This window comes from Bradyrhizobium sp. WSM2254 (genome assembly GCF_000472645.1).
Taxonomy (GTDB): domain Bacteria; phylum Pseudomonadota; class Alphaproteobacteria; order Rhizobiales; family Xanthobacteraceae; genus Bradyrhizobium; species Bradyrhizobium niftali.
The window spans coordinates 288358-343615 of the sequence record NZ_KI421445.1 but is presented as its reverse complement, the minus strand read 5'-3'; the positions used below and the strand labels follow the sequence as shown (position 1 = coordinate 343615).

General features: G+C 66.5%; 59 protein-coding genes and 2 riboswitches (2 of these 61 running past the window's edge). Of the genes, 37 read left to right on the top strand and 22 right to left on the bottom strand.

The annotated features are described in order from the left end of the window. The 5 genes in view from cobN to cobJ are tightly spaced (at most 1 nt apart) and all read left to right on the top strand, a layout consistent with a single transcriptional unit that may run on beyond the window. A protein-coding gene (gene cobN, locus A3M7_RS0140540) for a cobaltochelatase subunit CobN (protein ID WP_027549021.1) crosses the window boundary here: on the top strand, positions 1-2006 show its 3' portion. The gene continues 1243 nt to the left of window position 1, outside the view; 2006 of the gene's 3249 nt are visible here — the last part of the coding sequence; its start codon lies off the left edge, out of view; its stop codon occupies positions 2004-2006. Then, entirely contained in the window at positions 2003-3166 is a 1164-nt protein-coding gene (gene cobG, locus A3M7_RS0140535; protein ID WP_027549020.1) for a precorrin-3B synthase, read from the top strand. The genes cobN and cobG overlap by 4 nt, the downstream gene beginning before the upstream one ends. Beyond that, positions 3166-3795: a precorrin-8X methylmutase gene (locus A3M7_RS0140530; RefSeq protein WP_027549019.1), complete on the top strand. Its 630-nt coding sequence runs from the start codon at positions 3166-3168 to the stop codon at positions 3793-3795. Before cobG ends, A3M7_RS0140530 begins: the two co-directional genes overlap by 1 nt. 1 nt (position 3796) lies before the next feature. Beyond that, entirely contained in the window at positions 3797-4528 is a 732-nt protein-coding gene (locus tag A3M7_RS0140525; RefSeq protein WP_027549018.1) for a precorrin-2 C(20)-methyltransferase, read from the top strand. Further along, positions 4525-5259, top strand: a complete 735-nt coding sequence (gene cobJ, locus A3M7_RS0140520) for a precorrin-3B C(17)-methyltransferase (RefSeq protein WP_027549017.1) — start codon at positions 4525-4527, stop codon at positions 5257-5259. The genes A3M7_RS0140525 and cobJ overlap by 4 nt, the downstream gene beginning before the upstream one ends. On the opposite strand, the gene A3M7_RS0140515 is transcribed toward cobJ, so the two are convergent. Next, positions 5235-5981 carry a cobalt-precorrin-6A reductase gene (locus A3M7_RS0140515; protein ID WP_027549016.1) on the bottom strand — a complete coding sequence of 249 codons (747 nt, stop codon included), beginning with the start codon at positions 5979-5981 and terminating at the stop codon, positions 5235-5237. The two genes, cobJ and A3M7_RS0140515, sit on opposite strands and share 25 nt — an antisense overlap. On the opposite strand from A3M7_RS0140515, the gene A3M7_RS0140510 reads away from it, so the two are divergent. The 8 genes from A3M7_RS0140510 to cobT all read left to right on the top strand — a co-directional run bounded on the left by A3M7_RS0140510 (position 5980) and on the right by cobT (position 13174). Then, positions 5980-7161, top strand: coding sequence for a bifunctional cobalt-precorrin-7 (C(5))-methyltransferase/cobalt-precorrin-6B (C(15))-methyltransferase (locus A3M7_RS0140510; RefSeq protein WP_027549015.1), 1182 nt, complete (start codon positions 5980-5982; stop codon positions 7159-7161). The two genes, A3M7_RS0140515 and A3M7_RS0140510, sit on opposite strands and share 2 nt — an antisense overlap. After that, on the top strand, positions 7158-7526 hold the full coding sequence (locus A3M7_RS0140505) for a cobalamin biosynthesis protein (protein WP_027549014.1): 369 nt from the start codon (positions 7158-7160) through the stop codon (positions 7524-7526). The genes A3M7_RS0140510 and A3M7_RS0140505 overlap by 4 nt, the downstream gene beginning before the upstream one ends. Next, positions 7523-8305: a precorrin-4 C(11)-methyltransferase gene (gene cobM, locus A3M7_RS0140500; RefSeq protein ID WP_027549013.1), complete on the top strand. Its 783-nt coding sequence runs from the start codon at positions 7523-7525 to the stop codon at positions 8303-8305. Before A3M7_RS0140505 ends, cobM begins: the two co-directional genes overlap by 4 nt. Continuing rightward, the gene (locus A3M7_RS0140495; RefSeq protein WP_027549012.1) at positions 8305-9615 is read left to right on the top strand and encodes a cobyrinate a,c-diamide synthase; all 1311 of its coding nucleotides are present in this window, start codon (positions 8305-8307) and stop codon (positions 9613-9615) included. Before cobM ends, A3M7_RS0140495 begins: the two co-directional genes overlap by 1 nt. After that, the gene (gene cobA / locus A3M7_RS0140490; protein ID WP_027549011.1) at positions 9612-10343 is read left to right on the top strand and encodes a uroporphyrinogen-III C-methyltransferase; all 732 of its coding nucleotides are present in this window, start codon (positions 9612-9614) and stop codon (positions 10341-10343) included. The genes A3M7_RS0140495 and cobA overlap by 4 nt, the downstream gene beginning before the upstream one ends. A gap of 45 nt (positions 10344-10388) precedes the next feature. Continuing rightward, a riboswitch (cobalamin riboswitch) is annotated at positions 10389-10607 on the top strand. A 36-nt stretch (positions 10608-10643) separates the two neighbouring features. Beyond that, entirely contained in the window at positions 10644-11321 is a 678-nt protein-coding gene (locus tag A3M7_RS0140485; RefSeq protein WP_027549010.1) for an energy-coupling factor ABC transporter permease, read from the top strand. Positions 11322-11361: 40 nt separating this feature from the next. Continuing rightward, on the top strand, positions 11362-12111 hold the full coding sequence (gene cobF / locus A3M7_RS0140480; RefSeq protein WP_027549009.1) for a precorrin-6A synthase (deacetylating): 750 nt from the start codon (positions 11362-11364) through the stop codon (positions 12109-12111). Between the two features lie 10 nt (positions 12112-12121). Next, positions 12122-13174: a nicotinate-nucleotide--dimethylbenzimidazole phosphoribosyltransferase gene (cobT, locus tag A3M7_RS0140475; RefSeq protein WP_027549008.1), complete on the top strand. Its 1053-nt coding sequence runs from the start codon at positions 12122-12124 to the stop codon at positions 13172-13174. A gap of 6 nt (positions 13175-13180) precedes the next feature. On the opposite strand, the gene A3M7_RS0140470 is transcribed toward cobT, so the two are convergent. Continuing rightward, positions 13181-13753: a histidine phosphatase family protein gene (locus A3M7_RS0140470; RefSeq protein WP_027549007.1), complete on the bottom strand. Its 573-nt coding sequence runs from the start codon at positions 13751-13753 to the stop codon at positions 13181-13183. A gap of 72 nt (positions 13754-13825) precedes the next feature. After that, a riboswitch (cobalamin riboswitch) is annotated at positions 13826-14028 on the top strand. A gap of 112 nt (positions 14029-14140) precedes the next feature. Here A3M7_RS0140470 and A3M7_RS50150 point away from each other — a divergent pair. Both A3M7_RS50150 and A3M7_RS0140460 read left to right on the top strand, forming a co-directional pair. Beyond that, positions 14141-16489, top strand: coding sequence for a TonB-dependent siderophore receptor (locus A3M7_RS50150; protein WP_027549006.1), 2349 nt, complete (start codon positions 14141-14143; stop codon positions 16487-16489). Positions 16490-16501: 12 nt separating this feature from the next. Then, positions 16502-17923: a PepSY domain-containing protein gene (locus A3M7_RS0140460; RefSeq protein ID WP_027549005.1), complete on the top strand. Its 1422-nt coding sequence runs from the start codon at positions 16502-16504 to the stop codon at positions 17921-17923. 153 nt (positions 17924-18076) lie between these two features. Here the strand turns inward: A3M7_RS0140460 and A3M7_RS0140455 are convergent, their stop codons facing one another. Next, entirely contained in the window at positions 18077-19444 is a 1368-nt protein-coding gene (locus A3M7_RS0140455) for an amidase (RefSeq protein ID WP_027549004.1), read from the bottom strand. Next, positions 19425-20615, bottom strand: a complete 1191-nt coding sequence (locus A3M7_RS0140450; RefSeq protein WP_027549003.1) for an MFS transporter — start codon at positions 20613-20615, stop codon at positions 19425-19427. Before A3M7_RS0140450 ends, A3M7_RS0140455 begins: the two co-directional genes overlap by 20 nt. Before the next feature lie 26 nt (positions 20616-20641). On the opposite strand from A3M7_RS0140450, the gene A3M7_RS0140445 reads away from it, so the two are divergent. Next, positions 20642-20977, top strand: coding sequence for a hydroxyisourate hydrolase (locus A3M7_RS0140445; protein WP_027549002.1), 336 nt, complete (start codon positions 20642-20644; stop codon positions 20975-20977). Here the strand turns inward: A3M7_RS0140445 and A3M7_RS0140440 are convergent, their stop codons facing one another. The 4 genes from A3M7_RS0140440 to A3M7_RS0140425 are packed head-to-tail and all read right to left on the bottom strand — an operon-like array spanning position 20978 to position 24847. Further along, positions 20978-21793 (bottom strand): ABC transporter permease, encoded by an 816-nt coding sequence (locus A3M7_RS0140440; RefSeq protein WP_027549001.1) that lies wholly within the window; start codon positions 21791-21793, stop codon positions 20978-20980. Then, entirely contained in the window at positions 21793-22656 is an 864-nt protein-coding gene (locus A3M7_RS0140435) for an ABC transporter permease (protein WP_027549000.1), read from the bottom strand. The genes A3M7_RS0140440 and A3M7_RS0140435 overlap by 1 nt, the downstream gene beginning before the upstream one ends. A gap of 19 nt (positions 22657-22675) precedes the next feature. Continuing rightward, positions 22676-23722, bottom strand: a complete 1047-nt coding sequence (locus A3M7_RS0140430) for an ABC transporter substrate-binding protein (RefSeq protein WP_027548999.1) — start codon at positions 23720-23722, stop codon at positions 22676-22678. A gap of 30 nt (positions 23723-23752) precedes the next feature. Beyond that, on the bottom strand, positions 23753-24847 hold the full coding sequence (locus tag A3M7_RS0140425) for an ABC transporter ATP-binding protein (RefSeq protein WP_027548998.1): 1095 nt from the start codon (positions 24845-24847) through the stop codon (positions 23753-23755). An 88-nt stretch (positions 24848-24935) separates the two neighbouring features. On the opposite strand from A3M7_RS0140425, the gene A3M7_RS0140420 reads away from it, so the two are divergent. Further along, a complete protein-coding gene (locus A3M7_RS0140420) occupies positions 24936-26315 on the top strand; it encodes an amidase (RefSeq protein WP_027548997.1) in 1380 nt (459 codons plus the stop codon). Here the strand turns inward: A3M7_RS0140420 and A3M7_RS0140415 are convergent, their stop codons facing one another. Next, entirely contained in the window at positions 26316-27065 is a 750-nt protein-coding gene (locus A3M7_RS0140415) for an aspartate/glutamate racemase family protein (RefSeq protein ID WP_027548996.1), read from the bottom strand. It abuts the gene before it with no gap. 2 nt (positions 27066-27067) lie between these two features. Beyond that, positions 27068-27778, bottom strand: a complete 711-nt coding sequence (locus A3M7_RS0140410; RefSeq protein WP_049824010.1) for a GntR family transcriptional regulator — start codon at positions 27776-27778, stop codon at positions 27068-27070. A gap of 198 nt (positions 27779-27976) precedes the next feature. Between A3M7_RS0140410 and A3M7_RS0140405 the strand changes: the two genes are divergently transcribed. The 5 genes from A3M7_RS0140405 to hydA are packed head-to-tail and all read left to right on the top strand — an operon-like array spanning position 27977 to position 32754. Next, a complete protein-coding gene (locus tag A3M7_RS0140405) occupies positions 27977-28981 on the top strand; it encodes an ABC transporter substrate-binding protein (protein ID WP_027548994.1) in 1005 nt (334 codons plus the stop codon). Continuing rightward, on the top strand, positions 28965-29816 hold the full coding sequence (locus tag A3M7_RS0140400; RefSeq protein ID WP_049823997.1) for an ABC transporter permease: 852 nt from the start codon (positions 28965-28967) through the stop codon (positions 29814-29816). The genes A3M7_RS0140405 and A3M7_RS0140400 overlap by 17 nt, the downstream gene beginning before the upstream one ends. Further along, positions 29816-30592 (top strand): ABC transporter ATP-binding protein, encoded by a 777-nt coding sequence (locus tag A3M7_RS0140395; protein ID WP_027548992.1) that lies wholly within the window; start codon positions 29816-29818, stop codon positions 30590-30592. The genes A3M7_RS0140400 and A3M7_RS0140395 overlap by 1 nt, the downstream gene beginning before the upstream one ends. A 3-nt stretch (positions 30593-30595) precedes the next feature. After that, positions 30596-31333: an aspartate/glutamate racemase family protein gene (locus A3M7_RS0140390; protein WP_027548991.1), complete on the top strand. Its 738-nt coding sequence runs from the start codon at positions 30596-30598 to the stop codon at positions 31331-31333. An 11-nt stretch (positions 31334-31344) separates the two neighbouring features. Then, on the top strand, positions 31345-32754 hold the full coding sequence (hydA, locus tag A3M7_RS0140385) for a dihydropyrimidinase (RefSeq protein ID WP_027548990.1): 1410 nt from the start codon (positions 31345-31347) through the stop codon (positions 32752-32754). A 325-nt stretch (positions 32755-33079) separates the two neighbouring features. Here the strand turns inward: hydA and A3M7_RS0140380 are convergent, their stop codons facing one another. The 6 genes from A3M7_RS0140380 to A3M7_RS0140355 all read right to left on the bottom strand — a co-directional run bounded on the left by A3M7_RS0140380 (position 33080) and on the right by A3M7_RS0140355 (position 38714). Beyond that, positions 33080-33916 carry an ABC transporter substrate-binding protein gene (locus tag A3M7_RS0140380; protein ID WP_027548989.1) on the bottom strand — a complete coding sequence of 279 codons (837 nt, stop codon included), beginning with the start codon at positions 33914-33916 and terminating at the stop codon, positions 33080-33082. A gap of 71 nt (positions 33917-33987) precedes the next feature. After that, complete coding sequence (locus A3M7_RS0140375) at positions 33988-34476, bottom strand: MaoC family dehydratase (protein WP_027548988.1); 489 nt, start codon at positions 34474-34476, stop codon at positions 33988-33990. 10 nt (positions 34477-34486) lie between these two features. After that, on the bottom strand, positions 34487-36070 hold the full coding sequence (locus A3M7_RS0140370; protein WP_027548987.1) for an acyl CoA:acetate/3-ketoacid CoA transferase: 1584 nt from the start codon (positions 36068-36070) through the stop codon (positions 34487-34489). Positions 36071-36086: 16 nt separating this feature from the next. Next, positions 36087-37229: an acyl-CoA dehydrogenase family protein gene (locus tag A3M7_RS0140365; protein ID WP_027548986.1), complete on the bottom strand. Its 1143-nt coding sequence runs from the start codon at positions 37227-37229 to the stop codon at positions 36087-36089. Between the two features lie 15 nt (positions 37230-37244). Continuing rightward, positions 37245-37613, bottom strand: coding sequence for a hypothetical protein (locus A3M7_RS0140360; protein ID WP_027548985.1), 369 nt, complete (start codon positions 37611-37613; stop codon positions 37245-37247). 3 nt (positions 37614-37616) lie between these two features. Further along, a complete protein-coding gene (locus tag A3M7_RS0140355) occupies positions 37617-38714 on the bottom strand; it encodes a LacI family DNA-binding transcriptional regulator (protein ID WP_027548984.1) in 1098 nt (365 codons plus the stop codon). On the opposite strand from A3M7_RS0140355, the gene A3M7_RS50145 reads away from it, so the two are divergent. The 12 genes from A3M7_RS50145 to A3M7_RS0140300 all read left to right on the top strand — a co-directional run bounded on the left by A3M7_RS50145 (position 38617) and on the right by A3M7_RS0140300 (position 47742). Beyond that, positions 38617-38883 (top strand): hypothetical protein, encoded by a 267-nt coding sequence (locus A3M7_RS50145; protein ID WP_198033911.1) that lies wholly within the window; start codon positions 38617-38619, stop codon positions 38881-38883. The two genes, A3M7_RS0140355 and A3M7_RS50145, sit on opposite strands and share 98 nt — an antisense overlap. A gap of 15 nt (positions 38884-38898) precedes the next feature. Continuing rightward, on the top strand, positions 38899-39807 hold the full coding sequence (gene dapA, locus A3M7_RS0140350) for a 4-hydroxy-tetrahydrodipicolinate synthase (RefSeq protein ID WP_027548983.1): 909 nt from the start codon (positions 38899-38901) through the stop codon (positions 39805-39807). Between the two features lie 14 nt (positions 39808-39821). Then, positions 39822-41012 carry a CaiB/BaiF CoA-transferase family protein gene (locus A3M7_RS0140345; protein ID WP_027548982.1) on the top strand — a complete coding sequence of 397 codons (1191 nt, stop codon included), beginning with the start codon at positions 39822-39824 and terminating at the stop codon, positions 41010-41012. After that, entirely contained in the window at positions 41009-42172 is a 1164-nt protein-coding gene (locus A3M7_RS0140340) for an acyl-CoA dehydrogenase family protein (protein ID WP_049823996.1), read from the top strand. Before A3M7_RS0140345 ends, A3M7_RS0140340 begins: the two co-directional genes overlap by 4 nt. 11 nt (positions 42173-42183) lie before the next feature. Beyond that, entirely contained in the window at positions 42184-42591 is a 408-nt protein-coding gene (locus A3M7_RS0140335) for a MaoC/PaaZ C-terminal domain-containing protein (RefSeq protein WP_027548980.1), read from the top strand. Positions 42592-42594: 3 nt separating this feature from the next. Next, the gene (locus A3M7_RS0140330; protein ID WP_011086090.1) at positions 42595-43026 is read left to right on the top strand and encodes a MaoC/PaaZ C-terminal domain-containing protein; all 432 of its coding nucleotides are present in this window, start codon (positions 42595-42597) and stop codon (positions 43024-43026) included. Further along, the gene (locus A3M7_RS0140325) at positions 43023-43976 is read left to right on the top strand and encodes a dihydrodipicolinate synthase family protein (protein WP_027548979.1); all 954 of its coding nucleotides are present in this window, start codon (positions 43023-43025) and stop codon (positions 43974-43976) included. Before A3M7_RS0140330 ends, A3M7_RS0140325 begins: the two co-directional genes overlap by 4 nt. Before the next feature lie 11 nt (positions 43977-43987). Further along, positions 43988-44290 carry a DUF4286 family protein gene (locus tag A3M7_RS0140320; RefSeq protein WP_027548978.1) on the top strand — a complete coding sequence of 101 codons (303 nt, stop codon included), beginning with the start codon at positions 43988-43990 and terminating at the stop codon, positions 44288-44290. A gap of 122 nt (positions 44291-44412) precedes the next feature. Continuing rightward, on the top strand, positions 44413-45249 hold the full coding sequence (locus tag A3M7_RS0140315; protein WP_027548977.1) for an ABC transporter substrate-binding protein: 837 nt from the start codon (positions 44413-44415) through the stop codon (positions 45247-45249). Positions 45250-45268: 19 nt separating this feature from the next. Then, on the top strand, positions 45269-46000 hold the full coding sequence (locus tag A3M7_RS0140310) for an amino acid ABC transporter permease (protein ID WP_027548976.1): 732 nt from the start codon (positions 45269-45271) through the stop codon (positions 45998-46000). Then, the gene (locus tag A3M7_RS0140305) at positions 45997-46797 is read left to right on the top strand and encodes an amino acid ABC transporter ATP-binding protein (RefSeq protein WP_027548975.1); all 801 of its coding nucleotides are present in this window, start codon (positions 45997-45999) and stop codon (positions 46795-46797) included. Before A3M7_RS0140310 ends, A3M7_RS0140305 begins: the two co-directional genes overlap by 4 nt. 3 nt (positions 46798-46800) lie before the next feature. Continuing rightward, complete coding sequence (locus A3M7_RS0140300) at positions 46801-47742, top strand: dihydrodipicolinate synthase family protein (protein ID WP_049823995.1); 942 nt, start codon at positions 46801-46803, stop codon at positions 47740-47742. Here the strand turns inward: A3M7_RS0140300 and A3M7_RS0140295 are convergent. Genes A3M7_RS0140295 through A3M7_RS0140270 form a run of 6 tightly spaced genes read right to left on the bottom strand, consistent with a single transcriptional unit; the run spans position 47739 to position 53300 of the window. Next, complete coding sequence (locus tag A3M7_RS0140295) at positions 47739-49043, bottom strand: LLM class flavin-dependent oxidoreductase (RefSeq protein ID WP_027548973.1); 1305 nt, start codon at positions 49041-49043, stop codon at positions 47739-47741. The genes A3M7_RS0140300 and A3M7_RS0140295 overlap by 4 nt on opposite strands. A 4-nt stretch (positions 49044-49047) precedes the next feature. Beyond that, on the bottom strand, positions 49048-49806 hold the full coding sequence (locus A3M7_RS0140290; RefSeq protein WP_027548972.1) for an ABC transporter permease: 759 nt from the start codon (positions 49804-49806) through the stop codon (positions 49048-49050). Further along, positions 49803-50618: an ABC transporter permease gene (locus tag A3M7_RS0140285; RefSeq protein WP_027548971.1), complete on the bottom strand. Its 816-nt coding sequence runs from the start codon at positions 50616-50618 to the stop codon at positions 49803-49805. Before A3M7_RS0140285 ends, A3M7_RS0140290 begins: the two co-directional genes overlap by 4 nt. Then, positions 50615-51631 carry an ABC transporter substrate-binding protein gene (locus A3M7_RS0140280; protein ID WP_027548970.1) on the bottom strand — a complete coding sequence of 339 codons (1017 nt, stop codon included), beginning with the start codon at positions 51629-51631 and terminating at the stop codon, positions 50615-50617. Before A3M7_RS0140280 ends, A3M7_RS0140285 begins: the two co-directional genes overlap by 4 nt. Before the next feature lie 23 nt (positions 51632-51654). Beyond that, positions 51655-52440, bottom strand: coding sequence for a class II aldolase/adducin family protein (locus tag A3M7_RS0140275; protein WP_027548969.1), 786 nt, complete (start codon positions 52438-52440; stop codon positions 51655-51657). Beyond that, positions 52437-53300 carry an ABC transporter ATP-binding protein gene (locus tag A3M7_RS0140270; protein ID WP_027548968.1) on the bottom strand — a complete coding sequence of 288 codons (864 nt, stop codon included), beginning with the start codon at positions 53298-53300 and terminating at the stop codon, positions 52437-52439. The genes A3M7_RS0140275 and A3M7_RS0140270 overlap by 4 nt, the downstream gene beginning before the upstream one ends. Positions 53301-53317: 17 nt before the next feature. On the opposite strand from A3M7_RS0140270, the gene A3M7_RS0140265 reads away from it, so the two are divergent. From A3M7_RS0140265 to A3M7_RS0140255, 3 genes are all read left to right on the top strand, one after another. Continuing rightward, positions 53318-54241, top strand: coding sequence for a GntR family transcriptional regulator (locus A3M7_RS0140265; RefSeq protein ID WP_027548967.1), 924 nt, complete (start codon positions 53318-53320; stop codon positions 54239-54241). A gap of 67 nt (positions 54242-54308) precedes the next feature. Continuing rightward, positions 54309-55088: an SDR family oxidoreductase gene (locus tag A3M7_RS0140260; protein WP_027548966.1), complete on the top strand. Its 780-nt coding sequence runs from the start codon at positions 54309-54311 to the stop codon at positions 55086-55088. 7 nt (positions 55089-55095) lie between these two features. Beyond that, positions 55096-55258: the 5' portion of a pyridoxal phosphate-dependent aminotransferase gene (locus tag A3M7_RS0140255; RefSeq protein WP_027548965.1), read on the top strand. It continues 983 nt past the right edge of the window; 163 of the gene's 1146 nt are visible here — the first part of the coding sequence; its start codon is at positions 55096-55098; its stop codon lies off the right edge, out of view.

Below are 55258 nucleotides of genomic sequence, written 5' to 3'. Positions count from 1 at the left end.
TCGCGCCGGTTCATGCGCTCGGCGAGACGCTGCTGAGGCAGCAACTCACCTGGAGCCTCGCCGACTATCGCGCGGCGCTCTCGCGCCTTCCGCAGCCCTTGCAGGATGATCTCGCGCAAGCCTGGGGCGCGCCTGAGAGCGATCCGGGCTGCCGCGACGGCGCATTCCGCTTCGCCGCGATCCAGTGCGGCAAGTCGATCATCGCGGTTCAGCCGGAACGCGGCGATGCAACCACGCGCGACGCCGACTATCACGATCTCGCCCGCACGCCACGCCATGCCTATGTCGCCTTCTATCTCTGGCTCCGCGAGCAAGCCATTGACGCTGTCGTGCACATGGGCGCGCATGGCACGCTGGAATGGCTGCCCGGAAAATCCGTGGCGCTGTCGTCTAGCTGCTGGCCGGAAGCCCTGATCGGCGATCTGCCTGTCATCTATCCCTTCATCGTCAACGACCCCGGCGAGGCCGCGCAGGCCAAGCGGCGCATCGGCGCCGTCACCATTGGCCATCTGCCGCCGCCGCTGGCAAGCTCGACCGTGCCGGAAGGCTTGCGCCGGCTTGAACAGCTCCTCGACGAATATTCGACAGCCGATGGTCTCGATCCCGCACGCCGCCAGCGTCTGATCGCCGCAATTCGCGACGAGGCGCGCGCGGCCGGACTGGAGGACGATCTCGGTCTCGATGCATCGGCAGCACCAGCCGAGGCGATCCCGCGGATCGATCGCTTTGTCTGCGATCTCAAGGAAAGCCAGTTCGGCGACGGCCTGCACGTATTCGGCCGCGGCGCCTGCGGCGAAGCGGAGCGGGACGCGTTGCGTGCCGCACTCGCGGGGAAGCGCATTGCACCGGGGCCGTCAGGGTCGCCCTATCGCGGGCGTCAGGATGTGCTGCCGACGGGACGCAATCTCTTCGCCGTCGATCCGCGCGCCGTGCCGACGCCGTCGGCGCATGCGCAAGGCATCAAGCTCGCGGAAGAGCTGCTTCGCCGCCACTTGCAGGATCACGGCGACTGGCCGAAGGGCCTCGTGATCGATCTCTGGGGCTCGGCGACGATGCGCACCGCCGGCGAGGAATTCGCGATGGCACTGCATCTGGCGGGGCTTGCACCGCGCTGGGATCACGCCTCCGGCCGCGTGACCGGCTATGACATCATCGCGCCGGCCGAGCTTGGCCGTCCCCGCATCGACGTCACGCTGCGGCTGTCGGGCCTGTTCCGCGATGTCTTCTCCGGCCTCGCCCAGTTGTTCGAGGCGGCGGCTGAGGCGCTCGCCGCGCGCGAGGAGGAGGGCGACGAGAATCCGTATCGCCACCGTGCGTCCCGCGTGTTCGCGCCGCGCCCCGGGCAATACGGTGTCGGCCTCTCGGCGATCCCTGATGCCTTCACGCCTGAGACGCGCGATGCAGCGGGCGAAGCCTGGCTGTCGGCGTCGTCCTGGGCATTCTCCGCTGACGGCGCGATCAAGCCCGATCGCGCCGGCATCGAACAGCGGCTCGCGTCGGCGGATGCTTTCGTTCATGTCCAGGACTTGCCGGAAACGGATCTTCTGCTCGCCGCCGACTATGCCGCGCATGAAGCCGGCGTTGCGGCGGCCGCCGCACATCTCGGCGCGATTGCGCCGTCGCTCTATCATCTCGACGCGACGCGTCCCGAGCAGCCGCATGCGCGGACGCTGACGGAGGAAATCTCACGCGTGGTCCGCGCGCGCGCGGCCAATCCGGCCTGGATCGCCGGCATGATGCGCCATGGTTTTCGCGGCGCCGCCGAGATCACCGCAACACTCGAGCACATGGCCGCCTTCGCCCATCTGGCCGGCGCCGTGCCGCCGCATCTGTTCGATCTCTATTACGATGCGACGCTCGGCAATGCCGATGTGCGCGCCTTCATGGCGAACGAAAATCCGGCGGCGCTCGCCGCGATGGAAACATGTTTCACCCGTCTGCATGAGGCCTCACTCTGGCGAACGCGTCGCAATTCGATCGCCGCAGCGTTGCGGGAGGCGTCATGAGCGCGGCCATGGTCAAGGGCTGGTGCCCCGGCGCGCTACGGCCGATGCAATCGGGCGACGGGCTCGTGGTCCGCGTGCGCCCGTTCGGCGGCCGGCTCGATGCGGCGCAGATCTCGGGACTGGCGCATCTGGCCGAACGCCATGGCAACGGCCTGATCGATGTTACCAGCCGCGCCAATCTCCAGATCAGAGGCGTCAGCGAAAGCAGCCACCGGCTGCTGCTCGACGGTCTTTCGCAACTGGCACTGCTCGATCCCGACGCCGACACCGAATCCCGGCGCAACATTCTGGTGACGCCGTTCTGGCGCGCGGGCGACGAGACCCAGGCGCTCGCCGCCGAGCTCGAGGAGGCGCTCGAGAACAGCGCGCTCGCGCTTCCGACGAAATTCGGCTTTGCCATCGATGACGGCACGTCGCGCGTGCTTGCCGGCGATTCCGCGGATGTGCGGATCGAGCGGGATCGCGCCGGCGGACTGCTGGTGCGGGCCAATGGCGCCAGCCTCGGCCGTTCCGTTGGACGCGGCGAGGCTGTGACCGCCGCGCTCGCGCTCGCAAATTGGTTCGTGACATCAGGCGGTGCCAGGGGCGGGCGAGGGCGGATGGCGACGCATCTTGCCGCTGGCGCGGCCCTGCCTGGCGCGTTGCGCGGCGAGGCCGAGCCGGTGCCGATCATGGCCGCGGCGCGCCCCGGCCTTTATCCGCAGGGCGCGATGGTCGGCGTCGCCTTCGGGCAGATGCCGCATGCGACGCTCAGCCAGTTCGCCGGCTGCGGACATGCGCTGCGCTTGACGCCGTGGCGGATGGTTCTGAGCGAAGGCAAGCGGACGATGCCGTCCACGGCCGGTCTCATCACCGAGGCCTACGATCCGGCGCTGCGCGTCATCGCCTGTAGCGGCGCGCCGCGCTGCCGCGAGGCGCATGCCGATACCCGCGCGCTGGCGGCAGCGCTAGCGCCGAACATCGGTGCGGCCGCACGGCTTCACGTGTCCGGCTGTGCCAAGGGCTGCGCTCATTCCGGTGCGGCCGCGATTACGCTGGTCGCGACCGGCGCCGGCTTCGATCTCGTGCGCGGCGGTTCGACGCGCGACGAGCCCATCCTGCGCGGCTTGAACCGCGACGATATCGTCGGCAATCCCTCCATCCTGATGGGAGGGCATTGATGCCGCATGTCTACGAGACCGACGGCGCGGCGATCTACCGGCAATCCTTTGCGACCATCCGCGCCGAGGCCGATCTTGCCCGTTTCACGCCCGATGAGGAACAGGTCGTCGTGCGGATGATCCATGCCGCCGGCATGGTTGGCCTGGAAGCGCATATCCGCTTCACATCAGGCATGGCGACCGCCGCGCGCGCGGCGTTGCAGAAGGGGGCGCCGATCCTCTGCGATGCGCGCATGGTCTCCGAGGGAATTACGCGCGCGCGACTTCCCGCGGCCAATGCCGTCATCTGCACGCTGGGCGATGCCGCCGTCCCGGCGCTGGCGCAATCCATGCGCAACACGCGTTCGGCCGCGGCGCTTGAGCTGTGGCGGCCGCATCTGGGTGGCGCGATCGTCGCGATCGGCAACGCGCCGACCGCGCTGTTTCATCTCCTCAACATGCTGGAGGACCGCGACTGCCCGCGGCCGGCGGCGATCATCGGCTGTCCGGTCGGCTTCGTCGGCGCCGCCGAATCCAAGGCGGCGCTGATGGCCGATCCGCCGGTCCCGGCGCTGACGGTCGAGGGCCGTCTCGGCGGTTCCGCGATCACCGTTGCGGCCGTGAACGCGCTGGCGAGCCGGAGCGAATAGAATGGGACGCATCATCTGCTGCGGTCTCGGCCCCGGTGATCCCGATATGATGAGCGTACGCGCCGATCGCACCGTGCGCGGCGCACAGCACGTGGCCTATTTCCGCAAGAAGGGCCGGCTGGGCCAGGCGCGCCGTATCGTCGAGGGCATGCTCGCCGGCGGCGTCACCGAATATCCCATGGAATACCCGGTTACGACCGAGATTGCTTTCGACAGCGCCGAATATGTCCAGCTGCTCGCGAGCTTCTACGACGAATGGGCCGAGCGCCTGGCGCGGCTGGCGCGCGCGGTCGACGTGGTCGTGCTCTGCGAAGGCGATCCCTATTTCTACGGCTCCTTCATGCATCTGCACACGCGCCTGCAGGGACGCGTCGAGATCGACGTGATCGCCGGCATTCCCGGCATGGTCGGATGCTGGAATGCCGTGGGACAGCCGATCGCGCTCGGCGACGACGTGACGACGGTGCTGATGGGCACCTTGGCCGAGGACGAGCTCGAACGGCGCATGCGCGATTCCGATGCGCTGGTCGTCATGAAGACCGGCCGCAATCTTGCGAAAGTGCGCCGCGCGCTCGCTTCCGCCGGCCGGCTCGACGATGCCTGGCTGGTCGAGCGCGGCACCATGCCGGGCGAGCGCGTCGCGCGGCTCGCCGAGATCGATGCCGCCGACTGCCCCTATTTCGCGATCGTGCTCGTGCACGGCAAGGGCCGGCATCTGGACGCCGCCGAATGACGGGCACGCTGACCATCGCCGGCCTCGGACCGGGCAGTGACGCGCTGGTGACGCCCGAGGTCTCCGCCGCACTGGCCTCCGCGACGGATATTCTGGGCTACGCGCCCTATGTCGCGCGCGTGCCGCCGCGGCCGGGGCTCACGCTGCATCCATCCGACAACCGCGAGGAACTGCAACGCGCGCACGAGGCGTTGCGACTGGCCGCCGAAGGCGGGCAGGTCGTCGTCGTCTCCTCCGGCGATCCCGGCGTGTTCGCGATGGCGTCGGCCGTGTTCGAGGCGCTCGAACTGGCGCCGCAATATCGCGAACTCCCGATCCGCGTGCTGCCCGGCATCACTGCGATGCTGGCGGCGGCCGCGCGAGCCGGCGCGCCGCTCGGCCATGATTTCTGCGCGATCAATCTCTCCGACAATCTCAAGCCATGGGCGCTGATCGAGAAGCGCCTGCGGCTGGCTGCGGACGCCGATTTTGCCATCGCGCTATACAATCCGCGCTCGGCGAGCCGGCCGGAAGGATTTGGCCGCGCGCTCGCGGTGCTGAAGGATGCCGGCTGCGGCGAGCGGCTCGTGATCTTTGCGCGCGCGGTCAGCGCATCCGATGAGAAGATCGAGACCGTCACGCTCAACGCGGCGCGGCCCGAGATGGCCGACATGCGCACGCTGGTGATCGTCGGCAACTCGCAGACGCGCCGTGTCGGCCGCTGGGTCTATGCGCCGAGGCAGGTGCGATGACCGAGCCACTGCATGATCTCGGCCACCCTCTCGACCCGCTGGCGCCCGGGCAACTCCGGCCGCGCGATCATGATCACGGGCAGGCCGAGCGTGCGGGCCGCGTCGATCTTGGCGCGTGCGCCATCGCCACCGGAATTGCGGGCGACGATCGACATGATGCCGCGCGTGCGCAGCATGTTCAGCTCGCCATCGAGTGTGAACGGTCCGCGCGACACGATCACGTCAGCCGGGAAGGGCAGCGGCGCTTCGGGTGGATCGACGAAGCGCAGCGTGTAGGCGTGCTGCGGCTTGGCCGCGAACGGCGCGATGTGCTGGCGGCCGATGGCAAGAAAGACTTTTGCCGGCAAGTCGGGCAAAGCGGCGACCGCTGCATTGACGTCGGCGACCTCGATCCAGTTGTCACCGGGCGCCTTGGCCCAGGTGGTGCGCTCGAGCGCGATCAACGGCGTGCCCGTTTCCGCGCACGCCTCGACGGCGTTGCGGCTCATCTCGGCGGCAAAGGGATGCGTCGCGTCGATCACATGCGTGATGCCTTCGCGGCGCATGTAGTCGGCGAGCCCGCTCACGCCGCCGAAGCCGCCGATACGGGTCGGCAGCGGCTGCTCGGCAGGCGCACGGGTGCGGCCGCCATAGGAATAGACGGCATCAAGCCCGGCGCGCGCGATCTCCGCCGCAAGCTGGCTCGCATCGCTCGTTCCGCCCAGAATGAGGGCGCGTGTCATGGCTGATCCCTGGCTGACCATCATCGGTATCGGCGAAGATGGCCTTGCCGGGCTGTCCGAGGCAAGCCGAAAGGCGCTGCGTGAAGCCGAAACCGTCTTCGGCGGCGAGCGGCACCTCGCGCTCGCGGGCGTGACCGGGCGCGGCCATCCGTGGCCGGTGCCGTTCGATGCGGAGGTCGTGCTCGGCTGCCGCGGCCGGCCGACGGTGGTGCTCGCCTCCGGTGATCCGTTCTGGCACGGCGCCGGCGCAAGCCTTGCCGAGAAGCTCGAGGCGGGCGAGTGGGTCGCACATTCGGCGCCGTCGACATTCTCGCTTGTCGCCGCGCGGCTCGGCTGGCGCCTCGAAGCCGTTGCCTGTCTCGGTCTGCATGCTGCGCCCTTCGAGCGCCTCGTGCCACACCTTGCACCTGGCGCGCGCATCATTTGCCTCGTGCGAGATGGCAATGCCGCGGGAGACCTCGCAAAGTGGCTGAGCGAGCGCGGATGGGGCGCCTCGGCATTCTGGACGCTCGTCGCGCTGGGCGGACCGCGCGAAAGCATTGCGGAACATCGTGCCGATGGCGTTGCCGGCGATCTCGCCGGAAACCTGGTCGCGGTGGCCGTGGAGGCGAGGGGAGCGCAGGGCATTCCCCACAGCGCAGGACTTTCAGACGATCTCTTTGCCCATGACGGCCAGATCACCAAGCGGCCGGTACGAGCGCTCGCGATTTCGGCGCTGGCACCGCGCCCGGGCGAACGGTTGTGGGACATCGGCGCCGGCTCGGGTTCGATCTCGGTCGAGTGGGTGCTCTGCGGCGGGACAGCGACGGCGATCGAGATGCGCGAGGATCGTGCCGCGAATATCCGCAGCAATGCGTCGGCGTTCGGATTGGCGCATCGGATCGCTGTTGTCACGGGCCGTGCGCCCGAAGCTCTCGCTGGGCTGGACGCGCCGGATGCCGTCTTCATTGGCGGTGGTCTCGATAGCGCGATGTTCGACGTCATATGGCCACTCCTTGCGCCGGGCACACGGCTCGTTGCGCATGCGGTGACGCTGGAGACGGAAGCGCTGCTGAGCGAACTGCACCAGCGCCACGGCGGCGAGTTGATGCGGGTCGAGATCGCCCACGCCGGCCCGCTCGGCCGCTACCGATCCTGGGAGGCGGCGCGTCCCGTGGTGCAGTGGAGCGCGGTGCGATGAAGGTCGCCGGGCTCGGATTCAGGCAGGATGTCACCCTGGCCTCGTTGCGTGAGGCACTGCTGGCGGCCGGCGGCGCTGAAGGCCTTACGGCAGTGGCGACCGTCAGCGACAAGGCTGACGCGGAGGCGCTGAAGCAGCTCGCGCGCGAATGCGGCGTGCCGATCAAGGCGGTGCCGCCCGATGTGCTTGCCGGCATCGACACGCCGACGCAGTCAAAGCTCATCACGGAAAAATTCGGCACGGGATCGGTCGCCGAAGCCGCGGCCCTTGCCGCAGCTGGCCCTCGTGCGCGATTGATTGCGACCCGGGCGGTCTCGCAGGATCGCACCGCGACGGCTGCGATCGCGGAAGGAGACGGCGCATGACGGTGCATTTCATCGGCGCCGGGCCGGGCGCTCCCGATCTGCTGACGTTGCGCGGACGCGACCTGATCGCCGCCTGTCCGGTTTGCCTTTATGCCGGCTCGCTGGTGCCTGAGGGTGTGCTGGCGCATTGCCCGGCGGGCGCGCGCATCGTCAACACGGCACCGTTGTCGCTCGACGAGATCATCGCGGAGATCGCCGCCGCGCATGCCGACGGCAAGGACGTCGCACGCCTGCATTCCGGCGATCTCTCGATCTGGTCGGCGATGGGCGAGCAGCTTCGTCGTCTCCGTGCACTCGGCATTCCCTTCACCGTGACGCCCGGCGTTCCGTCCTTCTCCGCCGCCGCGGCAGCTCTCGAAGCGGAGCTGACTTTGCCGGGGCTCGCACAGACCGTCGTGCTGACGCGTACGCCAGGCCGCGCCAGCGCGATGCCCGAAGGCGAGAATCTCGCCGCCTTCGCCGCCACCGGCGCGGTACTTGCCATCCACCTTTCGATCCATCTGCTCGACCGGGTGATTGCGGAGCTCCTGCCTCACTACGGCGCGGACTGCCCGGTCGCCGTGGTCTGGCGCGCGAGCTGGCCGGACCAACGCATCGTCCGCGCCACGCTTGCGACGCTCGATGCGGCTGTCGGCAGTGAGATGGAGCGCACCGCGCTCATTCTGGTTGGCAAGACATTGGGCTCGGCTGATTTCGACGAGAGCCGTCTCTATGCCGCCGACTACGATCGCCGCTATCGGCCGGTCGGCGCCGAGCCGCGCTTTCCGGAGGCCTCCTGATGCCGGCAGGGCTCGTCATCTCCGCGCCTGCCTCCGGTGTCGGCAAGACAACGCTGACGCTGGCGCTCGCGCGCGCCTGGCGCAATCGCGGATTGAACGTGCAGTGCTTCAAGAGCGGGCCCGATTATATCGATCCCGCCTTCCACGCCGCCGCTACGGGCCGCGCCTCCGTCAATGTCGATAGCTGGGCGATGGATCGCGCGACGATCAGCCATCTCGTCGGCCGTGGCGCGGACGCTGACATTGTCCTCGCAGAAGGTTCGATGGGTCTGTTCGACGGCGTCGCCGCGCGTGGCGTCTCGGGTACCGGCGCCACCGCCGACATTGCGGAGATGCTGGGCTGGCCGGTGCTGCTGGTGATCGATCCTTCGGGACAGGCGCAGACCGCGGCGGCGATCGCCGCGGGTCTCCGCGACTACCGCCCTGGCGTGCACCTTGCCGGCGTCGTGCTCAACCGGGTCGCCAGCCAGCGCCATGAAGACCTCGTACGGCGTGCGCTTAACGACGCCGGCATCGCCGTGTTCGGCGCGCTGCCGCGCCATGCCGAGATCAACCTGCCGAAGCGGCATCTCGGCCTGGTGCAGGCCGAGGAGCAGGCCGAGATCGGCAAGCTGATCGACGAGGCTGCGCGCTTCGTCGCCGAGCATGTCGATCTCGATGCGGTGCTGCGATCGGCAGCCAGCTGGTCGCCGCAATCCGCGGCGAACGGTCTGAACGTGACGCCTCCCGGGCAGCGCATTGCACTTGCCCGCGATGCCGCGTTCTCCTTCGTCTACCCGCATATGCTGGAAGCCTGGCGCGCGGCGGGCGCCGACATCTCGACCTTCTCGCCGCTTGCCGATGAAGCGCCCGATGCGAGCGCCGATGTCTGCTGGCTGCCCGGCGGCTATCCCGAGCTTCATGCCGGGAAGATCGCGGCCAACGCGCGCTTTCGCAGCGGCTTGCGCGCCTTCGCCGAGACACGACCGGTGCACGGTGAATGCGGAGGCTATATGGTGCTGGGAACCGCTTTGACCGACGCCGACGGTGTCTGCCATGAGATGGCGGGCCTGCTCGGCCTGGAGACCAGCTTTGCCAAGCGCCGCATGCATCTGGGCTATCGTCTCGCCGAACTCGCCGCGCCGATGCCGGGACATCGCGCCGGCGCACGCCTGCGCGGCCATGAGTTCCACTATTCGACCATCCTTGCCCAGCCCGACACGCCGCTCGCGGTCGTGCACGATGCGACCGGTGCGGTCATCGCCGAGACCGGTTCGCGCCGGGGCAATACCACCGGCACGTTCTTCCATCTGATCGCGGAGGACCGGTGAGCGGTTTTGTCTCCTTCATCTCCGCCGGTCCCGGCGACCCCGAGCTTCTCACGCTCAGGGGTGCCGCCCGGCTGCGCGAGGCCGATGTCGTGCTCTTTGACGACCTCGCCTCGGGCGCGATCCTCGACCTCGCCCGTCCCGGCGCCAATCTCGTTGCGGTCGGGAAGCGGGCCGGGCGGCCCTCGACCAAGCAGCATCACGTCAACCGCCTGCTGGTCGACTACGCCGCGACTGGCGCGCGCGTGGTGCGGTTGAAGTCCGGCGATGCCGGCATCTTTGGCCGGCTCGAGGAGGAGCTCGAAACGCTGCGCGAAGCCGGCATCGGCTATGAGATCGTTCCCGGCGTCACTTCGGCCTGCGTGGCGGCTGCGCAAGCCGGCATACCCCTGACCCGGCGCCACACCTCGCGCCGGGTGCAGTTCGTGACCGGGGCCGACGTCACCGGAGAGTTGCCGCAAAACCTGAACTGGGCGGCGCTGGCCGACCCGGAGGCGACGACCGTGGTCTATATGGGCCGCCGCACCTTTCCGGCCCTTGCCGCAAAGTTGATCGCGCACGGCCTCGCGCCGACCACCCCGGCGCTGTTCGCCGAATCCCTCGGCCGGCCCGACGAGCGGCTGGTCCGCACCACCATTGTCGAGCTTGCCGAGCAGCTTGCGCGGGGCGGGGCGGCTTCGACGGCCGCCGTGATCCTGTTCGGCGCACTGGCGGGAGAATACCCGTCATGATGGTCTCAATCACCCGTCAGCCCTTGACGCCCGGCTGGCGAAAGGGGCACACAGGACGGGCATGGTGCTCGATGCGGTGCAGACCGCCGGAGCATAATCGGGAATGGGGGTGGGCGGATAGTTGCGCCGCCCAAAACCCCAGCCGCCCCCGCGACTGTAAGCGGTGAGGGGCTCCGATCAGCCACTGGGCCGCAAGGTTCGGGAAGGCCGGAGAACCCCAGTGAACCGCGAGCCAGGAGACCGGCCGTGCATGTTTTGTGGCCAAGGCCGTCGGGTGTGACGGCAGGAAGGAACTGAACCATGCATATCGAACCCGGAGTCGTATCGGGCGCCAAGCTCGTGTTGAGTTACGCAACCGGCATCGCCGTCGGCGGCGTTGCGTTGAAGCTCGCGGTCGAGACCGTGCGCGAGCAGGGCATCACGTCGTTCGCGGCGCGGACGCTCGCCACCACGGGCCTCGTGTTCGTCTTCTTCGAGATCCTGCCGCACTTCCCGGTCGGCGTGTCCGAGGTGCACTTCATCCTTGGCTCGACCCTGTTCCTGCTGTTCGGGGCAGCGCCGGCGGCCTTCGGCCTTGCGTTCGGCCTGCTGTTCCAGGGTGTGTTCTTCGAGCCGCCGGACCTGCCGCAATACGGCATGAACGTCACCACGCTGCTGGTGCCGCTGTTCGCGATCCAGGCGATCGCCGGACGGATCATTGCCCGCAACACCGCCTATGTCGATCTCAAGTATCGCCAGGCGCTGGCGCTTTCGACGACCTATCAGGCCGGCGTCATCGCCTGGGTCGCGTTCTGGGCGCTCTATGGTTCCGGCTTTGGCGCGACCAACCTCGTCAACATCGCGACCTTTGCGGCCTCCTACGCGCTCGTCATCGTGATCGAGCCGCTGGCCGATCTCGCCGTGCTGGCGCTGGCAAAATCGCTGCGCGGCGTCACCGCGCCCGGCCTCGTCACGCCGCGCCTGCACAACGCGGCTTAAGAGACAAGGGGCGGCCGCGATGGCCGCCCCCACACGCGCGATGCTCACGCTCTCCCTGATAGGCATCGGTTGCGGTGATCCCGAGCAGCTCACGCGCGCCGCCGTTCAAGCCATCAACGCGGCCGATCTCATCCTGATCCCGCGCAAGGGAACGGCGAAATCCGATCTCGCCGATCTCAGGCGAACGATCTGCGCGGATGTGCTCACCAGCGACAAGACGCGCATCGCCGAGTTCGATCTTCCCGTGCGCGACGCCGGTGAAGTGGACTATCGCAAGGGTGTGGGCGATTGGCACGATGCGGTCGCCGCGACGTGGTCGCGGACAATCGCAAGCCATCTCGAAGGTGACGGCAAGGTCGCGCTGCTGATCTGGGGCGATCCTTCGCTCTACGATTCCTCGCTGCGCATCGCGCGCCGGCTCGATCCCTTGCCTGATATCGAGGTCATCCCCGGAATCACGTCGATCCAGGCGCTGTGCGCGGCGCATGCGCTGCCGCTCAACGACATCGGCGAGCCCTTTCTGGTCACGACGGGACGGCGCTTGCGCGAGGGCGGCTGGCCGCAAGGCGTCGACACCGTGGTCGTGATGCTCGATGGCGGCACGGCGTTCCAGTCGCTCGATCCGGCCGGGCTCGACATCTGGTGGGGCGCTTATCTCGGCATGCCCGATCAGATCGTCATGTCCGGCGCGCTTGCCGAGGTGGGGCCGCGCATCGCCGCGTTGCGGCAGCAGGCGCGCGAGCGGCATGGATGGATCATGGACAGCTACATTCTCAAGCGCAGGCCGTAAGCGAGGCAGCATGCTCCCCGACTGGGTCACCCAAAAATGCCCCGAAATCTCCGCGGTCCATCGCGAGGCGGCGATCGCGCGGCAGGCGCAACTGACGAAGCCGACCGGCGCGCTCGGCCGGCTCGAGCAGCTCGCGATCGAGCTCGCGGGCCTGCAAGCGACCAAGCAGCCGCGCGCGGCACGCGTGCCGATCATCATTTTCGCCGGCGATCACGGCATCGTCGCGCAAGGCGTGTCGGCCTATCCGCAAGGAGTGACCATCGCGATGATGGCGAATTTCGCCTCCGGTGGCGCTGCGATCTCGGTGCTGGCGCGGGAGCTTGGTTCGAGCCTAGAGGTGGTTGACGCCGGCACGTTGGCGCCGGAGGCGGTAGCGGGCATCGTCATCGACAAGCCGCGCAGCGGCACACGCGATTTCAGTGTCGAGGCTGCGCTCGCACCGTCCGAGCTGGCCTTCGCGTTCGAAGCCGGCCAGCGCGCCGTCGCGCGCGCGGAAGCCAGCCAGCCCGATCTTCTGATCTTCGGCGAGATGGGCATCGGCAACACCACGACCTCGGCGGCGATCGCGGCGAGCCTGCTCGGCGTGAACGCCGAGGAGATCGCCGGCAGCGGCACCGGTATCGATGCCGCCGGCCGTGCGCACAAGGCGCGCGTGATCGATGCCGCGATTGCGCGTCACTCCGTTGCGGGTGCGCCGCCCGAAAAAATCCTGTGCGCCGTCGGCGGCCTCGAGATCGCCGCCATCTGCGGCGCCATCATTGCGGCCGCGCAAGCCCGCATCCCCGTATTGATCGACGGCTTCATCGTGTCGGTCGCGGCGCTGGCGGCCGTGCGGCTCAATCCGTCGTGCCAGCCGTTCCTGCTGCCCTCGCATCAATCGGCGGAGCAGGGGCATCGTCTGGTGCTGCGCGCCCTGAACGTGCAGCCGCTGATCAGCCTCGATCTCAGGCTCGGGGAGGGATCGGGCGCCGCCATCGCGCTGCCGCTGGTGCGGCTCGCCTGCAGCCTTCACAACGGCATGGCGACCTTCGCGCAGGCCAATGTGCCGGATCGCCCGGCCTGATCCGGCTCACGCTATGCGCTGATTGACCGACGCGACGCGCCAGCCGGTCGCGAGCCGGTCGATCCGGGTCAGCGACAGCGGATCGATCACGAAGCGCAGCGCGGCTTGCGGCGCAAGATCCAGCGCGATGCACAGCGCGGCGCGGATCGTGCCGGAATGCACGACGAGCGTTGCGGGTCCAGCTTCGATCCGTGACAGCCCATGTCGGACGCGCGCGACCTGGTCCTCAAAGCTTTCACCTCCCGGTGGTCGTGCGCGCGCCGGATCGCCCCAGAATTGCGCGTAGGCATCGCCGCCCATTGCGGCGAGGTCGTCGTGCCGCCGGCCGGTCCAATCGCCGAAATCCTGCTCGCTGAACTCGCCCACCAGCTCCGGTTCGAGCCCCAGCGCGCGCGCGGTCTCGACCGTGCGCCGCGACGGGCTGGCATAGCTCGCAGAGTCCCGCGGCAGGCGCTGCCGCAGCGCTTCCAGTCGCGTGCGATCGCCGAGATCGGCGGGCGCGTCCGGCGCGTGGATCGTCCCTTTGATGCCATCGACGGGCGCATGACGGATCAGCCAGAGGAAGGTCTCGCCTTCCATGCTTCTCTCCAAGGAAGTTGGTCGCTGTGGCAATAACGCCGCAACTGGTACATTGACTCTGTCTCGATCGTAATCCTAGATGCTCGCGACGGTTTCCCCCGAGAGGGGATGAAAAGGGAATGCGGTGCGGGGATGTTTCCCCAACGCCGCGGCTGCCCCCGCAACTGTAAGCGGATAATCCTTCGTCAGACGCCACTGGGTCCTCGGTCCCGGGAAGGCGACGAAGTGGTGATGACCCGCGAGCCAGGAGACCTGCCGTCAGCCGTGGTCACACGCGAAGATGTCGGTCGGGGAGTACAGACATTCGGCTTCATCGGACGGCTGACAAGCCAAGGGTGAGACCTCGTTCGCTGTGACGTGCCACTGACGTCATACCGAGGTCCCACTGTGTCTTCTATTCGTCTTGGACGATCGCGCCGTTTCCTGCTCGCCTCCGCTGCCTTCACGTCGTTTACAGTCGCTGATCTGCCTGCCGCGCTGGCGCAGCAGGTCCGCGAACCGCTGCCACCCGTCGAGGTGTCGCCCAACCAATCCCGCAAGCAGGCCAAGCCGGCTGGCCGGGACGCGCAGAGTGCGCGTCGCGCAACGCCGCGCCGGCCAGCGGCCGCATCCGCAACCCCCAAGCCTGCCGTGCCGGCGGCGGCGGCGCCCACGCCGCTCAACAGCAACGCGGTGGCCGAGAGTGCCTCGCGTCTCGGCCTCACCGTGCGCGAGACGCCCGCGACCGTCGAGGTGATCTCGGCCGCGACCATGCGCGAGCAGGGCTATCGCACCGTGTCCGAGGTCGCCCAAGGTGCGGTCGGTGTCACCTCCGGCGACGCTCCGGGGGAGCCGGCAGGCTTCTCGATGCGCGGCTTCACCAACAGCCAGATCAACACGCTCTACAACGGCATCAAGATCGGCCCGCAGAACATGACCTCGCGGATCATGGACACGGCCAATCTGGAGGCCGTGGAATTCCTCAAAGGCCCGGCCTCGCTGATCTCGGGCGAGGGCGCCGCCGGCGGCGCGATCAACTTCGTCACCAAGCAGCCGCACACCGGAGCGATCCGCAACGAGGCGGACTTCTCGTACGACTCCCTGAACTCGTTCCGTACCCATTACGGCTCGGGTGGCAGCACCAACGTTCAGGGCCTCGACTACCGCTTCGACATCAGCCGCTCCTCGCTCAACGGTTTTGTCGACGACACCAACACCAAGACGCTCGACGTCTCCGGCCAGCTCAACTACCGCGTCTCCGACAGCCTCAAGGTCTGGGGCGCGATCGAGTACCGTGAGGATCGCGGAAAGGCCTATTGGGGCGCGCCGCTGGTGCCGATTGCCTTCAGCGGCTCGCACGCGACGACAGGGATTGTCTCCGGCAACTACTTCAACAGGACCGACCTCGGGGCTGTCACGATCGACGACCGCACCTTCAACACCAACTACAACGTCCTCGACAACCGAAACGTGGCGCAGGAGGTCTGGCTGCGCGGCGGTTTCGAGCTGAAGCTGGCGCCCGACCTGACGCTGAAGAGCCAGGCCTATGGTTACGGCGCCGAGCGCAGCTGGTTCAACAACGAGATCGAGGCGTTCAACTCCGGTACGAACCTGGTCGATCGCGAGCGCTTCTATGTCGCGCACAGCCAGCGGCTGGTCGGCAACATCACCGACCTGATCTGGGATACGAACATTGCAGGCTTCGACAACCGGCTGGTCACGACGCTGTCGTCGAGTTATCTCGATTTCGTTCGGCCGGGTGCAGCGAATTTCCCCGGTGACTCCGTCTCGCTGGTCAATCCCGACCGCGGCTTTTATGGCTCGCTCGAGATCCAGCGGCAGACCGCACGGATCGACAACGAGGCGCTGTCGTTCGAGGACCGGCTGAAGCTGACCCGGACCTTTGCGCTGATCGGAGGCCTCCGCGTCGAGCATATCGGGCTCGATCGCAATTGGACCGACAAGACCGGGCTGGAGAAGGCGGGTTTTCCGTACACCAAGGGCTGGGCCCCGGTGACGGGGCGCATCGGCTACACCTGGGAGGCCGTGCCCGGGCTGACCTTCTTCAGCCAGTACGCCACCGGCGCCGATGTATCCGCCAACAACATCTTCCTGCTGTTGCCGACCCAGCCGCTGGACCTGACGACGTCGCGCACCTACGAGACCGGCGTCAAGCACCTGTTCTGGGACAACCGGGCGGAGTGGTCGTTCTCGGCCTATGATATCCAGCGCAAGAACGTCTATGCGGCGGCCGGCGGGCAGGCGCTCAATATTGCGGGACGGCAGGAGTCGAAGGGCGTCGAGCTCGCCGCCTCGGTGCGGCCGATCGAGCCGCTGCGGCTGTGGGGCAACATCGCCTATGTCGATGCGCGCTATGCCGACTACAATTTCGTCGGCGGCTCGTTCTCGGGCAACACGCCGCCGAACGTGCCGCGCATCGTCGCGAATGCTGGTGCGTCGTACCGGTTCTTCACGCCGTGGCCGGTGGAGCTCGGCATTGTCGGCCGCCACGTCGGCGACCGCTACAACACCGACGCCAACACGGTGACGATGAACGCCTACACGGTCGGCGACGTCTACGCCTTCGTCGACATCCCCAAGGCGGTCTTCAATGCCGTCGACCAGGCTCGCCTGACCTTCCGGGTACGCAACTTCACCGACAAGCGCTACGCGATCTGGGGCGATCCGTTCTATCCCGACCAGATCCTCCTGGGCGCGCCGCGCACCTACGAGATCTCGGCGGCGTTCAAATGGTAGGGCACTGAGCGCATGATGGGCGCGATCGTCCTGCTGCATCGCTGGCTCGGGATCGCGTTCTGCCTGCTGTTCGCGATGTGGTTCGCCACGGGGATCGTGATGCATTTCGTTCCGTTCCCGTCGTTGACGGAAGCGGAACGTTTTGCCGGCCTTGCTCCGGTCGAGCGCGTGCAGGCCGCCATGGCGGTTGCCGATGCCGTGGCTGCGAGCGGGATCGCGGACGCAACGCGTGTGCGCCTGATCCAGCGGAGCGACGGACCCGTCTACATCGTGTCGGGGCCCTCGCGTTCGCGCGCGGTCCGCGCTTCCGACCGGCAGGATGCGTCGGTGTCGTCGCCCGAGGTCGCGCTCGCCATCGCGCAGGCGCATGCGCGCCAACGCGGGCTCGATGCCGCGCATACGGCGATCGTTGCGCACGCGGACTACGATCAATGGAGCGTACCGAACGGCTTTGATCGCCACCGGCCGCTGTTTCGCGCGGCGCTTGGCGATGCCGCCGGAACGGAGATCTACGTCTCGTCCCGTACTGGCGAAATCGTCCTGGATACGACGCGGAGCGAGCGCGGCTGGAATCTCGTCGGCAGCGTGCTGCACTGGATCTACCCGACGGTTCTGAGAAGCAACTGGGCGCTGTGGGACGGCGTGGTCTGGACGCTATCGCTGCTGGCTCTGATCGCGGCGATGTTGGGGGCGGTGCTCGGGATCGCGCGGGTGAGGGTGCAGGGACGTCAGATCTCCTCGCCCTATCGCGGCTGGCATGCTCTGCATCACATCGTCGGCCTGGCGGCGACAGCCTTCGTGCTGACCTGGATCTTCAGCGGCTGGCTCTCGATGGACCACGGCCGGCTGTTCTCGCGCGGGCAGTTGACCCCGGCTGAGGCCGGCGTGACGAACGCCTTGCCGGACTGGAAGACGGCCGCCTCGCTCGATGGGAAGCCGGTATCGTCCTCAGCCCGCGAAGTCGAATGGCTTGGCTTCAACGGCATGGTCTATCGACGCGAACGGATTGGTCTCGACCAGCAGGTTTTGGTCCGGCTGAACGTCCGAGAGGCAGGCGTGTTCAGCGCGCAAGAGGTCGAGAGTTGGATGACGCGCCTTGCGGCCGGCTGCAGCGCGCCGTCCGTTCTTGCGGTCAATGACGACTATCCCGCGCAATCCATTGTCCCGGGTGCGCCTGTCTACCGTGCCCGCTGCGGCGACGTCTGGTTCGACATCGACAGCGCCGACGGCCGCGTGCTGCAAAGGCTGGATGCGTCGCGGCGGGCCTATCGCTGGTTCTACGGCGCGCTGCACACGCTCGACTTTCCGGTCCTGTTGGCGCATCCGCGTTTGCGCGATGTCCTGATCGTCGGCCTCTGCGCGCTCGGGCTTGTGTTCTCGATCACCGGAATTGTCATCGGGTGGCGGCGGTTGCGTCTGTCATTCGCCGGCTAGACGGGCGCGTGCGGCGCCCGATAAACAAAAAGCGCGAAAACAACCCCATGCACAGTAGCCGGTGATAATGGAATCAACGGCTTACGCACGTGTCGACGCGATTTGACCCGTCGGGCAAAACAGGGGTATATTGCTATTATTCCGAAATCGTCGCTACGCCTGCAACAGCGCCTCGATCTGCCGGGCGGCGCGCAGCAGCGTGCGGTCCTGGCCGCGCCGGGCGATGATCTGGAGGCCGAACGGAAGCCCGTGGGAATCGGTCCCGCACGGAAGCGAAATCGCCGGCAGGCGAGCGTGATTGACGAAGGGCGTGAACACGGCATGCCCGCGCGGGCTCGCCGCACGGCCGCCGATCAAGTCGGGTCCGAGCTGGGTGAACGGCCATGCGACGCAAGGAACAGTCGGCGTGAGCAGCAGGTCGACCTCGGTGAAGAACGCCGCGAAGGCATTGGCGATCGCGGCGCTTGCGACCAGCGCACCCGCAACGTCCGCGCCTGACCAGGCGAGCCCTCGCTCGATCTGCCTGGCGATATCAGGATCGAAGACAGTCGGGTCCTTGCGGAAGGCGTCGCCATGGAGCGCGGCGAGGCCGGCATGCTGAAGCGGCATGAGGGCGTCTTCCGTCGCGCCGGCGGGCCAGACGGGATCGCGCTGCGAAATAGGCAAGCCTGCAGCGGCTAGCCGCGCGATGGCAGAAACGAGTCCATTGGCGACCACATCATCGACGGCGACATCAAGCCCGAGGCGCGGGGAGAACGCGATGCGCAGGCCGGCGGGATCATCGGCCCCCTGCGCGATGACTGCGGAATCTGGATCGCGCGGATCGACGCCGGCCATCGTCTCGAACGCCAGCGCGATATCGGCAACATCGGCCGCGATCGGTGCGATGACGGAGAGGCCGAAGAACGGCTCGGCGAAGCCGGGCCCATAGGGGATCGCGCCATAGGACGGCTTGAAGCCGGCGACGCCGACATGGGCCGGCGGCCTGCGGCTGGAGCCGCCCGCGTCGGTGCCGATCGCGAGCGGCACGAGGCCGGCGGCGACGGCCGCGGCCGGTCCGCCAGACGAGCCGCCCGGCGTCAACGCGGGATCGAGGGGATGACGTGTCGGGCCGAACAGCGGCGATGTGGTGACGCCTTTGCTGGCGAACTCGGAGGTGGCGCCGATGCCGGCGACGACCGCGCCGGCCTTGCGCAGCCGCTCGACTGCAATCGCATCCTGTGGCGCGATGAAATCGCAAAACAGGCGCGAGCCCTGCGTGATACGCCAGCCGCTGGCCCAGATGTTGTCCTTGACGACGATGGGCACGCCGGCGAGCGGCATCGTCTCGCCGGCACGCAGGCGCTCGTCGACCGCGGCGGCATCGGCCAGCGTGCGCGCGGGATCGGTCGTGACCACCGCGTTCAACGCCTTGGCGGCCTCGATGCGCGCGAGCGCGGCCTTCGCTGTCTCGACGGCGCTCGTCCGTCCGGCCGCGACATCGGCCGCGATCTCGCGGGCGCTATGTGCTGGCTTTGTCATGGCCTCCCCAGATCAGCGCCACTGTGCCGCAGAGGGCGAGGCACGCCAAGGCGAAGAACGCCGCGCCAAGCCCGGCCACACCATCCAGGATCGAGACCACGGCCGGCGCCGCCAGCAAACCGGCATAGGACGCGGTCAGCACCGCGCCGGTGGTCTCGCCGATCCGGTCCTGTGGGGCGAGGCGGGCGATCTCGGCGATGAAGACGCCGTTCCAGCCTGACGCCGTCAGGCCAAACAGCGCCACCACTGCGAACTGCCAGGTGCGGCCGAGCGATCCGCCGTCGAGGCCAAGCAGCGCAGCGCAGAAGGCCATGCCGAGGCCGATGACGACGAGCACGGCGCGGGAGGCGTCGAGGCGCATGGCGACGTAGCCCCAGCCGAGCCGGCCGACGAGGCCGCCGGCTTGCGCGCAGGCGAGCGCCATGCCGGCCTCGATGTGGCTGAGGCCGAGCTCGCTCGTGCCGAGTGTGACGAACACCGTGTTGAGCGACACCTGCATCGCGCTGAACGGCATCGAGGCCAGCGCCAGCATCGCGATGCGCCGGTCGGCCGTCATCAGCGCCAGCCGCGCGCGGAGATCGAGCTTGGGAGGCGGCACGATCTTGCCGGCATAGGCCGGCCGCAGCCATTCGAACAGCACGATCGCGAGCAGCGCCAGGGCGGCAACGGCCGCATAGCACCAGGCCGGCCCGAACGCGATGGCGATCGCAGGCAGGGCTAGCGAGCCGCAGACCGCGCCGATCTGGTTGCCGGTCTGCCGCACCGAGAAGACGAAGGCGCGGCGCTCGGCGGTCACCAGCCGCGCCAGCAGCGCCGCGCTTGCGGGCGTCTCGGGCCCCATGGCGAGGCCGAGGCAGAGCCCTGCGGCCAGCAGGGCGGCGCTCGATCCGAGTGAAGCCAGCGCCATGCCGACGACGATGGCCGCCGCGCACAGGCTCGCGATCCGCAGCGAGCCGACCCGCGCGATGAAGCCGCCGCCCCAGAACGAGGCGGGGATGCCGACAGCGAATACCGCGCATGAGAACATCGAGAGCTGCCAGACCTCGATATGGGCGCGCGGCGCGACCACGCCGGGCGCGAACAAGGCGAGAGCGACCAGCGCCTGGAGCCAGGTCATCGCGCCCAGGGCTGGCAGCAGTGCTGGCCGAGCGGCAGCGTTTCCGTCTATCATGGTGGCGCGCTCAGCGGAGGAACATGGTGGCAGGCGGTATTTCCATTCACGCGGTCGATGTGGCAAGCGGACAGCCCGCGCAGGGGCTGCGCGTCGAAATCTGGCGGATCGATCCCGACTCCTCGCGCATCGCCGACGGGCGGCTCGGCGCCAATGGCGTGCTCGATCACCCTATTGCGCAAGGCGCCGGCGTGACGGCCGGCGAGTACGAGGTCCTGTTTCATCTCGGCGAGTTCTTTAGCGACAGCGGCGGTTTTCTCACGGTGACGCCGTTCCGCTTCCGCATCAAGGAGGTCGACGAGCATTTTCACCTGCCGCTGAAATTCACGCGCTGGGGTTATTCGCTGTTCCGCGGCGCCTGATCAGTTCGTCAGCCGCCGCGACAGGCCCGTGACGCGCTCCATGACGGCGACCAGCGCGACAGTCGCGATGATCAGCACACCCGACAGCGCGGCGATGGTGACATCCAGCTTGCCCTCGAGATCCTGCCACATCCGGATCGGCAGCATGTCGGTCGCGGCATCGCGCAGGAACAGCGAGACCGGCACGTTGTCGAAGGATGACATGAAGGCGATGAAGGCGCCCGCGATGATGCCCGGCCGGATCAGCGGCAGCACGATCCGGCGGAACGTATAGAGCCGGCTTGCGCCCAGCACCGCCGAGCTCTCAAGCAAAGTCGGCTCGAGCTGGGCGAGCGCTGCGATCGTGTTGCGCACCACATAGGGGACGCAGACCACGGTGTGGCCGATCACCAGCGTCAGCGGCGACACCGGCAGGCCGACCAGTGAGAACAGCATCAGGGCGGCAAGCCCGAAGGCCAGCGCCGGCAGGACCAGCGGCGACATGAAGAGCGAATCGAGCAGCCGTGCCGACAGCGTCCGCGAGCGCGAGATCGCAAGCGCGGCGGCGACGCCGAGGACGACGGACAGGCCCGTCGCCCACAGCGCGACGATGAAGCTGTTCTTGGCCGCGAAGTGCAGCTGCCAGGCATTCCACAGTTCGGCGTACCAGCGCAGCGAATAGCCCGGCGGCGGGAACCGCAGCGAGAAGCCGCTGGTGAAGGAGACGATCAGCACCACCAGCGACGGCGCGATGATGATGATCAGCGCGATCACCGCGATCACGGTCATGACCAGCTCGAAGCTGATCGCCTCCAGGGTGCGCTTGCGACTGCTCATCACGCGCCTCCATAGCCGCGCGACAGGCGGCCGAGCGTGGTGAAGACTGAGACGACCGCGAGCACGGCGAGCAGGAAGATGATCGAGATCGCGGATGCAAAGGGCCAGTTCTGAAGCGTCGAGGCCTGCTGATAGAGATACATCGGCATGAACAACATCTGCCCGCCGCCGATCAGCGACTGGGTGATGAACGCCGTGATCGCGGCGGCATAGGTCAGCGTGCAGCCGGCGATCACGCCGGGCAAAGACAGCGGCAGCACGATCCTGAAGAAAGTCCGCCAGCTCCCAGCGCCGAGCGAGCAGGAGGCATCGTCGAGGTTGGGATCGATCCGGCCGAGCGCCGTGATCAGCGGCAGGGTCATCAGCGGCATCTGCACCTGCGCCAGCGCAATCACGACGCCGAACTGGGTGTAGAGCAGCTTCAAGGGCGTATTGATGATGCCGAGCGATTGCAGTGTGGCGTTGATGATGCCCTGGCGGCCCAGGATGACGATCCAGGCGAAGGTGCGCACCACGACGCTGGTCAGGAGCGGCAGCAGCACGATCAGGATGATGATGGTCTGAAGCCGCGGCCCGACCCGCTGGTAGAGCCAGGCAATGGGAAAACCTAGCACGAGGCACACGGCCGTCACCTCGGCGCCCAGCAGCAGCGTCGAGCCGAGCACCCCTAAGCTGAAGGGATCGGTGAGGAAGTGCAGATACTGGCCGAGCCCCCAATGGAGCCCGGCCGTGTCGTTGTGAAGCGAGAGCCAGAGCAGTTGCAGCAGCGGCGCCACGAAGAAGACCAGGAAGAACAGCGCCAGCGGCACTGCCAATCCCATCCCGTAGGAGGTCACGTCCCGTGATGCCGGTGCTGCACCCATCGTCAGGTCCTCAACGCTCTCAGATCTTGATCTCGCGGTTGAAGCGCTCGATCCAGGCCGAGCGCTGCTCGTTGATCTTCTTCCAGTCCTGGAACACGAACTTCTGCTTCAGTTCGGCCGTGTCCTTGGCGAGCACGCGCGCGATCTCGCCGCCCATCGTCACCTTGGAGTTGGTGGGCACGATCAGGTAGGGCGGGTTCATCAGCGTGGTCTGCACCTCCGGCGTCAGCGCCGCCTCGATCAGCTTGAAGGCGAGCTCGCGGTTCGGCGAGTTCTTGACGATGTGGATCGTGGTCTTGAAGGCGATGGCGCCTTCCTTCGGGGCCACGAACTCGACCGGCACGCCGCGCGCTTTCAGGATCTGGATGGCGTTGAAATTGCCGGGCGAGATGTCGATCTGGCCTTGCTGGAACAGGGTGGCGAGCGCGCCGGGATTGGCGGCCACGGCCGCGAGATTGGGCTTCAGCTCTTCCAGCGCCTTGAAGCCGGGATCGACATTGGCCTCCGAGCCGCCGCGCATCTTGGCGATCTCGACCAGCCATCCGGTGCCGAGCGTCGAGTTGAGGTTGGTGATGCCGACGCGGCCCTTGAATTCCGGCTTCCAGAGATCGGCCCAGGAGGTCGGCGGCGTCTTGACGGCTTCCGGATTGTAGGTGAGGCCGACGACCTGGAAGAACGGGGCGGGGCCCATCGGCTCCTGCGCCTCGGCGATCAGGTCCTTGTAAGAGGCGCTCTTCTCGACCGGATAGGGTTCAACCAGATCCTGGCCGATCGCGACGAGGGCGGGGCCGGGATCGTGCAGCATGACGTCGATCGGCGGATTGGCCTTGGCGGCATTGACCTTCGCGATCTGGTCGACCGAGAGCATGGGATCGAGCACCATCGCGGCGTCCGCGTTGGCTTTGCGGAAGGCCGGCACCAGCACGGCCTTGTGCGCTTCCTCCCAGCTTCCGGTGAAGGTCGCAAACACCAGCGGGCGGGCCTGGGCGAAGCTCAGGCCCGGAAACGCCTTCATGGCGCCGAGTGTGAGTGCGGTCGTCATCAGGCTTCGGCGGTTCATGATCATATTCGAACTCCCTCTGAACAAGGACTGGATCTAAAGCGTTGCGGGAAAGGCGTTGGCGAGCGACGGGGCGAGCGGTGCGAGGCGCACCGCGGCGCCGTTCTCCAGCGCGCGCGTCTCGCCGATGCGCGCCTGGGAGACCTTGACGCCGGAGCCGTCGGCGGTCGTGACTTCGTGGACGACGGTGGCACCCAGCGGCAGCGACATGCCGACCACGCCGGCGAAGCCGGCTTCGTCGCCGACGAATTGCAGGTGCTCGGGCCGGATGCAGACGGTGACGCGGCCACCTTCGGCGAGCGCGCCGCCGGCGGGCCGTGCGATGATCTCCGCGCCGGCATCGAGACGCACCTTGGCGGCGGTGCGGTCCGCCGAGACCACGACACCGGGCATGCGGTTGGTCGAGCCAACGAAGGTGTTGACGAACAGCGTCTGCGGACGATCGTAAACGTCGGACGGCGATCCGAACTGCTCGAGCTTGCCATGGCTCAGCACGGCGACGCGGTCGGCCATCGACAGCGCCTCTTCCTGGTCGTGCGTCACGATCAGCGTGGTGATGCCGGAGACGCGTTGCAGCCGCTTGACCTCGATCTGCATGTCGAGCCGCAAATTCTTGTCGAGCGCGGCAAAGGGCTCGTCGAGCAGCAGGATCGACGGCTTGATCGCGAGCGCGCGGGCCAGCGCCACGCGCTGCTGCTGGCCGCCGGAGAGTTGCCGCGGCAGCCGCTCGGCCATTGCAGGCAATTGCACCAGCTCCAGCAGGCGCTGCGCCTCGCGCTGGCGGCTCGCCTTGTCGATGCCGCGCGCGGCGAGCCCGTAGGCGACGTTCTCGCTGATCGACAGGTGCGGAAACAGCGCGTAGTTCTGGAACACGATGCCGACGGCGCGGCGGTTCGGCGGCAGCGTATCGACGATGTCGTCGCCGATGATGATCCGCCCTTGCGTCTGCGCGATGAAACCGGCGATGATCCGCAGCAGGGTGGTCTTGCCGCAGCCTGACGGGCCGAGCAGGGCGATGATCTCGCCGCCCTTGATGTCGAGATTGATGTTCTCGACCGCGAGTGCGCCGCTCGGATAGCGGTGCGTGACGGCGTCGACGACGAGCGAACGTCCGCTTGGCGCATCAGCCATGGTGTTGCCTCCCGTTGCTGCAGAGGAGAAAGCAAGTCTCGTGCCCGAAGCGCTCGCCTTTCGATGCGCGTTTTGACATGGTGGCCCGATGACATCGGTTTGCGACCTCACGTCCACGGAGCTTGCGCGTGCCATCGCCAGGGGCGAACTGTCCTCGCGTGAGGCCGTCGAGGTGCACCTCGCACGGATTGCGGACCTCGATACCCGATTGGCGGCGTTCGTCACGGTCGATGCGGAGGGCGCCCGACGTGCGGCGGACATCTGCGATGCCGCGCCCGCGCCGATCGGACCCCTGCATGGCGTGCCGATGGGGATCAAGGACCTCACCGACACCGGCGGAATCACGACAACTTACGGATCGGCTCTGTTCCGCGATCATGTCCCGGCCGAGGACGATCTCGTGGTCGCGCGGCTGCGGCGCGCCGGTGCCATCATTCTGGGAAAGACCAACACGCCGGAATTCGGCTTCGGTGCGGTCTGCACCAACCGGTTGTGCGGGCCGACGCGCAATCCCTTCGATCCCGCGCTGACCTCCGGCGGATCGTCGGGCGGCTCTGCCGTTGCTGTCGCGGCCGGCATGGTGCCGCTGGCGCATGGCACTGATTTCGGCGGCTCCGTGCGCACGCCCGCCAGCTTCTGCGACGTCGCCTCGATCCGGCCGACGCCCGGCCGCATTCCGTCGCCGCGCCGTCCGCTCGGCTGGGACATGCTGGCCACCCACGGCTTCCTCGCTCGCAGCGTCGACGACCTCGAACTTGCGCTGTCGGTCTGCGGGGGAAGCGACGCGCATGATCCGCTCTCGGCCGGAATTGTCAGTGACGATCGGGCGATCGCAGGACGTCCCCGGATCGCCGTCACGCCCGATTTCGGCGTGGCGCCGGTTGCGCGCGACGTTCGCGCCCGTTTCGCCTCCGCCTGCGACGAGCTCGCGCGCATCGCCGATCTCGTGCCGTCGTCGCCCGATTGCGGCGGCGCGATCGAGACCTTTCGCACGTTGCGCGCCGCTCACATTGCCAACAATTATGGTGATCTGCTGAGAACGCGCCGCGCCGAGCTCACGCCCACCGTGATCTGGAACATCGAGGCGGGCGCAAAACTCTCCGCCGAAGATTATCTCAACGCCGAGCGCCGCCGCACGGCGATCTACCGCAGCTTTCGCGAGCTGTTCACGCGCGCCGACTTCCTGGTCGCGCCGGCGGCATTGGTCTTGCCCTGGCCGAACGAGATCAGCGATGTCACCGCCATCGACGGTGCTCCGCTGCAGACGCCGATCGACTATCTCGCCGTCACCTTCATCGTGTCGCTGGTGGGCTTTCCGGTCCTGACCTTGCCGGCGCGGCGCCAGGTGAACGAGCTGCCGTTCGGCATCCAGATCATCGCGCCGCCGGGATGCGAATCCCGCTTGTTTGCCTTCGGCCGTATCATCGAGAACGAATTGGGTTTTTCGCATCGCCGGCCGCCCCTCTGATCAGCTGTCGCGATGCTCGAGCCGGGCGGCGAGCGCGTCGGCAAGACCGATGGTCGGCTTGGCGGCGGGCCGGCGGAACGTGCCCACCGTCGCCTTGCGCAGGCGCAGCGCCACCAGCGCCTCGGCCTGCTTCACGGCGGCAATGACCTGATCGACCACTGGGACGGGGACCCGGTCGGCGACGCGTTCGGCAAGGCCCGAGAGCGGTGCGCCGGCGAAGATCAGCACGTCGGCCTCGTCCTCGACGATGGCGCGCTGCGCGAGATCGACCAGCACATTCTCCTTCTCGGTGCCGACCTCGGAGATCGCCTGGAACGGCGTGTCGAGCATGCGGATGCCGGCGCAGCGATCCCACAGCCCGTGGGCGCGGACGCACTCTTCGTACCAGGGCCCCAACGCCTGGGCGAAGGTGATGATGGCGAAGCGGCGGCCGGCCATGCACGCCGTCAGCATCGCCGCTTCCGCCATGCCGACCACGGGAATGTCGAAGGTCTCGCGCGCGGCGAACAGGCCGGGATCGCCGAAGGCGGCGATGATCGCGGCATCGACCTTGTTGTGCTGTTCGGCCAGCATCTCCAGCGCAATGGCGCCGCCGATCTGCGCCTCGGTCCGCGTCGCGATATAGGGCACGCCGCGGGTCGCGGTGCAGGGGATCAGCTCCGTGCCGGGCGAGACCGCGCGCTGCCCGACCCGCATCATCAGCTGCGTGACTTCGGCGCTGGTGTTGGGGTTGAGCAGCAGCAGCTTCATGGTCACGCCGCCGTCTGCTTGGCTTGAGAGGTGGCGATCACTTCGAGCAGGGCGGTGCCGGTGCGCCGGACATGGGCGCCGAGCAGGCGGCCGGCCGCTTCGCTGTCGCGCGCCTCGAGCGCTGCCAGGATGTCGGCGTGCTCGTCGACCGAATTGCTCCAGCGGCTGTTAGCGCCGAGCGCGAGGTAGCGCGCGCGTTCGGCGCGGGAGATCAGCGTCTCGTGCGCCTCGCGCAGCGGCGTGTTGCGCGCCATGCGGACGATGGTGTTGTGGATCTCGCCGTTGATGGCGAAGTAATCGTCGAGCTTGCCGTTGCGGTGATGACCCTCCATGCGGGTCTGAAGCGTGCGCAGGCGGGCGAGATCGCGATCGGTGGCGCGCTCCGCGGCAAGCTCTGCGGCCAGCCGTTCGATGCCGGCCAGCGCCTCGAACAGTTCCGAGATGCCGTCAACGGCGATGTCGGCGATGCGGGGGCTGCGATTCGGGCGCAGCTCGATCAACCCTTCCGCCGCCAGCACCTTCATCGCCTCGCGCAAGGGGGTGCGCGACACGCCCAGCTCTTTCGACAGCCTGGTCTCCTGGGTCTGCGATCCCGGCGGCAGCTCGCCACGGATGATCATCGTCCGCATCCGCGCGGCGGCGCGCTCATGCAGGCCCATCCGCTTGAGTTTGGGCGACTTTCGTCCCTTCGGCGCTTCCGATTTCTGCTGCACGCGTGCCTCACTGCTTCCGCTCATCTTAGCCGTTTCCAGCCCTTTGACTTGCTCAAAATATCGACGCATCTCGCTGAAAACAATGGCACAACGCGCAAATTGTATGCAGCATGCAGAATCCCCGTTGCGCTGCCGCAAAGGCCGACCGATGATCTCTCACGACGCGCGAGACCTCGCGCCTTCGAAACGGAGTAAGCGATGCGGACGAGTTTGCGATGGGGCCTCGTGGTGATGGCGGCGATGTTCGGTGGAAGCGATCTCGCCTCCGCGCAGACCGCCAAGATCAAGCTCGGTTACGCCAAATGTGCACACTGCCTGCCGATGTCGCTCATTGCAGGCATGGCGAAGGGTGTCGAGGTCGAGGCCACCGGCTTCAACTCGGGCAATGACGTTCTCACCGCTTTGGTGTCGAAGAGCATCGACGTCGCGCAGGTCACCTACCTCCACTACATCACCGCGCTCGACAAAGGCTTTGACGTCGTCGCCGTGTCCGGCCAGATCAATGGCGGCTCGGAATGCCTCTCCTCCGCGAAGCTGAACCTGCCGCCGGAGGACTGGGCCACGTTCAAGGCGACCGCTCTGAAGGCGAAGAGCGACGGCCAGCCGCTGAAGGTCGCAGCGTCCCGCGGCAATGCGCAGGACATCCACATGCGCGGCGCGTTCCTCAAGCAGGGCGTCGATCCCAACAAGGACATCCAGTTCATCAACATTCCCAATCCGTCGGACCACCTCGCAGCCTTGCAGCGCGGCGAGGTCGACTTGATCTGCTCGGTCGAGCCGTTCGCCTCGCAGATCAGGCTCGCCGGCGCCGGCAAGCACTTCGTGCTGCCCTACGACCAGGCCGCCGGCAATCTGACCAACCTCATCGTCACCCGATCCGACGTGATCGCCAGCCAGCGCGCCGGCGTCCAGGGCGTCGTCACCGCGGTGGTCGAGCTCGACAACAAGCTGATCGCCGACAAGGCGCTGTGGATCGACGTCATCAACAAGCTCACCGGCCTCGACAAGACGGTGGCGACCGAAGCGCTGAAGAATGCCTCGCCGGATCCCGCGATCCATCGCGCGCAGACGCTCGCGATCGCCGCGATGATGCGCGACCTCAAATACATTGCGAAGGACGTCTCCGCGGACGCGGAGAAGAACATGGACTATTCGTTCCTGGAGCAGGCCACGGGAAAAGCCAAGAATGACCTCGGTTATTGACGCCGCGCCGGCAAGGGGCGCGTTCCGGCTGACACGGGCGTTTCAGGGGCTCGAACGCGTCGTCGTCCCCGCGCTGCTGATCGCCGGTTGGGAGGCCTTCGCCCGTAGCGGCATGCTGCCGCCGGCGCTGCTGCCGGCGCCGAGCGCGGTGCTGCATGCGCTCGGTGACTGGGTGTTCGGCTTCGACGAGACCACGCAGACCTATTCGGGCCACTGGCTGCGCGATGCGCTCGCCAGCGCTCTTCGCGTGTTCGGCGGCTTTGCGCTGGCAAGCGCGCTCGGCATCCTCGCCGGCGTCGCGATCGGCTGGTCGCGCCTGTTCGAGAAGACGCTGGAGCCGACGCTCCAGATGCTGCGTCCGATCCCGCCGGTGTCATGGATCCCGCTCGCGATCATCTGGTTCGGCATTGCCGACAAGCCGGCGATCTTCCTGGTCTTCCTCGGCGCCTTCTTTCCCGTGCTGATGAACAGCATTCACGGCGTCAAGACCGTGGACCACAATCTCGTGCGTGCCGGGGCGATGATGGGCGCAAGCCAGCGGCAGATGCTGACCGACATCGTGCTGCCGGCGGCATTGCCCTCGATCTTCGCAGGCCTGCGCATCGCGGTCGGATCGGCCTGGATGCTGACGGTCACCGCCGAGATGGTCGCGGTCAAGAGCGGCCTCGGCTACGTGCTGTGGGATTCCTACTACTTCCTGCGCTACGACATCGTGTTAGCTGCGATGATTTCGATTGGGCTGCTCGGCTATCTCTCCGACCTCGGCCTCAAGGCGATCATGGCGCGCACGCTGCGCTGGCAGCAGACGACCACCGTGCAGGGCAGGGCAGGCTGATGGCGGCAATCGAGCTTCGCAACATCGTAAAAGTGTTCTCCGACAAGCGGCGGGGCCGCGATCTCCTGACGCTGGACAACATCAATCTCGACATCGAGGCCAATGACTTCGTCTGTCTGCTCGGCCCGTCCGGCTGCGGCAAGTCAACCCTGCTCAACATCATCGCCGGTTTCGAGCAGGCGACCTCCGGCCGCACGCTGGTTGGCGGCAAGCAGGTGGAGCGGCCCGGCTCGGACCGCGGCGTGGTGTTCCAGCAGCCGACCCTGATGCCGTGGCTGACGGCGATCGACAACATCGCCTTCCACCTCAAGCTCAAGGGCATCAGCAAGGCCGAGCGGCACCACCGCGCCATGGAGTTCATCGATCTCGTCGGCCTCAGCGGTTTCGAGCACCATCATCCTTCCGAAATGTCCGGCGGCATGAACCAGCGCGTCGGCATCGCCCGCGCCCTCCTGATGAACCCGGGCGTCATCCTGATGGACGAGCCGTTCGCGGCGCTGGACGCCCAGACCAAGCTCGAAATGCAGGAGGAGCTGGTCGCGATCTGGCAGAAGCGCCGCTGCACCATCGTGTTCGTCACCCACAGCGTCGACGAGGCGCTGGTGCTCGGCAACAAGATCGTGGTGATGACGAAGCGGCCGGGCCGGATCCGCGAGGCCGTCAATTTCGACCTGCCGCGCCCGCGGGACATCACCAGCCCCGAATTCAACGACGCCAAGCGCCACATCCTGGCTTTGATCCGCGAGGAGTCGACGCGCCTCGCGCAGGCGTCGTAGAGTATGGTCATGCGCAAGCGTCTCGGCATGATCACGCCGTCCTCCAACTCGGTGCTCGAGCCCGTCACCAGCGCCATGCTGCATGGCGTGGCTGGTATCACCGCGCATTTCTCGCGCTTCCGCGTCACCGAGATTGCGCTGGACGCCGCTGCGCTGAGCCAGTTCGACGCCTCGGTGATGCTGCCGGCGGCGGACCTGCTGGCGGATGCCAAGGTCGACGCCATCGCCTGGAACGGCACGTCCGCAAGCTGGCTCGGCATCGGCCGCGACCGGAGCCTTTGCGAGGCGATCACGGCACGCACAGGCGTGCCGGCCACCACGTCGACGCTCGCCTGCATCGATGCCGCCCGTGCGCTCGGCGCCAAACGGGTCGGCCTCGTCTCGCCCTACACCGACGACGTGCAGCGGCGGATCGGCGATGTCTGGGCCGAGGAGGGGATCGCCCCCCACACGGAGCGGCACCTCGGACTGCGCGACAATTTCTCCTTCGGCGAGGTCGCGCCTGCGACGATTGCCGGCATGATCCGCGCGGCCGCGGCTGAGGGTGCCGACGCCGTCGTCATCCTCTGCACCAATCTTGACGGCGCGGCGCTTGCGGCCTCGCTCGAGCGGCAACTGGATATTGCGGTGCTGGACTCGGTTGCGGTCACACTTTGGCGGACCCTGAGCCTCGCCGGGGGTGACACCAAGGCTCTTGCCGATTGGGGCCGGATATTCCAGACATCAGCGGTCATCAAGTGACGGAGACGCAAGTGACCCAGCTCGATCTCGCCATTCGCGGCGGCACCATCGTGACGGCCAGCGACGAATTTCGTGCGGATATCGGCATCCGCGACGGCCGCATCGTCAGCATTGCCGATCATCTCGAGGGCGCGGCGCGCGAGATCGACGCGACGGGCCTGCTGGCGCTGCCGGGCGGGATCGACAGCCACGTCCACATCTCGCAAGCTTCCGGCCCCGACGTCGTGATGGCCGACGATTTCGCCTCGGCGACACGCGCGGCGGCGGCCGGTGGCAACACCATGGTGCTGCCCTTTGCGCTTCAGGAGAAGGGCACCTCGCTGCGGACCTGCGTCGAGAACTACCGCAAGCTCGCCGAAGGCGAGTGCTACATCGACACCGCCTTCCATCTCATCATCTCCGATCCGACCGCGGTCGTGCTCGGTCAGGAACTGCCGGCCCTGGTCAAGGACGGCTACACCTCGTTCAAGGTGTTCATGACCTATGACGACCTCGTGCTCAGCGACAAGCAGCTGCTCGAGGTCTTCGACGTCGCGCGCCGCGAGGAGGCGCTGGTGATGGTCCATTGCGAGGGCTACGACGCCATCCGCTTCCTCACCACGAAGCTGGAGCGCGAAGGCCATCTCGCGCCTTATTATCACGGCGTCTCGCGGCCGCAGGCGGTCGAGCGCGAGGCGACGCATCGCGCCATCAGCCATGCCGAGGTGATCGGCGTTCCCATCATGATCGTGCACGTCTCCGGGCGCGAGGCGATGGAGCAGGTGCGCTGGGCGCAGCAGCGCGGGTTGCCGGTGCATGCGGAGACCTGTCCGCAATACATCACGCTGACGGCCGACGACATGAAGGGCCTGAACATGGACATTACGGGCGCGAAATACGTCTGCTCGCCGCCGCCGCGCGACGCCGAGAGCCAGCAGGCGATCTGGGAAGGCATCACATCAGGTGTGTTCCAGACCTTCTCGTCCGACCATTGCCCGTTCCGCTACGACGATCCCAGGGGCAAGCTGACGCCGAACGCACGCACCTCGTTCCGCTGGGTGCCCAACGGCATTCCCGGCGTCGAGACGCGGCTGCCGATCCTGTTCTCCGAGGGCGTGTCGAAGGGCAGGATCAGCCTGCAAAAGTTCGTCGAGCTGACCGCAACCAACCATGCGCGCATCTACGGCCTCTATCCGCGCAAGGGCTCGATCGGTGTCGGCTTCGATGCCGATATCGTGCTGTGGGACCCCAAATTGAAGAAGCCGATCCAGCAGGCCGATCTGCATCACGGCGCGGACTATACGCCGTGGGAGGGCTTCGACGTCACCGGCTGGCCCGTCACCACGGTTGCCCGCGGCCGCGTGGTGTACGAGCACGGCAAGATCGTCGGCGATAAGGGCGCGGGCGAAGTGCTGAGCCGCGGCAAGTCCAGCCTGGTGTGATCCTCACATCGTTTCGATGTGGGAGCACGTAGCCCGGATGGAGCGAAGCGCAATCCGGGGCAGCCGTTCGCATTCCGCTCCGCTCCATGCGCTCGCAAAGAAGCGGGGGCAGCTACGAGCACCATATTATCCCCGTCACCCTGAGGTGCTTGCCTTGCGGCGCGCCGCAAGGCAAGCCTCGAAGGGCAACGGCCCGGCTGCATCCCGGCCGCTCATCCTTCGAGGCTCCGCATGCGCTGCTTCGCAACGCATGCGGAGCGCCTCAGGATGACGGGAGCGATACTGCTGTTGTCGCAAGGGGCCTGAAGCGAATCGATCTTTGCCCTCAGTTCGTCGGCCCGTCGCCGCGGATGACGAATGTCGTGGCCTTCAGCTTGGTCATGCCGAACTTGTCGAACAGCTTGTCATAGGTGCCGTCGGCGCGGATCGCGGTGAGTGCATCGGCAACGGCCTGGGCCAGCAGCTTGTCGCGGAAGGCGAAGGTGATGTCGGTGCCGGCGATGTCGCGGACCCAGATCTTTGCGATGCCCTTCTGTTCCAGCGAGTTGGCGGTCTCGTTGATGTTGAGCGCGGCCTCGAGCTGGCCGGCGCGCAGCGCCGCCGAGGTGGCGGTGACGGTGGTAAAGGTGCGCAGCTCGACCGGCTTGAGGCCCTTGGCCTCCATCGCGGTGCTGAACTCGCGCGCCTTGCGCTCGGTGTAGGTCGCCGATTCCACGCCCACCACGCGGCCGGCGAGATCCTCGAATTTCTCCAGCTTCAGGCTTGAGGAGGGGTCGGTGTAGATGCTGATCGCCTGCTGCGCGTAGGGCACGAGGTAGAGCATCTTCGAGCGCTCTTCGGTCCAGAACAGGCCGGTGTTGATGGCGTCGAACCGCCCCGAGCGCAGCGCCGGGATCATCGGCGGGAAGTCCATGCGCAGGAACACCGCCTCGACGCAGATGCGCTTGGCGATCTCGCGGGCGAGCTCGACATTGAGGCCCTGCAACTCGCCCTTGTCGTCGACGAATTGCTGCGGCGGCAGCGTCGGGTTGATCGACATCTGCCATTTCGGCGCTTCGATCAGGCTCGATGCCGGCACCTTCGGCGTACAGGTCTGGGCGCCGGCTGCCTGGGACAGGCCGATCAGCAGGGCGAGGGCGGAGAAGGTCTTGGGAAATCGCATCTGAATACTCCGATCAAATCGTGGGTGGCAGAGGAGCCGTTCTCCGGTCCGACGTCTTTTTCATTGTCTCGTCAAATGGCCGCCGTCGCGTCGCGATCGGCCTGCCTGGTCAGGATCAGCGAGGTGTGGCGGGCCGCCGTCACCACCTCGTCGCGCTGGTTGAGAAGGTCGAGCGTCTCGATGACGATGCCGCGCGCGGGATTTTTGGTCGGCCGTTTCTCGACGAAACGGAAGCGGACGCGCAAGGTATCGCCGGCGACGATGGGACCTTTGAATTTGACTTCGTCCCAGCCGAGCGAGGCGACCGATGTCTCCTCGTACAGCTTCAGCTCCGACTTCAGTCCTTCCATCAGCGACAGGCCGAACAGCCCGTGGCCGATCACCGCGGGAAAGCCGCGCGACTTCGCATAGCCGGCATCGAGGTGGAGTGGATGATGGTCGCGCGTGACGTCGGCGAAGACTGCGATATCGGCCTCCGTCACAGTGTGCGCGGCGGTCTCGAACTCCGCGCCGAGCGCGATGTCCTCGTAACGGAGATTGATCGGGGCGCTGATCTCCATGCCGAATCCCTCAGGCGACCTTGCGCGGCCGCGCCGGCAGGGCCTTGAAGCTCTGCGCGATGCCCATCGGCCCGGAGCGGAAGATGCGTGGATCCATGTCCTTCAGTTGCGGGCTGACGCGCGGCCGAAAGCCCATATGGGCGAGGATGTCCTCCTCCAGGCGCACGCCCGGCGCGATCTCGGTCAAGGTCACGCTGCCGTTCTCCAGCTCGAACACGGCACGCTCGGTGACATAGCTGACGTGCTGGCCACGCTGTGCGGCGAGCGAGGCACTGAAGCTGATCTGGCCAACCTGCGGCACGAATTTGCGGAAGGCGCCGTCGCGCCGGATCGCGAGGCGCCCGTTCTCGACGCCGATGTCGAACTTGCCACCGGTCATGGTGCCGCTGAAGATCAATCGCTTGGCGTTCTGCGTGATGTCGATGAAGCCGCCGGAGCCGTCACGGCGCTCGCCGAAGCGGGTGACGTTGACGTTGCCCATCTCGTCCACCTCGGCGAAGGAGAGGAAGGCGCAGGAGAGGCCACCGCCGTCGTAGAAGTCGAATTGATAGGCTTGGTCGAGGATGACGCGCGGATTGATGGCCGTGCCGAATTCGCGCGCATGGCCCGGCACACCGCCGACCACGCCGGACTCCACCGTCAGCGTGATCAGGTCCGAAATGCCTTCCTCGGCAGCGACATTGGGGATCATCGCGGAGATGCCGACGCCGAGATTGACGACGTCGCGCGGGCGAAGCTCGAAGGCGGCGCGGCGGGCGATCACCCGCCGCTCCGTCAGCGGATCGGGTGTGATCATCGCCACCGGCACACGCGTTTCGCCGCAGCGCGCCGGATCGTAGGCCGTGCCGTAGGTCTGCATCTGATCGGGCTCGAGCACGACGTGGTCGATCAGGAAGCCCGGAATCTTTACCATCTGCGGATGGATCGAGCCGCGCTTCACGATCCGCTTGACCTGGCAGATCACGGTGCCGCCGGCATTGTGCACGGCCTGCGCGATCGACAGGTCCTCGCGCGTCGTGCCCTCGTGCTCCATGCTGATATAGCCGTCTTCGTCGGCGGAGGTGCCGCGGATGATGGCGACATCGGGTGGAGCGGGGACGCGGTACAGCAGCCAGGACTGGCCGTGCAGCTCGAGCAGGTCCACCAGCGGCGCAGTGGTGCGCTTGTTCATGCGGCCGCCGTCCTGGCGCGGATCCATGTAGGTGTTGAGACCGACATGGGTGAGCACGCCGGGATGTTTTGCCGCCATGGCGCGGCAGAGCTGGCTCATCACGCCTTGCGGAAAATTATAGGCGTCGATCAGCTCGTCGCGGACGAGGCGCATGAACGGCACTTGCAAGCCGAAATTGCCGCCGATCACGCGCGCGATCAGGCCTTCATGGGCGAGATGGCAGAGGCCCTTCTCGGTCACGGCGCCGACGCCGGTGATGTTGATCAGCGTCAGATTGTGCGGGCCCTGGCCACTGATGAAGCGCTGCTCCAGCGCGTCGAGGATGGCTTCGGCAGCGCCAGTGCCGCCATTGCCGCCGACGATCAGCGTGTCGGCATCGCGGATGAGGCCTGCGGCCTCTGCCGCGGTGATGATGCTCAGCATGACTGCACGCCCCGCATCACGCGGCCTCCTTCTCGACCTGGCGGGCGATGATCAGCCGCTGGATCTGGTTGGTGCCCTCGTAGATCTGGGCGAGGCGCACGTCGCGGAACAGCCGCTCGATGCGATACTCGCGCGAATAGCCGTTGCCGCCGTGGATCTGGAGCGCGTTGGAGACGTGCTTCATCGCCATGTCGGTCGTGAACAGTTTTGCCTGCGCCGCCTCCTTGGCGATCGGCTCGCTGGCATCGTGCAGGCGCGCGGCGTGATGGATTAGAAGCCGCGCGGCGGCGATGTCGGTCGACATGTCCGCGAGCATGAACTGAACCGCCTGGAAGCCGATGATGGCCTGGCCGAACTGCTTGCGGTCGCGGGCATAGGCGGTGGCGTCCTCGAAGGCGGCCTGCGCCATGCCGAGCGCCATCGAGGCCATCATCAGCCGGCTGAAGTTGAAATTGCTCATGGCCATCTTGAAGGCCTGGTTCTCCGTCCCCATCACGCTGTCCGCCGGCAGCTGCACGTCGGAGAAGGTGATCTGGCAGTCCTCGAGGCCGTGCATGCCGAGAAGCTCTTCGTTCTTGCCGCGGGCGATGCCGGGCAGGGCGCCGTCGACCAGCAGGCAGGAGATGGCGCGATGGCCCGCATCCGCGCCGGTGCGCGCGAACACCATGATGCGATCGGCGACGCCGCCGAGCGTGACCCAGGCCTTAGTGCCGTTGAGCCGCCAGCCGTTGCCGTCGCGCACCGCATTGGTGCGGATGCCGGCGACGTCGGAGCCGTGGTCGGGCTCCGAGACGGCGGTCGCGGGAACAATGTCGCCGCTGAGAATTTTGGGGATCAGCGCCTTGTGCGCTTCGGTGCCGTGATGGTCGAAGAACAGCACCGCCTCGACAGGGATCGCGAAGGCATTGGCGACAGCGCCGGAGCATCGCGCCAGCTCCTCCATCGCGATGCAGGCCGCGACCGCATCGAGCCCTGCGCCTCCAGCGCCCTCGCGCAGGCAGATGCCGAACAGGCCGAGATCGGCCATGCCCTTGTAGAGCGTGCGGTCGAAACGGTCCTCGCGGTCGATCGTGGCCGCGCGCGGGAGGATCTCTGCTTCCGCGAAGCGGCGCGCGGTCTCGCGCAGGGCTTTCTGGTCTTGGGAGTAGAAGCGGTCCATGGCGTGCGGCTCCCGTCAGTCGCTGGCGAGCTTGGAATCGTGCGAGACCTCGCTGCGGTCGCGATCGAGGAAATAGACCGCGACGTCGTCGCCGGGCACGCCATAGGCGCTGCATACGCTGCGGGTCAGCGCGATGGCGGCGGCGCGGCGCTCGGCCTCGCTGCGGCGAAACGCGTGCACCTTGAGCAGGATGCGCTGTCCGGCGTCCCCAGCTCCCATCGTGCCGGCATGGGCGTAGTCGTCGGGCGCAATGGTCAGGAAATAGAGCGTGACTGTATCCGCGGTCACGCCGAACGCCGACATCAGGCCGTCGGTCACGAACCTCGCCAGCGCAGCCTTGCGCTGGATTGGGGCTTGCGGGGCTAGCACTTCGACATAGGGCATCGATCAGACCTTCGCGGGCTTGGACGCAGACGATTTGGCCGCAGACGATTTGGACGGGGATTTGGGCTTCGTGGACCTGGCCGAGACCGGGGCGTCGAGCTGGCGGCAGGAGTCGCGCTTGATCAGCCGGGCGCCGACGCGATATTCGCGAACGCCGTCGTTGCCGTTGCCCTTCGCCTCCATGCGATGCAGCAAGCGGTCGACGGCGAGATTGGCGAGATCGCGCGCGCCGTTGTCGACGATGCTGATGGCGGGCCGATGCCATTCGAACCACGGCATGTCCTCGTAGCAGAGCAGCGAGAGATCGTCGGGGATCGCGATGTTCCGCTCGGCCGTCACGCGCAGCACGCCGAGCGTTGCCTCGTGGTTGGCGACGAAGATCGCGCTCGGCGGGCGCGGGAGGTCCAGCAGCTCGCGGCAGCCCGTCGCACCTGTCTCGGGAACGAAATGGCCGGCATGAATCAATGTGTCGTCCCTGGTAATGCCGGCTTCGCGCAGCGCGCGGACATAGCCGGACAGCCGCTCGCGGCCGGACGTCGTGTCCTGGCGGCCGACGATCAACCCGATGCGCTTGTGGCCGAGCTCGATCAGGTGGCGCGTGCCGAGATAGGCGCCCTGCGGATCGTCGGCGAGCACGGTCTCGAGATCGGTTGCGTCATCGCGCCGCACCAGGCAGACGATCGGAACATCCTTCGCCAGCGCCTTGAGCTGCGGGCCGTTCTTGCCGGTGGGGACGACGATCAGCCCGTCGATGCGATGGTCGACCAGCGTCGTGAGGGTGTCGCTCTCCTGCTGCGGATCGTCGCCGCCGATGCACAGAAGCATCTGATAACTCAGCGCCTTCAGGCGCGCCTGCACCACTTCGGCCATCACCTGGAACGAGGCGTTGGTGAGGTTGTGAACCAGAAGCGCGACGAGCCGCGATTGTCCGGTCTTCAGTCCGCGCGCGATGGGGTTCGGCCGATAGCCGAGCTCGCGCGCGATACGCGTCAGGCGCTGCTGCGTGCGCTCGCTGGTCAAGCCGGTTCCAGTCAGTGCGCGCGAGGCGGTACTGACCGAAACGCGGGCCGCCTGTGCCACATCTTTGAGCGTGACGGTCATCAAACCTGCCGATAGACTGCAATCGATTGCAAGAACGCTATGGGCTATTTCCACATGGATCAAGCCCAAAAAATGGATGGTGTTGCTCAATGCAGAGCCAGTTGCGCAATCGATTGCAAAAATACTGCGGATATTCCGCAGTGTTTCGTTGCCCCCTAAATCAACTTGATCACCCGGCAGCTCCCTGATGAAGACGTTTCGCGGCACCTACACCGTCATGATCACCCCGTTCACGCAAGGAGGCGACGTCGATGTCGCGGCGTTGCGCGCCTTTGTCGACTGGCAGATCGCGGAAGGCATTCACGGGCTGATCCCGCTCGGCTCGACCGGCGAATTCCTGTCCCTCGACGATGACGAGAAGGCGCTGGTGGCGGAGGTTGTCATCGGCCAGGCCGCCGGGCGCGTGCCCGTGCTGATCGGCACCGGTGCGGAGGATACGCGCGAGGTGGTTCGTCTCAGCCGCCGTGCCGAAAAGCTGGGCGCCGACGGCGTCATGATCATTCCGCCATTCTATTCGACGCCGACCGACGACGAGCTTGTCCATCACTACAAGACGGTGGCCGACGCGATCGCGCTGCCGATCATGGTCTACAACAACCCGGCGACCGCCAATGTCGATCTCAAGCCGCCGCTGGTGGCGCGCCTCGCCGAGATCGACAACTGTCTCTATATCAAGGAGTCGACGCTGGAGGTGACGCGGGTGCGCGACATCATCCGGCTCTGCGGCGACAGGATGACCGTGTTCGGCGGCATCCTCGGCTTCGAATCCTTCGTCGAGGGCGCGCAGGGCTGGGTCGCGGTCGCCTCCAATGTCGTGCCGTCCGAGATGGCGCGCATCTTCAGCCTCGTCGCAGACGAGGGCGCCATCAAGGAGGCGCGCGAGCTCTATCTGAAATATCTGCCGGTGATCGAATTCGTTGGCGGCCAGGCCTATGTCGCCGGCAGCAAGGCGCTGCTCGGCCATATGGGCCTTGCGGTCGGCGACCCGCGCCCGCCGCGCCTGCCATTGCCGGCCGCGCAGGACGCAGTTGCGCGTGCATTGGTCAAGACGTTCGATCTCGCGTGGCGCGGCGCGTCCATTGCGGCTGCTTAAACGGGTGTGACCGGATGAACCTGCTCGACGGCGTCAAGATCCTCAGCTTCAACCATTATCTCGCAGGCCCGCTGGCCGCGCAGACGCTCGCCGATCTCGGCGCCGACGTCATTGCGGTCGAGCCGATCGAAGGCGCGTTTCAGCGCAACTGGGCGGTGGCCAATCATTTCGTCGCGGGCGACAGCGTCAATCATCTGGCGACCGGGCGCAACAAGCGCAGTATCGCGGTCGATCTCAAGCATCCCGACGGCATCGCGGCCGTGAAGAAGCTGGTGGCGACCTCCGATGTCGTGATGGAGAATTTCCGGCCGGGGACCATGGCCAAGCTCGGCCTCGGCTACGAGACGCTGAAAGCGATCAATCCAGGCCTCATCTATGCGGTGGCAACCGGCTTCGGATCGGAAGGGCCCTACAAGGATCGTCCCGGCCAGGATCTGCTGCTTCAGGCCTTGTCGGGCCTTGCGATGCGAACCGGGCGCGCCGATGGCGAGCCGACCGCTGTTGGCGCGGTGATCGTCGATCAGCATGCGGCCTCGCTCTATGCCATGAGCATTCTCGCCGCGCTGTTTGCCCGGACCAGGACGGGGAAGGGGCAGCTCGTCGAGGTCAACCTCTATCAGGCCGCCCTCGATCTCCAGGTCGAGCCGCTGACCGCCTGGCTCAATGGCGCGCCGTCGCCGACGCCGCGCGGTCCGGCTGGAATCGCCGCCTGGTTCAGCCCCGGGCCTTACGGCATTCACGCGACGGCCGATGGCCATCTCGCGATCTCCATGGCGGCGCCCAAGGCGCTCGCGGCGGGGCTCGACTGCGAAGAGTTGAAGCGGTTCGGCGAGGCCGACAGTTTTTCGATGCGCGAGGAGATCACGCGGATCGTCGCGGCGCGCCTGAAACAGAAGTCGACGGCCGATTGGTTGCCTTCGCTTGAAGCGGCGCGGATCTGGCACGCGCCGGTACAGGACTATCGCGACCTCGAGGCCGATCCCCAGCTTAGGCATCTCGGCGTGTTCAAGAGCGCCGAGAGTGCAGGGGGCGCGCAAATCCGGATGGTCGCGCATCCCGCGCGCTATGACGGCCGGACACCGGAGGTGCGGCTGGTTCCGCAGCGGTTGGGTGCACAGACGCGCGAAGTGCTCGCCGAGATTGGCTACGGCGCTGCCGACATTGACGCGATGATCGCCGGCAAGGCGGTGGGAGTGGCGCGATGATCGATTTTTCAGTCCCCGAGGAGACGCGCCTCCTGGTCGATACCGTCCGCCGCTTCGTGGAGACGGAGGTGCAGCCGCTCGAGGACGAGGTGGAGCGGACGGCAACGGTGCCGGCCGATGTGCTGGCGGTCACCAAGGCCAAAGCACAGAAGCTCGGCCTGTATGCGATGAACATGCCGGCTGATGTCGGTGGCGGCGGGCTGTCCTGCGTCGAGCATTGTCTCGTCGAGGAAGAGTTCGGCAAGACCTCCGATGCATTGATCCGCCGTGTGTTCGGCCAGGTTTATCCGATGCTGATGGCCTGCAAGAGCGATCAGGTCGAGCGCTATCTGCTGCCGACGGTGAAGGGCGACAAGATCTGCGCCATGGCGATCACCGAGCCGGGCGCCGGCTCCGACGCGGCGTCGATCAGCACCACCGCTCATCTCGATGGCGACCAGTGGGTGCTCAACGGGACCAAGCATTTCATCAGCGACGGCGACATCGCCGATTACGTGATCCTGATGGCGCTGACCGACAAGGAGAAGCGCGCCCGGGGCGGCATCACGCTGTTTCTGGTCGATCGCGGCACGCCTGGCTTCAAGGTCGCGCGCACGCAGCCGATGATGGGCCACCGCGGCTATGGCCATGCCGAGCTGACCTTCGAGGACTGCCGGATTCCGAAAGCGGCCGTGCTCGGCGAGGTCGGCGGCGGCTTCAAGCTGATCATGCAGAGCGTACTCCAGATCCGGCTGGCTCATATTGGCGCCCGGGCGGTGGGCATGGCGCAGCGTGCGCTGGAGATGATGCGCAAGCATGCCGGCGAGCGGCGTCAGTTCGGCCAGCTCATCGGTGACTTCCAGATGGTGCAGAAACTGATCGCCGATTCCGCCACCGAGATCTTCGGCGTCAAGATGATGGTGATGAACGCCGCCTGGGACATCGATCAGGGCCGGGATGCGCGCGACAAGGTCTCGATGATCAAGGTCGCGGCGTCCGAGATGCAGGGCCGCGTCGTCGACCGCGCCATCCAGGTGTTCGGCGGCATGGGCTTCAGCAAGGACCTGCCGCTGGAGCGCATGTATCGCGACGCGCGCGTCACCCGCATCTATGACGGCACCTCCGAGATCCACCGCATGCTGGTCGCGCGCAGCACCATCAAGAACGGCTTGCAGCTCTAGGGAAACGACCGATGTCTCACGCACCTCTCAGGCCAGGCGCCGTCTTCGCCTTCCGCAAGACCATGACGGTGGCGGAGCAGGCGATGTTCACCGGCATCAGCGGCAATCTCGGCGGTCTCTATGTGGATGCCGTTCGCGCCAAAAAGGCCGGCGCCTCCAACATGGTCGCCTTCGAGCTCGCGGTCGGCGGCCTTGCCACGACCTGCCTCAGCCAGCTCGGCGGACCGACGCGGCGGATCGGCAGCATCGCGCTGAATTTCGCTGCGCCCGTGATCGTCGGCGAGTCCGTCGAGGCCAAGGCCGAGATCGTCTCGGTTGCCGGTGATGACGCGGTCTGCCGCGTCACCTGCACGCTGTCGCCCTCGGGGGTGACCGTGGTGGACGGTACCGCGACGCTGGTTCCGTTCGCGAAGGGCTGAGCCATGTACGAGCCGAAATCCTTCGACGATCTGAAGGTGAACGACAGGGTCAGCCTCAGCAAGACCATCACCGAGGCGGACGGTGCGCTCTATATTGCCGCGACCGGCGATTTCGGCCCCGTCCATGTCGACGAGGTCTATGCGGGCGCAACGCGCTTCGGCCGCAGGCTGGCGCCGGGGATCATGGTCGCGGGGCTCTGCACCAGCATTCTCACCAGCGAACTGGTCGGCACGATCGGCGTCTCTGTCGAGGACCGGTTCTGGTTCACCGGCCCGGTGTTCTACGGCGACACGCTCACCTTCGACGTCTGGATCGCCGAGCAGCACGACGAGACCCGCACCATCATCTGGGAAGCAAGCGCCCGTAACGAGGGGGGCCTCGAGGTGCTGAAGGCGCGCGCGAGCCTGAAATTCCCGCGGCGGAAACCGTCATGAGCAAGCCGATGAAGAAACCTGACTTGCGCGGCGTCACGGTCGCGACCGTGCTGCCCTTCAAGGACGACAGCTCGATCGACTGGGACGGTTACGCCCGCGTGCTGGACTATTGTGCCTGTCCGGACGGCATCGCGGCCGTGTTCGTCAACGGACATGCCGGCGAGGGCGGGTCGCTCTCGGATGACGAGCGACAGGCGGTGATCGAGCGGACGCGCAAGCAAATCGGCGGCAAGCCGCTGCTTTCAGGCATCATCGCGCATTCCACCGCGGAGGCGATCCATCAGGCGCAGCTCGCGGAAGCTGCCGGCGCCGATTGCGCCGTGTTGTTCCCGCCGGCACCGCTTGGTGGCGGTGCATCGGCGACCTCGCGTGCACCGGTGGCCTTCGTGCAGTCGGTCAGTTCCGCCATCGGCATTCCAGTGTCGATCTTCCAATATCCACTGGCGTCCGGATTTGGCTACTCGCCGGAGACGCTGGCGAAGATCGCAGCGCTCGACGGTGTCATCGCCATCAAGGAAGGCAGCGACACCATCTTCGCCTATGACGAGAACCGCCGGGCGGTGAAGCAGGCCGATCCCACCGTCGCGATCCTGCCGTCGAATTTCAACTGGTTCCTGCCGCAGCTTGCCATCGGCGGCGACGGCATTCTCTCGGGTCTCGTCAGTCTCGCGCCGGATCTGTTCGTCGCGCTCTGGCAAGCGTCGCTTGCCGACGATCTCACGGCGATGCGCGCGGTCAACGAGCGGCTCTATCCGATCGTGCGGGCGATCTACGGGTCGGCGCCGATCATGGACATGCACACGCGCATGAAAGTCGGGCTCAAGGCGCTCGGCCTGATCCAAAATGCGGATCCACGACCGCCGTTGCTGCCGATCCTTCCCGCGCTGTGCGACGTCATCGCAACGACCGTCGGCGCGGCGCGCGCGGCCGGCAACATCCGCCTGGCGTGACGGAGGCACGGATGTCCGACGAGGCCTTCATCCACATCGTGCGGGTCGACATCGATCCCGAGCACGAGGCCGCGTTCAACGCCTGGTACGAGCAGAGGCATTTTCCTGATCTGCTCGCCTGTCCCGGCTGGCTCTCGGCAAAGCGTTTCGTCTCGGTCGGCGACGGGCCGAAATACGCGGCTATTTACGAAGTCGCGGGACGGTGGGCGTTCGAGACGCCGGAGTTTTTGAAGGTGAAGGGGTTCGGTCCGTTCGAATCCCTGGTGAAGAACTTCATGCGAATCCAGCTCAAGCCGATGTCGGGACCGGCTTGAGGGAACGAAGACGATGCTGCCTGTCGTGTCGTGAGATCCGGCCGGCCGCATCCAAGAAACATTGAGGGGGAAACCCGGACGAGGGACTGCATCGGTCATTGGCGTCTTACTGGAGGTATCACATGCTCTCGACACTGCTTCGCCTGAGTGCGGCTGTCGCACTCGCTCTCGTGTCCACGGCCGCGCATGCGGCCTGTACGCCTGGGATCACCGACGACAATCTGATTGCGCCCGGGAAGTTGCAGCTCTCGATCAATCCGACCAACCCGCCGCAGCAGTTCGTCGACAAGGACGGCAACTTGCAGGGCCTCAACGTGGAACTCGCCGCCGAGCTCGGCAAGCGGTTGTGTCTTCCGGTCGAACTCGTCCGGATGGATTTTCCGGCGATGATCCCGGCCATGGCCGCGGGCCGCATCGACGGCATCGATACCGGCATGTTCTGGACCGAGGAACGTTCGAAGCTGATGTACATGGTGCCGTATGCCATTCAGGCCATTTCGGTCGTGGTTGCGCCAGACAGCGGCACAAAAATTGCTACCGAGAATGATCTGATCGGAAAAACATCGGCCGTCGAGGTCAGCACCTACCAAATGAACTGGCTCAAGAAGCTCAGCGATGCGAGCGTGGCGAAGGGCGGCGCAGCCGTCGAGATGCGAACGTTCCCCACCGCCACCAACGTCGTCAGCGCGCTGCTCGCAGGGCAAGTGGACAACGCGCTGCTCGTCGATAGCGTGGCGCGCGATCTCACAAGCCGCGGCCGCGTCAAGGAAGTGCTGAGCGGCCTCGGTACGGCGCGCACCACGCTCGGTTTCCGCAACAAGACGGTGGTCGACGCCGTCGTCAAGGCGCTGAACACGATGCGTGCCGACGGCAGCTACCAGGCGCTGTTCGACAAGTTCGGCCTGACCAGCATGCCGGCCGATCAGCCGCTTGCGATCGCCGGCCCGGGTCCGGCCTGATACCTACGGAGACGAGCCGATGAGCCATTTCAGTCCGACGGCCGCCGTCAACTATTTCTTCAACTACTTCCTGATGAAGGGGGTGCTCGTCACCATCGGCTTGACGGTGGCGGCGGTCATCGGCGGATTGATCCTCGGCATGGGCATCGCATTGATGCGCATGTCGTCCAACCCGGTGCTCTCTGGCTTCTCGCGCTTCTACATCTGGTTCTTCCGCGGCACGCCGCTGCTGATCCAGCTCGTGGTGATCTACAGCGGATTGCCGCAGCTCGGGATCAAGTTCTCCGTGATCACCTGCGCGCTGGTCGGCCTGATCCTCAACGAGGCGGCCTACCTCGCCGAGATCGTGCGCAGCGGCTTCATGGCCGTTTCGGCAGGGCAGCGCGAAGCCGCCTGGGCGCTCAGCCTGTCGCCCTGGGTGACGTTCCGCCGTGTGACCCTGCCGCAGGCGTTCCGGCTGATGATCCCGCCGCTCGGCAACTCCATCAACTCGCTTCTGAAGGCGACGTCGCTCGCCTCGGTGATCTCGGTCGAGGAGCTCATGCGCCGCAGCGACATGCTGATGCAGGAGCATTTCCAGATCCTCGAAGTCTACGCGGCGGCCACGGCCTATTACCTGATCCTCACCTCGGTCTGGGATGCGATTCAACGCCGGCTGGAGAAGCATTTTGGCCGGTCGAGTGCCGCGAAGTCGAGGCGGATCGCGGCGACGGCGCCGGTTGCGCAGGCAAGCGTGGAGGCCCGGGCATGAGCGAGATGTCGATGAATACGGCCAGTGGTGTCGAAGGCGCAACGGCGCAACCGCAATTGCGCGATGTGCCTGCGGTTCGCATGGAGGCCGTCTACAAGCACTATGGCGACTTCACCGCGTTGAACCAGGTCGATCTCAAGGTCGCCAAGGGCGAGAAGATCGTGGTCTGCGGTCCCTCCGGCTCGGGCAAGTCGACGCTCATCCGCTGCATCAACCACATCGAGAAGCACGACGAGGGCCTGATCTACGTCAACGGCATCGAGCTCGATCATCAGCGCAAGAACATCGATGCGGTCAGGCGCGACACCGGCATGGTGTTCCAGAGCTTCAACTTGTTCCCGCACATGACGGTGCTGGAGAACTGCGTCCTGGCACCGATGACGGTGAACAGCATGAGTGAGGCGGAGGCAAAGGACCTCGCCATGCATTTCCTGACAAAAGTCCGGATTCCGGACCAGGCCGAGAAATTTCCCGGCCAGCTCTCGGGCGGCCAGCAACAGCGCGTCGCCATCGCACGCGCGCTGTGCATGCGGCCGAAGATCATGCTGTTCGACGAGCCGACCTCCGCACTCGACCCCGAGATGGTCAAGGAGGTGCTGGAAACGATGAAGAAGCTCGCGGAGGAGGGCATGACCATGCTGTGCGTGACCCACGAGATGGGCTTCGCCCGCGAGGTCGCCGACCGCATCGTGTTCATGAACGAGGGCAAGGTCGTGGAGCAGGCTGCGCCGGAGGAGTTCTTCCAGCATCCGAAGTCCGAGCGGGCGCGGACGTTCCTCGACCAGATCATTCACTAGCCGATGTCGAGCGGGATGCGGACATTCGGCGATCGCCTGCGCGGCATCCATGCCGCCACGATCGTGCCGATGACACCCGATTATGGGATAGATGATGCGCAGCTGGCGGCGCATCTCGCCGCGGTTGCGTCCACGCCGGGCATCAATGGGCTGTTGGTCAACGGCCACGCCGGTGAGAATTTTGTGCTGTCGCTTGCCGAAAAACAGCGCGTGGTGGAGCTGGCGCGCGAGTACGCACCGAAAGACTGCCTGATCGTCTCTGGCGTCAATCACGAATCGAGCCTGGAGGCCGCGCGCGAGGCGGCCGCGCTGGAGCGGGCGGGCGCGGACGGGCTTCTGGTGTTCCCCCCCAACAGCTGGGCGCTCGGTCACGCCGATGACTGCGTCATCGCGCATCACCGCCTTATCCGCGAAGCGACATCCGCACCCTTGATGCTCTACGCAGCGCCGGTCGGCGCGGGAGCCATGGCCTATGCGCCGCCGCTGCTTACGCGGCTCATCGCCGATCGCCGCTTCGTCGCGATCAAGGAAGGCAGCTGGGAGGTCGCGACTTACGAGCAGAATCTGAGGTTGATTCACAAGCTGCGTCCGGAGTTCGTCGTGCTCGGCTCCGGCGACGAGCATCTACTGACAAGCTACATCGTCGGCTCGGCCGGCAGCCAGGTCAGCCTCGCCTGCGTCGTGCCGGAACTGGTGGTCAGCCTCTGGAAAGCTGCCGAGGCGGGCGATTGGCAGCGGGCGCGTGCCGCGCACGAGAAGCTCTATCCGCTTGCGGTCGCGATCTACCGCGATGCGCCGGGGGGACGGGCAACAGTACGGCTCAAGGCCTGCCTGAAGCTGCTCGGGCGGCTCTCATGCGATGCGGTACGGCCGCCGCAGCCGGCGGCAATGGCGAACGAATTGCGGGCGCTGGAACGGGCACTTCGGATCGCCGGCGCGCTCTAAGCCTGGAAGAACGGATTGGCCGGCCGCGCAAGGCCGAGGTGATCCCGCAACGTCGTCCCCTCATAGTCCGCACGGAACAGCCCACGCTCCTGCAGGATCGGCACGACGAGCTCGACGAAATCCGCGAACCCTTCGTGGAAATAGGGCGGCATGACGTTGAAGCCGTCGGCGGCATGCTCCTCGAACCAGAGCTGGAGCGTATCGGCGATGCGCTCGGCCGAGCCGCACAGCACCCAATGACCGCGCGCGGCGGCGGTGAGATTGTAGAGATCGCGCAGCGTCATGTTCTCGCGGCGGCCCTTGGCGAGCATGACGCTGGCGAAACTGTGATAGCTGTCGGACGGGGCGATGTCCGGGATCGGTCCATCGAGATCGTAGGCCGACATGTCCCGGCCGAAGCGGTCGGACAGGATCGCGAGCGCATTGCTGCCGCTGACAAAGCTCTGGAGCACGTTGAGCTTCTCGAACGCCTCCTTGTCGGTGCGGCCGACGACGGGCATCACGCCCGGCAGCACCGTGACGTCGTCGGCCTTGCGGCCGAACGCCGGCAGTCGCGTCTTCAACGACGTGTAACCGGCCTTGGCCTCCTCGATGTCCTGCACCACCGAGAATACGATATCGGCGGTGCGTGCGGCGAGAGCCTGGCCGGCCTCGGAGCCGCCGGCCTGGAGCACGACGGGGCGGCCTTGCGGGCTGCGGCCGATGTTGAGCGGGCCCTTCACCTTGAAGAACGCGCCGTCATGGTCGATCGGGCGGAGTTTTGCCGGGTCGATGTAGAGACCGCTGGCGCGGTCGGCGACGATGGCATCGTCAGCCCAGCCGTCCCACAGGCCTTTGACGACATCGAGGAATTCGCCGGCCATCTCGTAGCGCCGCGCGTGGTCGGGATGGGTGGTGCCGAAATTCGCGGCCGTGGCCGGATTGGCCGTCGTCACCGCATTCCACGCCGCGCGGCCCTTGGATATGTGGTCGAGCGAGGCGAACACGCGCGCGACCGAGAACGGATCGCTGTAGGTGGTCGAGACGGTCGCGCCGAGCCCGATATGACTTGTCGACGTCGCGAGCGCGGCGAGCATCGTCAACGGCTCGAGCCGCAGCGTGTAGGAGGGATGGGCGGCGGCATCGGCATAGAGATTGTCGCCCATGAAGATCAGGTCGAACTTGCCGCGCTCGGCGGTGCGGCCGATCTCCTGGATCGCCGCAAAGTCCTGGAAGCTGTCGACTGCGCCGGGATAGCGCCAGCCGGCGACGTGGCTGCCGGTTCCCAGGATGAACAGGCCGAGATGCATCTGTCGTTTCATGGCGTCATGTCCAGAACAGGATCTTGCGTTCGAGGAAACCGATCAGGCCGAAGAAGGCGAGGCTCGCCGCGGATGCGACGAAGATCGCCGCCCAGACCTGGACGAAGTCGATCTGGAGCACGGCCTGGTAGATCACCCAGCCGAGCCCGCCATGCGCGCCGAGCATCTCGGTGACGATCGCCACGATGACGCTGCGCACGGTCGAGACGCGCATGCCGGCGAGCAGCAGCGGCAGGGCAGTCGGCAGGCGCAGGCGCCACAGCACACCGAAGCGGCTTGCGCCAAAACTCTTCATGAGATCGACGGCGCGGCGGTCGACACGGTCGAGCCCGGCCAGCATCGAGAGCAGGATGGTGAAGCTCACCGCCATCGCCACCATCACGATCTTCGAGCTGACGCCGATGCCGAACCAGAGCAGGATCAGCGGCGAATAGCCGACCACGGGCACCGAATTGATCGCGGTCGCGAGCGGCAGGATCGCGCTGCGAAGCGCCGGCGCCAATGCGATCGCGACGGCGAGGCCGATACCGATCAGGCAGCCGAGGCCGTAGCCGACCAGCGCTTCGAGCAGAGTGTAGCCGGCGGCATCGATGAGCGTTGCGCGCTTGGACCAGAGGCCTGCGAGGATATCGCTGACCGCGGGCAGAACATAGGCCGGCAGATGCAGTCCGCGCGCCGCGCCTTCCCAGCATGCGACCAGGAGGACGGCGCCCAGGATGCCGCGCTGGACGGCGAGCGAAGGTGAGGCAAGCGCGCGGCTCATTGCTCGGCGTTCCAGAACACCAGCCGTCGCTCGACCGCGGCGACGACCGCATAGAAGCCGGTGCCGAGTAGCGCTGCGGCGAGCAGGGCGGCCCAGATCGCGACGACGTTCTCGGTGAACATGGCCTGGAGCAGCAGCACGCCGAGCCCGGTGGTGTCGCCGAACCATTCGCCGACGATGGCCCCGACCAGGCTGAGCGATGCGGCGAGCCGCAGCGCGACGAAGATCTGCGGCAATGCGGTTGGAAGCTGCAAGCGGAGCAGGAGCTGGCGGTTGGAGGCGCCGAAGCTGCGCATCAGGGCGACCTGCTTGGGATCGACGGTTTCGAGGCCCAGCAGCGTGTTCACCGTCACCGGAAAGAAGGTCAGATAGAACGCAATGATCGCCTTGGCGAGCAGCGTATTGCCGAACCACAGCACCACGAGCGCGCCGAAGGCGATGACCGGAATGGTCTGCGACACCACGAAGATCGGAAACACCATCTCGCGCAGCGCTCGGACGCGGAAGAACACGACGCCCATGAGCACGCCGAAGGCGCCGCCGGACGCAAAGCCGATCAGGGTTTCGGCGAGCGTGCGCAGGAAGCCGTCGACATAGGCGCGGGGCGTGGCCGCCATCGCCATCAGGATGGTGCTGAGGCGCGGCAGATAATAAGGCCGGATGCCGAACAGCTGCACCGCGCCTTCCCAGATCACCGCCGCAATCGCAAGGCCGAGCAGGAGCCGGACCAGCTTGCGCAGCGAAGCCGGCATCGCGATCGACCGCGCAGCCGCGCCGGCGTCACCAAGCGATGTCGCCACAGGGCTGGTCACGGCAGCCGGTCCGCCTGCGAAACGCTCTGGATGAAGCTTGCATCATACGCGACAGCAAGATCCAGCGGCTTGGAGATCACGCCGTACTTCAGGAAGAAGTCGTGGGCGGTTTTGACCGCGTCGGCATCGATCCAGAACATGCCGTTCTTCGCCGCCGCGCTTGCGGTCATCAGGCGTTTCACCTCGGTGAGCATGAATTCCTGCTGCGCGCGGTCGAGCGTCGGGGCTGTGGCCATCACGGTGTCGACGGCGCCCTTGGGATCGGAGAAAGCGTCCTTCCAGCCTTTCAGCGAAGCACGCAGGAATGCCTTGACCAGCTCCGGCTTTTCCTTGGCGGTCGCCTCGGCCACGATCAGCGTGTCGCGCGGGAAGGTGATGCCGTAATCCTCGGCGACGAAGGTCTTCAAACTGTCCTTCGGCATGCGCGACTGGATGGTGTAGAACTCGTTGTAATAGGTCGCCGTGATCACGTCGACGTTGCCGTCCACGAAGGGCGTCACTGAAACCTGCTGCGGCTGGATCTTCAATTCATCCGGCTTGATGCCTTCCTTGGCCAGCATGCCGTTCAGCACATGGTTGGCACCTGTGAACCAGGTGGTGACCGTCTTGCCTTTAAAATCCTGGATCGTCTTCACCGGCCCGTCCTTGCGGGTGACGAAGATGAAGGGCGTGATCTGGTGCGACACACCGATGCAGACGATCGGCAGTCCCTTGTCGCGCGCGGCGAACACGCTGTCGGTGCCGCCGGACAGGCCGAAAGTGTCGGCGCCGGTCGCGACCAGGTTTTCGGTGAGCAGGTTGGGCCCGCCGGGATTGATGGTGAGGTCGATGCCCTCGGCCTTGTAGTAGCCCTTGGCAGCCGCGACATAGAAGCCGGCGAACTGTGCCTGCGGCAGCCATTTCAGGCGCAGGCTCGCCTTCTGCAACTCGGCCGCGGGCGCGGGCGTGACAAGCGAGCCGGTCGCCAGTGCGATGGCGGAGAGGACGGAGAAAGCGTGGCGTCGGCTTAACATGGTCATACTCCAGGCGGTGAAAATCAATTGCGATAAGATGGATCGGTGCGGTCGAGCTGGCGCATCAGCGCCGGCCATTCGCGTTCGCCGGGCACGAGGATGTCGCCCTGCAATTCCCAGAACTGGCGCGCGGCTTTCTCGCAGACCTCGTGTGGCGGCATCACGAGCTTGGCGCCGGCCGCGGCAGCCGCTTGCATCTGGAGCTGGATCCGCGCGGCGCGCTCGAAATAATAGAGCAGCATGAAGGCCTCGCCCGGCGTCCGTCCGACGGTGAGGATGCCGTGATTGCGCATCAGCATGACCTTGTGTGGACCGAGATCCCGCACCAGGCGAACCTGCTCGTCGAGGTCGATGGCGACGCCTTCGTAGTCGTGAAAGGCCTGGCGGTCGTAGAAGCGCATCGCGAACTGGCTGAGCGGCAACAGGCCTTTCTCCTGCCCTGAGACCGCGACGCTCGCGTCGGAATGGGTGTGCAGCACGCAGGCCGCGTCGTGGTTCGAGGTGTGGATCGCGGCATGGATGACGAAGGCCGCAACGTTGACGGCCTGCGGCGTGTCGTCGAGCTTGTTACCCCCAGTGTCGATCTTCACCAGGCTCGACGCCGTGATCTCGTCGAACAGCAGGCCGTAGGGATTGATCAGGAACTGGTCCTCGTGGCCGGGCACGCGCAAGGAGATGTGGTTGTAGATGAGGTCGTCCATCCCGAGCTTGGCGACCATGCGATAGCAGGCCGCGAGCTTGACCCGGGCATCCCACTCGGCCGGCTCGATCCCGCGCGGCGCGGCTTGCGGCGCTGACATCGCGTTCACGGCGTCTTCTCCTGCGCGATGGAGGATTGGAACGACTTCATGCTTTCCTCCTCGATGGCATCGAGCAGCGTGCGCTTGAGGCGCACGAATTCGGGGGAGGTGACGATCTCGGGCCGGCGCGGACGGGGAAGGTCGACGACCTGTTCGAGCTTCACCGAGCCGGGACGCGCCGTCATGACGAGCACGCGGTCGCCGAGGAAGATCGCCTCGTCGACGTCATGGGTGATGAAGAGAATGGTGCGGCGGTATTTCTGCCAGACGTCGAGCAGCCAGCGCTGCATCATCGCCCGCGTCAGCGCATCGAGCGCGCCGAACGGCTCATCCAGCAGCATCAGATCGCGTTCGAACAGGAAGGTCCGCATCAGGGCGACGCGCTGGCGCATGCCGCCGGACAATTGATTGGGATATTGCTTCTCGAAGCCGGCGAGCCCGAACTCGGGCAGCATCTTCAGCGCCTTGGCGCGCGCCTGGTCGCGCGGCATGCCTTCGACCTCGAGCGCGAGGATGGCGTTGTCGACGACGTTGCGCCAGGGAAACAGCAGGTCGCGCTGCGGCATGAAGGAGACGCGGCCGAGCAGGTCGGCCGAATGGCAGCTCTTGCCTTCGAAGCGCAGGATGCCGCCGGTATCCGGCTCCTCGAGGCCCGCGACGATGTTGAAGAGCGTGCTCTTGCCGCAGCCGCTCGGGCCGACGACGGTGACGAACTCGCCGGGGGTAACGCTCGCCTGAAGTCCCGACAGCGCCGCGACGGGACCGAAGGTCTTGTTGATCGCACGCAGTTCGAGCAGCGGCTCAGGCTTCGGTTGCGCCTGCGGGGCTTCGGTGGCCGGTCCGGGATTGGGGAGGCGGGCAGCCTGCACCGGGATGTCCTTGTATAATGGCGGCGGCCATTCGCATACGAAAGCGGACCGCGTCGAAATCTCTTAGCAACTCGTGTGCCAGTGCGATTTCGCGGAAAATCAGGCATAAGATTTGCGAGTTCGAAGGTGGATATCCGGGAGCTGCGCGCGTATCCGCGAGAAAATCGGTCGGTTCACTGGAAGATTGGTGCCATTTTGTATACGTATATCGATATCGGAGAAACATGATGGCGGATATTGGTGCACATGCCGCAGGCAGGCGCGTGAAAAATGGGCAGGAAGGCTTGCCGGCCAGCCCGGGAATGACGCTCGCCGAGAGCCTGCGCCTGAAGCTCGAAGGGGCAATCGCGGCGGGGCATCTCGAGCCGGGCAGCCGGCTCGACGAGCAGGAGATCGCGCAGCGCTTCGGCGTCTCGCGCACGCCGGTGCGGGAGGCATTCCGCCTGATGGCCGCCAACAACCTGGTCGAGTTGCGCGGCCGGCAAGGGGCGACCGTCCGCAGCATCAAGGCGCAGGCGCTGATCGAGATGTTCCAGGTCATGGCGGAGCTGGAGGGGCTCTGCGCGCGGCTCGCCGCAAGGCGCGTCTCCCAGGCCTGGGGGACTGAAATTGGCGAGATTCACCAGAGGCTTGTGGCGGCAGGTGAAACCGGCGACATCGATGTTTTCTACGACATCAACCAGGAATTCCACGAAGCGATCTATGAAGCCTCGCGCAACGCCTTCCTGGCCGAGCAGACCCGCAAGCTGCGCAACCAGGTGGCGGCGTATCGCCGCCGGGTGACGCGCATGCCGAACCGGATCGCCGACACTATCCGCGAACATGAGGCGATCATGCAGGCGATCCTGGCCCATGATCCGGAGCGGGCGCACAGCGCGATGCGGGACCACGTCAACCTGCTCGGCGACAACCTTCTGGACTTCCTCGCCGCCTTCGAATGACCCCTGGGTCTCTTGGTATGCAAATTGCTAGACCTTGTATATCTAGCTTGCATCCTGGAGACCCGGAGTGGACCTGAAGCTGACGAACAAGACCGCCCTGATCACCGGCGCGTCGAAAGGAATTGGACTTGCGGTGGCCGAACTCTTCGCCGCGGAGGGCTGCCATTTGCATCTCGCCGCCCGCAACGGCGAGGCCATGCTCCAGGCCAAGCGTGATCTGGAAGCCCGCTTTGGCGTGAAGATCACCATCCACGCGCTCGACCTGTCGAGCACGGCTGCGATGGAGAAGCTCGCTGCCGAGGTCGGCGACATCGACATCCTCATCAACAATGCCGGCGACATCCCGGCCGGCTCGCTGGAAATCCTCGACGACGCGGCCTGGCGGCGCGGCTTCGATCTCAAGGTGTTCGGCTACATCACGCTGTCGCGTCTCTATTATCCGCGCATGAAGGGCAAGGACGGCGTCATCATCAACATCATCGGCAATTCCGGCGAGAACTGGGACGCGAGCTATATCGCGGGCTCGACCGGCAACGCCGCGCTGATGTCCTTCACCAAAGCGCTCGGCGGCCGCAGCCTCGATCACGGCGTGCGCGTCGTCGCGGTCAATCCGGGACCGGTTGCCACCGACCGCATGCTCAAGATCATGAAGCGCAAGGCGATCGACATGCTCGGCGACGAAAGCCGCTGGGAGGAGCTGTTCGACAAATATCCGGGCAAGCGGCCGGCGACATCGGAGGAGGTCGCCGATCTCGTCGCCTTCCTGTCCTCGCCGAGGTCCGGCTACATCACCGGCACCGTGGTGACGATCGACGGCGGCATCGCCGCTCGCGGCTCGGTGATCTGAGGCGTCGATGTCGAAGCCTCAATCCGCGGCACTGGTCCGCAACCGCTATTTCGACGAGCTCTCGGCGACGCCGGGACTCTACTGGCTCGGCCAGAACACCAACCATGTCGAGAGCCACCCCGCCGTGCGCGAGGCGATGCTGCGCTCGATCGAGGCTGGCGAGTTCAACG

Coding starts and splice junctions, on each gene's coding strand:
- cobG (WP_027549020.1), top strand. CDS start 2,003: ATGAGCGCGGCCATGGTCAAGGGCTGGTGCCCCGGCGCGCTACGGCCG.
- A3M7_RS0140530 (WP_027549019.1), top strand. CDS start 3,166: ATGCCGCATGTCTACGAGACCGACGGCGCGGCGATCTACCGGCAATCC.
- A3M7_RS0140525 (WP_027549018.1), top strand. CDS start 3,797: ATGGGACGCATCATCTGCTGCGGTCTCGGCCCCGGTGATCCCGATATG.
- cobJ (WP_027549017.1), top strand. CDS start 4,525: ATGACGGGCACGCTGACCATCGCCGGCCTCGGACCGGGCAGTGACGCG.
- A3M7_RS0140510 (WP_027549015.1), top strand. CDS start 5,980: ATGGCTGATCCCTGGCTGACCATCATCGGTATCGGCGAAGATGGCCTT.
- A3M7_RS0140515 (WP_027549016.1), bottom strand. CDS start 5,981: ATGACACGCGCCCTCATTCTGGGCGGAACGAGCGATGCGAGCCAGCTT.
- A3M7_RS0140505 (WP_027549014.1), top strand. CDS start 7,158: ATGAAGGTCGCCGGGCTCGGATTCAGGCAGGATGTCACCCTGGCCTCG.
- cobM (WP_027549013.1), top strand. CDS start 7,523: ATGACGGTGCATTTCATCGGCGCCGGGCCGGGCGCTCCCGATCTGCTG.
- A3M7_RS0140495 (WP_027549012.1), top strand. CDS start 8,305: ATGCCGGCAGGGCTCGTCATCTCCGCGCCTGCCTCCGGTGTCGGCAAG.
- A3M7_RS0140485 (WP_027549010.1), top strand. CDS start 10,644: ATGCATATCGAACCCGGAGTCGTATCGGGCGCCAAGCTCGTGTTGAGT.
- cobF (WP_027549009.1), top strand. CDS start 11,362: ATGCTCACGCTCTCCCTGATAGGCATCGGTTGCGGTGATCCCGAGCAG.
- cobT (WP_027549008.1), top strand. CDS start 12,122: ATGCTCCCCGACTGGGTCACCCAAAAATGCCCCGAAATCTCCGCGGTC.
- A3M7_RS0140470 (WP_027549007.1), bottom strand. CDS start 13,753: ATGGAAGGCGAGACCTTCCTCTGGCTGATCCGTCATGCGCCCGTCGAT.
- A3M7_RS0140460 (WP_027549005.1), top strand. CDS start 16,502: ATGATGGGCGCGATCGTCCTGCTGCATCGCTGGCTCGGGATCGCGTTC.
- A3M7_RS0140455 (WP_027549004.1), bottom strand. CDS start 19,444: ATGACAAAGCCAGCACATAGCGCCCGCGAGATCGCGGCCGATGTCGCG.
- A3M7_RS0140450 (WP_027549003.1), bottom strand. CDS start 20,615: ATGATAGACGGAAACGCTGCCGCTCGGCCAGCACTGCTGCCAGCCCTG.
- A3M7_RS0140440 (WP_027549001.1), bottom strand. CDS start 21,793: ATGAGCAGTCGCAAGCGCACCCTGGAGGCGATCAGCTTCGAGCTGGTC.
- A3M7_RS0140435 (WP_027549000.1), bottom strand. CDS start 22,656: ATGGGTGCAGCACCGGCATCACGGGACGTGACCTCCTACGGGATGGGA.
- A3M7_RS0140430 (WP_027548999.1), bottom strand. CDS start 23,722: ATGATCATGAACCGCCGAAGCCTGATGACGACCGCACTCACACTCGGC.
- A3M7_RS0140425 (WP_027548998.1), bottom strand. CDS start 24,847: ATGGCTGATGCGCCAAGCGGACGTTCGCTCGTCGTCGACGCCGTCACG.
- A3M7_RS0140420 (WP_027548997.1), top strand. CDS start 24,936: ATGACATCGGTTTGCGACCTCACGTCCACGGAGCTTGCGCGTGCCATC.
- A3M7_RS0140415 (WP_027548996.1), bottom strand. CDS start 27,065: ATGAAGCTGCTGCTGCTCAACCCCAACACCAGCGCCGAAGTCACGCAG.
- A3M7_RS0140405 (WP_027548994.1), top strand. CDS start 27,977: ATGCGGACGAGTTTGCGATGGGGCCTCGTGGTGATGGCGGCGATGTTC.
- A3M7_RS0140400 (WP_049823997.1), top strand. CDS start 28,965: ATGACCTCGGTTATTGACGCCGCGCCGGCAAGGGGCGCGTTCCGGCTG.
- A3M7_RS0140395 (WP_027548992.1), top strand. CDS start 29,816: ATGGCGGCAATCGAGCTTCGCAACATCGTAAAAGTGTTCTCCGACAAG.
- A3M7_RS0140390 (WP_027548991.1), top strand. CDS start 30,596: ATGGTCATGCGCAAGCGTCTCGGCATGATCACGCCGTCCTCCAACTCG.
- A3M7_RS0140380 (WP_027548989.1), bottom strand. CDS start 33,916: ATGCGATTTCCCAAGACCTTCTCCGCCCTCGCCCTGCTGATCGGCCTG.
- A3M7_RS0140375 (WP_027548988.1), bottom strand. CDS start 34,476: ATGGAGATCAGCGCCCCGATCAATCTCCGTTACGAGGACATCGCGCTC.
- A3M7_RS0140370 (WP_027548987.1), bottom strand. CDS start 36,070: ATGCTGAGCATCATCACCGCGGCAGAGGCCGCAGGCCTCATCCGCGAT.
- A3M7_RS0140365 (WP_027548986.1), bottom strand. CDS start 37,229: ATGGACCGCTTCTACTCCCAAGACCAGAAAGCCCTGCGCGAGACCGCG.
- A3M7_RS0140360 (WP_027548985.1), bottom strand. CDS start 37,613: ATGCCCTATGTCGAAGTGCTAGCCCCGCAAGCCCCAATCCAGCGCAAG.
- A3M7_RS0140355 (WP_027548984.1), bottom strand. CDS start 38,714: ATGACCGTCACGCTCAAAGATGTGGCACAGGCGGCCCGCGTTTCGGTC.
- A3M7_RS0140345 (WP_027548982.1), top strand. CDS start 39,822: ATGAACCTGCTCGACGGCGTCAAGATCCTCAGCTTCAACCATTATCTC.
- A3M7_RS0140340 (WP_049823996.1), top strand. CDS start 41,009: ATGATCGATTTTTCAGTCCCCGAGGAGACGCGCCTCCTGGTCGATACC.
- A3M7_RS0140335 (WP_027548980.1), top strand. CDS start 42,184: ATGTCTCACGCACCTCTCAGGCCAGGCGCCGTCTTCGCCTTCCGCAAG.
- A3M7_RS0140330 (WP_011086090.1), top strand. CDS start 42,595: ATGTACGAGCCGAAATCCTTCGACGATCTGAAGGTGAACGACAGGGTC.
- A3M7_RS0140325 (WP_027548979.1), top strand. CDS start 43,023: ATGAGCAAGCCGATGAAGAAACCTGACTTGCGCGGCGTCACGGTCGCG.
- A3M7_RS0140320 (WP_027548978.1), top strand. CDS start 43,988: ATGTCCGACGAGGCCTTCATCCACATCGTGCGGGTCGACATCGATCCC.
- A3M7_RS0140315 (WP_027548977.1), top strand. CDS start 44,413: ATGCTCTCGACACTGCTTCGCCTGAGTGCGGCTGTCGCACTCGCTCTC.
- A3M7_RS0140310 (WP_027548976.1), top strand. CDS start 45,269: ATGAGCCATTTCAGTCCGACGGCCGCCGTCAACTATTTCTTCAACTAC.
- A3M7_RS0140305 (WP_027548975.1), top strand. CDS start 45,997: ATGAGCGAGATGTCGATGAATACGGCCAGTGGTGTCGAAGGCGCAACG.
- A3M7_RS0140300 (WP_049823995.1), top strand. CDS start 46,801: ATGTCGAGCGGGATGCGGACATTCGGCGATCGCCTGCGCGGCATCCAT.
- A3M7_RS0140295 (WP_027548973.1), bottom strand. CDS start 49,043: ATGAAACGACAGATGCATCTCGGCCTGTTCATCCTGGGAACCGGCAGC.
- A3M7_RS0140290 (WP_027548972.1), bottom strand. CDS start 49,806: ATGAGCCGCGCGCTTGCCTCACCTTCGCTCGCCGTCCAGCGCGGCATC.
- A3M7_RS0140280 (WP_027548970.1), bottom strand. CDS start 51,631: ATGTTAAGCCGACGCCACGCTTTCTCCGTCCTCTCCGCCATCGCACTG.
- A3M7_RS0140265 (WP_027548967.1), top strand. CDS start 53,318: ATGGCGGCGGCCATTCGCATACGAAAGCGGACCGCGTCGAAATCTCTT.